The 54,657-nt window shown below is 71.1% G+C and carries 57 protein-coding genes (2 of these 57 cut by a window edge); 37 read left to right on the forward strand and 20 right to left on the reverse strand.

The window, feature by feature from the left end; genetic code table 11:
- Together E5N76_RS18340 and E5N76_RS18345 are read right to left on the reverse strand one after the other, a co-directional pair.
- Window positions 1-187, reverse strand: partial view of an SDR family NAD(P)-dependent oxidoreductase gene (locus tag E5N76_RS18340; RefSeq protein WP_149538776.1) — the 5' end (the start) only. The gene continues 581 nt to the left of window position 1, outside the view; 187 of the gene's 768 nt are visible here — the first part of the coding sequence; it begins with the start codon at window positions 185-187; its stop codon lies off the left edge, out of view.
- Window positions 188-256: 69 nt separating this feature from the next.
- The gene (locus tag E5N76_RS18345) at window positions 257-1,219 is read right to left on the reverse strand and encodes a Bug family tripartite tricarboxylate transporter substrate binding protein (RefSeq protein ID WP_149538777.1); all 963 of its coding nucleotides are present in this window, start codon (window positions 1,217-1,219) and stop codon (window positions 257-259) included.
- Between the two features lie 60 nt (window positions 1,220-1,279).
- Between E5N76_RS18345 and E5N76_RS18350 the strand changes: the two genes are divergently transcribed.
- Entirely contained in the window at window positions 1,280-2,182 is a 903-nt protein-coding gene (locus E5N76_RS18350; RefSeq protein ID WP_149538778.1) for an ABC transporter substrate-binding protein, read from the forward strand.
- Here E5N76_RS18350 and E5N76_RS18355 read toward each other — a convergent pair.
- The 4 genes from E5N76_RS18355 to E5N76_RS18370 all read right to left on the reverse strand — a co-directional run bounded on the left by E5N76_RS18355 (window position 2,179) and on the right by E5N76_RS18370 (window position 6,145).
- Window positions 2,179-3,153, reverse strand: coding sequence for a CobW family GTP-binding protein (locus E5N76_RS18355; protein ID WP_149538779.1), 975 nt, complete (start codon window positions 3,151-3,153; stop codon window positions 2,179-2,181). The genes E5N76_RS18350 and E5N76_RS18355 overlap by 4 nt on opposite strands.
- Window positions 3,150-3,440, reverse strand: coding sequence for a hypothetical protein (locus E5N76_RS18360; protein WP_149538780.1), 291 nt, complete (start codon window positions 3,438-3,440; stop codon window positions 3,150-3,152). The genes E5N76_RS18355 and E5N76_RS18360 overlap by 4 nt, the downstream gene beginning before the upstream one ends.
- Window positions 3,437-4,867 (reverse strand): amidohydrolase family protein, encoded by a 1,431-nt coding sequence (locus tag E5N76_RS18365; RefSeq protein ID WP_149538781.1) that lies wholly within the window; start codon window positions 4,865-4,867, stop codon window positions 3,437-3,439. Before E5N76_RS18365 ends, E5N76_RS18360 begins: the two co-directional genes overlap by 4 nt.
- 225 nt (window positions 4,868-5,092) lie before the next feature.
- Window positions 5,093-6,145, reverse strand: a complete 1,053-nt coding sequence (locus tag E5N76_RS18370) for a hydroxyacid dehydrogenase (RefSeq protein WP_235907764.1) — start codon at window positions 6,143-6,145, stop codon at window positions 5,093-5,095.
- Window positions 6,146-6,224: 79 nt separating this feature from the next.
- Here E5N76_RS18370 and E5N76_RS18375 point away from each other — a divergent pair, with 79 nt between their 5' ends.
- Complete coding sequence (locus tag E5N76_RS18375) at window positions 6,225-6,956, forward strand: sulfite exporter TauE/SafE family protein (protein WP_149538783.1); 732 nt, start codon at window positions 6,225-6,227, stop codon at window positions 6,954-6,956.
- 219 nt (window positions 6,957-7,175) lie between these two features.
- On the opposite strand, the gene E5N76_RS18380 is transcribed toward E5N76_RS18375, so the two are convergent.
- Together E5N76_RS18380 and E5N76_RS18385 are read right to left on the reverse strand one after the other, a co-directional pair.
- Window positions 7,176-8,312 carry a 2-methylaconitate cis-trans isomerase PrpF family protein gene (locus E5N76_RS18380; RefSeq protein ID WP_149538784.1) on the reverse strand — a complete coding sequence of 379 codons (1,137 nt, stop codon included), beginning with the start codon at window positions 8,310-8,312 and terminating at the stop codon, window positions 7,176-7,178.
- Between the two features lie 22 nt (window positions 8,313-8,334).
- Window positions 8,335-10,650, reverse strand: a complete 2,316-nt coding sequence (locus tag E5N76_RS18385) for a xanthine dehydrogenase family protein molybdopterin-binding subunit (protein WP_149538785.1) — start codon at window positions 10,648-10,650, stop codon at window positions 8,335-8,337.
- A gap of 125 nt (window positions 10,651-10,775) precedes the next feature.
- Here E5N76_RS18385 and E5N76_RS18390 point away from each other — a divergent pair, with 125 nt between their 5' ends.
- The 4 genes from E5N76_RS18390 (at window position 10,776) to E5N76_RS18405 (ending at window position 15,310) form a co-directional block, all read left to right on the forward strand.
- Window positions 10,776-11,915 (forward strand): acyl-CoA dehydrogenase family protein, encoded by a 1,140-nt coding sequence (locus E5N76_RS18390; protein WP_149538786.1) that lies wholly within the window; start codon window positions 10,776-10,778, stop codon window positions 11,913-11,915.
- A gap of 3 nt (window positions 11,916-11,918) precedes the next feature.
- Window positions 11,919-12,926, forward strand: coding sequence for an acyl-CoA dehydrogenase family protein (locus E5N76_RS18395; protein WP_149538787.1), 1,008 nt, complete (start codon window positions 11,919-11,921; stop codon window positions 12,924-12,926).
- A 215-nt stretch (window positions 12,927-13,141) separates the two neighbouring features.
- Window positions 13,142-13,942: a crotonase/enoyl-CoA hydratase family protein gene (locus tag E5N76_RS18400; protein ID WP_149538788.1), complete on the forward strand. Its 801-nt coding sequence runs from the start codon at window positions 13,142-13,144 to the stop codon at window positions 13,940-13,942.
- Window positions 13,943-14,233: 291 nt separating this feature from the next.
- Window positions 14,234-15,310, forward strand: a complete 1,077-nt coding sequence (locus E5N76_RS18405) for a WD40/YVTN/BNR-like repeat-containing protein (RefSeq protein WP_187830249.1) — start codon at window positions 14,234-14,236, stop codon at window positions 15,308-15,310.
- Between the two features lie 1,182 nt (window positions 15,311-16,492).
- Here E5N76_RS18405 and E5N76_RS18410 read toward each other — a convergent pair.
- The 9 genes from E5N76_RS18410 to E5N76_RS18445 form a co-directional block, all read right to left on the reverse strand.
- The gene (locus E5N76_RS18410) at window positions 16,493-17,209 is read right to left on the reverse strand and encodes a CBS domain-containing protein (RefSeq protein WP_149538790.1); all 717 of its coding nucleotides are present in this window, start codon (window positions 17,207-17,209) and stop codon (window positions 16,493-16,495) included.
- Window positions 17,206-17,358 (reverse strand): hypothetical protein, encoded by a 153-nt coding sequence (locus E5N76_RS29615; RefSeq protein ID WP_187830250.1) that lies wholly within the window; start codon window positions 17,356-17,358, stop codon window positions 17,206-17,208. The genes E5N76_RS18410 and E5N76_RS29615 overlap by 4 nt, the downstream gene beginning before the upstream one ends.
- 27 nt (window positions 17,359-17,385) lie before the next feature.
- Window positions 17,386-18,576, reverse strand: a complete 1,191-nt coding sequence (locus E5N76_RS18415) for a GIY-YIG nuclease family protein (protein WP_149538791.1) — start codon at window positions 18,574-18,576, stop codon at window positions 17,386-17,388.
- On the reverse strand, window positions 18,569-20,623 hold the full coding sequence (locus E5N76_RS18420) for a DEAD/DEAH box helicase (protein WP_149538792.1): 2,055 nt from the start codon (window positions 20,621-20,623) through the stop codon (window positions 18,569-18,571). Before E5N76_RS18420 ends, E5N76_RS18415 begins: the two co-directional genes overlap by 8 nt.
- Window positions 20,620-23,397: a class I SAM-dependent DNA methyltransferase gene (locus E5N76_RS18425; RefSeq protein WP_149538793.1), complete on the reverse strand. Its 2,778-nt coding sequence runs from the start codon at window positions 23,395-23,397 to the stop codon at window positions 20,620-20,622. Before E5N76_RS18425 ends, E5N76_RS18420 begins: the two co-directional genes overlap by 4 nt.
- 88 nt (window positions 23,398-23,485) lie before the next feature.
- The gene (locus E5N76_RS18430) at window positions 23,486-24,664 is read right to left on the reverse strand and encodes a Fic family protein (protein WP_149538794.1); all 1,179 of its coding nucleotides are present in this window, start codon (window positions 24,662-24,664) and stop codon (window positions 23,486-23,488) included.
- 44 nt (window positions 24,665-24,708) lie between these two features.
- A complete protein-coding gene (locus E5N76_RS18435) occupies window positions 24,709-25,185 on the reverse strand; it encodes a hypothetical protein (RefSeq protein WP_235907765.1) in 477 nt (158 codons plus the stop codon).
- Window positions 25,182-26,531: a recombinase family protein gene (locus tag E5N76_RS18440; protein ID WP_149538795.1), complete on the reverse strand. Its 1,350-nt coding sequence runs from the start codon at window positions 26,529-26,531 to the stop codon at window positions 25,182-25,184. Before E5N76_RS18440 ends, E5N76_RS18435 begins: the two co-directional genes overlap by 4 nt.
- 11 nt (window positions 26,532-26,542) lie before the next feature.
- A complete protein-coding gene (locus tag E5N76_RS18445; protein WP_149538796.1) occupies window positions 26,543-27,043 on the reverse strand; it encodes a DUF2924 domain-containing protein in 501 nt (166 codons plus the stop codon).
- 324 nt (window positions 27,044-27,367) lie between these two features.
- Here E5N76_RS18445 and E5N76_RS18455 point away from each other — a divergent pair, with 324 nt between their 5' ends.
- The 19 genes from E5N76_RS18455 to E5N76_RS30580 all read left to right on the forward strand — a co-directional run bounded on the left by E5N76_RS18455 (window position 27,368) and on the right by E5N76_RS30580 (window position 44,446).
- On the forward strand, window positions 27,368-28,642 hold the full coding sequence (locus tag E5N76_RS18455; protein WP_149538798.1) for a hypothetical protein: 1,275 nt from the start codon (window positions 27,368-27,370) through the stop codon (window positions 28,640-28,642).
- The gene (locus tag E5N76_RS18460; RefSeq protein ID WP_149538799.1) at window positions 28,602-29,579 is read left to right on the forward strand and encodes a hypothetical protein; all 978 of its coding nucleotides are present in this window, start codon (window positions 28,602-28,604) and stop codon (window positions 29,577-29,579) included. The genes E5N76_RS18455 and E5N76_RS18460 overlap by 41 nt, the downstream gene beginning before the upstream one ends.
- 117 nt (window positions 29,580-29,696) lie before the next feature.
- On the forward strand, window positions 29,697-30,272 hold the full coding sequence (locus E5N76_RS18465) for a sigma-70 RNA polymerase sigma factor region 4 domain-containing protein (RefSeq protein ID WP_149538800.1): 576 nt from the start codon (window positions 29,697-29,699) through the stop codon (window positions 30,270-30,272).
- Between the two features lie 24 nt (window positions 30,273-30,296).
- Window positions 30,297-30,647: a hypothetical protein gene (locus tag E5N76_RS18470; RefSeq protein WP_235907766.1), complete on the forward strand. Its 351-nt coding sequence runs from the start codon at window positions 30,297-30,299 to the stop codon at window positions 30,645-30,647.
- Window positions 30,647-31,180: a hypothetical protein gene (locus tag E5N76_RS18475; protein ID WP_149538801.1), complete on the forward strand. Its 534-nt coding sequence runs from the start codon at window positions 30,647-30,649 to the stop codon at window positions 31,178-31,180. Before E5N76_RS18470 ends, E5N76_RS18475 begins: the two co-directional genes overlap by 1 nt.
- The gene (locus E5N76_RS18480) at window positions 31,180-32,016 is read left to right on the forward strand and encodes an ATP-binding protein (protein WP_149538802.1); all 837 of its coding nucleotides are present in this window, start codon (window positions 31,180-31,182) and stop codon (window positions 32,014-32,016) included. Before E5N76_RS18475 ends, E5N76_RS18480 begins: the two co-directional genes overlap by 1 nt.
- Window positions 32,017-32,019: 3 nt before the next feature.
- Window positions 32,020-32,757, forward strand: coding sequence for a hypothetical protein (locus E5N76_RS18485; RefSeq protein ID WP_149538803.1), 738 nt, complete (start codon window positions 32,020-32,022; stop codon window positions 32,755-32,757).
- Window positions 32,758-32,764: 7 nt separating this feature from the next.
- A complete protein-coding gene (locus E5N76_RS18490; RefSeq protein WP_235907767.1) occupies window positions 32,765-33,220 on the forward strand; it encodes a DUF6511 domain-containing protein in 456 nt (151 codons plus the stop codon).
- Window positions 33,221-33,228: 8 nt separating this feature from the next.
- Window positions 33,229-34,002 carry a hypothetical protein gene (locus tag E5N76_RS18495; RefSeq protein WP_149538805.1) on the forward strand — a complete coding sequence of 258 codons (774 nt, stop codon included), beginning with the start codon at window positions 33,229-33,231 and terminating at the stop codon, window positions 34,000-34,002.
- Entirely contained in the window at window positions 33,999-35,321 is a 1,323-nt protein-coding gene (locus tag E5N76_RS18500; RefSeq protein WP_149538806.1) for an ATP-dependent DNA helicase, read from the forward strand. The genes E5N76_RS18495 and E5N76_RS18500 overlap by 4 nt, the downstream gene beginning before the upstream one ends.
- Window positions 35,318-37,870: a VapE domain-containing protein gene (locus E5N76_RS18505; protein ID WP_149538807.1), complete on the forward strand. Its 2,553-nt coding sequence runs from the start codon at window positions 35,318-35,320 to the stop codon at window positions 37,868-37,870. The genes E5N76_RS18500 and E5N76_RS18505 overlap by 4 nt, the downstream gene beginning before the upstream one ends.
- 469 nt (window positions 37,871-38,339) lie before the next feature.
- Window positions 38,340-38,867, forward strand: coding sequence for a hypothetical protein (locus E5N76_RS18510; RefSeq protein WP_235907768.1), 528 nt, complete (start codon window positions 38,340-38,342; stop codon window positions 38,865-38,867).
- A 65-nt stretch (window positions 38,868-38,932) separates the two neighbouring features.
- Window positions 38,933-39,094 (forward strand): hypothetical protein, encoded by a 162-nt coding sequence (locus E5N76_RS18515; protein ID WP_235907769.1) that lies wholly within the window; start codon window positions 38,933-38,935, stop codon window positions 39,092-39,094.
- Window positions 39,081-39,638: a DUF6456 domain-containing protein gene (locus E5N76_RS18520; protein ID WP_149538810.1), complete on the forward strand. Its 558-nt coding sequence runs from the start codon at window positions 39,081-39,083 to the stop codon at window positions 39,636-39,638. Before E5N76_RS18515 ends, E5N76_RS18520 begins: the two co-directional genes overlap by 14 nt.
- A gap of 108 nt (window positions 39,639-39,746) precedes the next feature.
- Entirely contained in the window at window positions 39,747-40,112 is a 366-nt protein-coding gene (locus tag E5N76_RS18525) for a hypothetical protein (protein ID WP_149538811.1), read from the forward strand.
- 358 nt (window positions 40,113-40,470) lie between these two features.
- The gene (locus tag E5N76_RS18530) at window positions 40,471-41,943 is read left to right on the forward strand and encodes a site-specific DNA-methyltransferase (RefSeq protein ID WP_149538812.1); all 1,473 of its coding nucleotides are present in this window, start codon (window positions 40,471-40,473) and stop codon (window positions 41,941-41,943) included.
- The gene (locus tag E5N76_RS18535) at window positions 41,933-43,201 is read left to right on the forward strand and encodes a site-specific DNA-methyltransferase (protein ID WP_149538813.1); all 1,269 of its coding nucleotides are present in this window, start codon (window positions 41,933-41,935) and stop codon (window positions 43,199-43,201) included. The genes E5N76_RS18530 and E5N76_RS18535 overlap by 11 nt, the downstream gene beginning before the upstream one ends.
- An 88-nt stretch (window positions 43,202-43,289) precedes the next feature.
- Window positions 43,290-43,514, forward strand: a complete 225-nt coding sequence (locus E5N76_RS18540; protein ID WP_187830251.1) for a hypothetical protein — start codon at window positions 43,290-43,292, stop codon at window positions 43,512-43,514.
- 95 nt (window positions 43,515-43,609) lie between these two features.
- Window positions 43,610-44,446 (forward strand): DUF3489 domain-containing protein, encoded by an 837-nt coding sequence (locus E5N76_RS30580; protein ID WP_235907770.1) that lies wholly within the window; start codon window positions 43,610-43,612, stop codon window positions 44,444-44,446.
- An 85-nt stretch (window positions 44,447-44,531) separates the two neighbouring features.
- Here the strand turns inward: E5N76_RS30580 and E5N76_RS18550 are convergent, their stop codons facing one another.
- Window positions 44,532-45,059, reverse strand: a complete 528-nt coding sequence (locus tag E5N76_RS18550) for a hypothetical protein (protein WP_149538815.1) — start codon at window positions 45,057-45,059, stop codon at window positions 44,532-44,534.
- A 149-nt stretch (window positions 45,060-45,208) separates the two neighbouring features.
- Between E5N76_RS18550 and E5N76_RS18555 the strand changes: the two genes are divergently transcribed.
- Genes E5N76_RS18555 through E5N76_RS31065 form a run of 7 tightly spaced genes read left to right on the forward strand, consistent with a single transcriptional unit; the run spans window position 45,209 to window position 52,443 of the window.
- Window positions 45,209-45,733, forward strand: a complete 525-nt coding sequence (locus E5N76_RS18555; protein WP_149538816.1) for a hypothetical protein — start codon at window positions 45,209-45,211, stop codon at window positions 45,731-45,733.
- 25 nt (window positions 45,734-45,758) lie between these two features.
- Complete coding sequence (locus tag E5N76_RS18560) at window positions 45,759-47,663, forward strand: phage terminase large subunit family protein (protein WP_149538817.1); 1,905 nt, start codon at window positions 45,759-45,761, stop codon at window positions 47,661-47,663.
- Between the two features lie 14 nt (window positions 47,664-47,677).
- A complete protein-coding gene (locus E5N76_RS29625; protein ID WP_187830252.1) occupies window positions 47,678-48,031 on the forward strand; it encodes a hypothetical protein in 354 nt (117 codons plus the stop codon).
- On the forward strand, window positions 48,028-48,636 hold the full coding sequence (locus E5N76_RS29630) for a hypothetical protein (protein WP_187830253.1): 609 nt from the start codon (window positions 48,028-48,030) through the stop codon (window positions 48,634-48,636). The genes E5N76_RS29625 and E5N76_RS29630 overlap by 4 nt, the downstream gene beginning before the upstream one ends.
- Entirely contained in the window at window positions 48,636-48,872 is a 237-nt protein-coding gene (locus E5N76_RS18570) for a phage head-tail joining protein (protein ID WP_149538819.1), read from the forward strand. Before E5N76_RS29630 ends, E5N76_RS18570 begins: the two co-directional genes overlap by 1 nt.
- Complete coding sequence (locus tag E5N76_RS18575; protein WP_235907771.1) at window positions 48,869-50,338, forward strand: phage portal protein; 1,470 nt, start codon at window positions 48,869-48,871, stop codon at window positions 50,336-50,338. Before E5N76_RS18570 ends, E5N76_RS18575 begins: the two co-directional genes overlap by 4 nt.
- A 2-nt stretch (window positions 50,339-50,340) precedes the next feature.
- Window positions 50,341-52,443, forward strand: coding sequence for a prohead protease/major capsid protein fusion protein (locus E5N76_RS31065; protein WP_149538820.1), 2,103 nt, complete (start codon window positions 50,341-50,343; stop codon window positions 52,441-52,443).
- A gap of 21 nt (window positions 52,444-52,464) precedes the next feature.
- Here E5N76_RS31065 and E5N76_RS18585 read toward each other — a convergent pair whose 3' ends face one another.
- Together E5N76_RS18585 and E5N76_RS18590 are read right to left on the reverse strand one after the other, a co-directional pair.
- Window positions 52,465-52,884, reverse strand: coding sequence for a PIN domain-containing protein (locus E5N76_RS18585; protein WP_149538821.1), 420 nt, complete (start codon window positions 52,882-52,884; stop codon window positions 52,465-52,467).
- A gap of 1 nt (window position 52,885) precedes the next feature.
- On the reverse strand, window positions 52,886-53,128 hold the full coding sequence (locus E5N76_RS18590) for a type II toxin-antitoxin system Phd/YefM family antitoxin (protein ID WP_149538822.1): 243 nt from the start codon (window positions 53,126-53,128) through the stop codon (window positions 52,886-52,888).
- A gap of 88 nt (window positions 53,129-53,216) precedes the next feature.
- Here E5N76_RS18590 and E5N76_RS18595 point away from each other — a divergent pair, with 88 nt between their 5' ends.
- The 5 genes in view from E5N76_RS18595 to E5N76_RS18610 are tightly spaced (at most 1 nt apart) and all read left to right on the forward strand, a layout consistent with a single transcriptional unit that may run on beyond the window.
- Window positions 53,217-53,567, forward strand: a complete 351-nt coding sequence (locus E5N76_RS18595) for a DUF2190 family protein (RefSeq protein WP_149538823.1) — start codon at window positions 53,217-53,219, stop codon at window positions 53,565-53,567.
- Window positions 53,567-53,965, forward strand: a complete 399-nt coding sequence (locus E5N76_RS18600; protein ID WP_149538847.1) for a M15 family metallopeptidase — start codon at window positions 53,567-53,569, stop codon at window positions 53,963-53,965. Before E5N76_RS18595 ends, E5N76_RS18600 begins: the two co-directional genes overlap by 1 nt.
- Entirely contained in the window at window positions 53,962-54,354 is a 393-nt protein-coding gene (locus E5N76_RS18605) for a hypothetical protein (protein ID WP_135470897.1), read from the forward strand. Before E5N76_RS18600 ends, E5N76_RS18605 begins: the two co-directional genes overlap by 4 nt.
- Window position 54,355: 1 nt before the next feature.
- Window positions 54,356-54,520, forward strand: coding sequence for a hypothetical protein (locus tag E5N76_RS29635; protein ID WP_187830254.1), 165 nt, complete (start codon window positions 54,356-54,358; stop codon window positions 54,518-54,520).
- A protein-coding gene (locus E5N76_RS18610) for a head-tail joining protein (RefSeq protein ID WP_149538824.1) crosses the window boundary here: on the forward strand, window positions 54,517-54,657 show its 5' end (the start). It continues 168 nt past the right edge of the window; the window shows 141 of its 309 coding nt (coding positions 1-141); its start codon is at window positions 54,517-54,519; its stop codon lies beyond the right edge, outside the window. The genes E5N76_RS29635 and E5N76_RS18610 overlap by 4 nt, the downstream gene beginning before the upstream one ends.

The following is a 54,657-nucleotide window of genomic DNA, read 5'->3' on the forward strand; positions in this document are numbered from 1 at the left end:
CGGCCAGGGCACCCTCGCCGAGTTCGGCGGCCAGCGCCGCCAGGGCCTCCGCCCGCCGTGCCGCCAGCACCACCCGGGCGCCTGCTGCATGCAGCACCCGGGCGAAATGCGCCCCCAGCGCCCCCGAGGCGCCGGTGACGAAAGCCGTATGGCCGGCCAGCGAAAACAACGACGCTGGATCGTTCATGCGCGTCCTCCCGGAAAGGCATATGGCCATCCCCGGGAGGGGGACGCAAGCCGAGGCGGCGTCAGCCCCTCAGCCGGGGGACAGCTTCATGGCGGAGACCACCGGCGCCATGCGCGCGATGTCCGCCGCCAGCACGGCGGAAGCGGCAGCGGGCGAGGACTCCGGCCAGGGCTCGCAGCCCACGCTCGCCAGGCGCTGGGCGAAGCCGGGCTCGGCGATCGCCTTTCGCGCCGCCTCCTGCAGCGTGGCCAGCACCTCGGGCGGCGTGCCGGGCCGGGCGAAGAGGATCTGGTAGACGGTCATGTCGTAGCCGGCGATCCCTGCCTCGGCGAGGCTGGGCAGGCCAGGCACCAGGGCGGAGGCAGTCTCGGTGGAGACGGCGAGGCCGCGCACCCGGCCGTCCCGGATCAGCGGCAGCAGCATGGTCGGGCTGTCGACGGTAAGGTTGACTCGCCCGGCCACCAGATCCTGCACCGAGGCGGCGGCGGCGCGATAGGGCACGATGGTGAAGGTGACGCCGGCGCGCTGGCGGAATTGCTCGCCCGCCATGTGGTTGCTGCCGCCGGGATTGGCGGCGCCGTAATTCGCCGCCTCCCCCTGCGCCTTCAGCCAGGCGAGGAGCTCCGGCACGTCCCGCGCCGGCACGTCCGGATGCACCGCCAGCACGAAGGGCTGGCGCGCGACCAGCGCCAGCGGGACGAAATCCGCCACCGGGTCGAAGGGGATCTGCGGATAGATCGCCTTCATGACCGAGTGGTTGTTCGTGGCGATGAAGAGCGTGTAGCCGTCAGCCGGGGTGCGCTGAAAGGCGGCGGCGGCCACCGTGCTGCCGGCGCCGGCGATGTTCTCCGCCACCACCGGCCGGCCGAGGATGCTCGCCATCCCCTCCGCCAGGATGCGGCCGACGATATCGGTGACGCCGGCGACGGCGACCGGGATCACCAGGCGGATCGGCCGGTTGGGGAAGCGGTCCTGCGCCCGGGCGGGGAGGGGCAGGAGCAGCGGGGTGGCGAGGAGCGATCGGCGCAGCATGGCGGATGGTCCCGGGAGGAATTGCGTGCCAGCCTAGCAATCCCTACGCCGGAGTGCGCCATGCCCGCCATCACCCTGCAGGAGCCCTTCCGCGGCGTCTTCTATGCGCCCTTCTACGCGGCGCTGGCGCGCGGCGACTACGCGGCGGAGGGGGTGGAGGTGGTGCTGCGCAGCGGCACCATCCCGGCCAATGCCAAGGATGCGGTGCTGGCGGGGGCGGCGGACCTCGCCTGGGGCGGGCCGATGCGCATCCTGCTGGCGCATGAGGCCGACCCTGCCAGCCCCCTGCGCAATTTCGGCGCGGTGGTGATGCGGGACCCGTTCTGCCTGCTGGGCCGCACGCCACGGCCGGATTTTCATCTTTCTGAGATGGCGAAGCTGACGCTGGGCAGCGTTTCCGAAGTGCCGACGCCCTGGTGGACCTTGCAGGAGGATATTCGCCAGGCCGGGCTGGATCCGACCACGGTAAAGCGGGTGACGGACCAGGGCATGGCGGCGAATCTGGAGGCGCTGGCGGCAGGCCGGCTGGACGTGGCGCAGCTCTTCGAGCCCTTCGTCACCCTGGCGGAGGACCGCGGCTGCCATGTCTGGTACGCGGCGGCCTCGCGCGGCGTGACGGGCTACACCACCTTCACCACCACCACGGCGCTGCTGCGCTCGAAGCGCGCCGAGTTCAAGGCGATGATCCGCGGGCTGGCGAGGACCCTTGCCTGGGTGGCGGCGAACCCGCCGGAGGCGCTGGCGGCGTGCATCGCAGGGTATTTCCCCGACCTGCCGCAGCCGCTGCTGGCGCGCTGCCTGGCGCGGTACAAGGCGCTGGGGACCTGGACGCAGGACCCCTTCTACCCGGAGGACGCCTTCACGCGGCTGGAACACGCGATGTTCACGGCCGGGGCGATCACGCGGAAGCCGGGCTTCGCGCGGACGGCGGATAACCAGATCGTCGCGGAGGCGCTGGGTTAGCTGTCCCGCACCTCCGCCTCGATCGCCGCCAGCAGGCGGGCCGGCAGATGGCGGGGGATGCCCTCGCCAATGAGCACGATGCGGCTGCGGCGGTCGGTGCCGGGCCAGGAGTCCAGCCATTCCAGCGGATGCAGCAGATGCTGCACGGCATGCAGCGCGACAGGCTTCTCCGGCGCCTCCGCCAGCGCCACCAGCCCCTTCAGCCGCAACAGCCGGGGACCGCAATGTTCCACCAACCCCTGTAGCCACAGCGTCAGAGCCAGGGCCGGAAGCGGCGTCTCCCGCTCCAGCACGATGCTGGCGACGCCCTCCGTATGGCGCGCATTCGCCTCCAGGAATTCGGGCAGGCTGCCCGGGGCGAACAGCCATGCCGGGTCCACTTCCCCATGCGACGCCGCAAGCCGCGGCGCCGCCGGGTTCAGCGCCGTCAGCGCCGCCTCCAGCTCCGCCACCGCCGGTGCCAGATCGGTCTTCGTCAGCAGCAGCCGGTCCGCCAGCATGGCCTGGCGCTGCGCTTCCGGATGGCGGGCCAGCACCGCCGCGCCGGTCGCCGCATCCACCAGCGTGACCACGGCGTGCAGGATGTGCCCCGTCGCCACCCGCTCATCCGCCATCAGCGCGTGCAGGATGGGGGCGGGGTCGGCCAGGCCGGAGGTCTCGATCACCACCCGGGCATAGGCGGGGACCTCGCCCGCCTCGCGGCGTCGGGCGAGATCCAGCAGCGTCTCCGTCAGGTCGCTGCGCACCACGCAGCAGAGGCAGCCGGTGGAGACGCTGATCAGCGTGTCCTCGCTGGCGGCGATGAGGTCGTGGTCGAGCGGCACCTCGCCATACTCGTTCACGATCACCGCGCTGTCGGCAAAGCGCGGGTCGCGCAGCACGCGCTTCAGCAGCGTCGTCTTGCCGGTGCCGAGGAAGCCGGTGATGACGCAGACGGGGAGGCGCGCCTCCGGCACGACGACGGGACTCATCCCTCCGGCAACGCGACCCTGGCCCGCCGCGCTTCTCCCTCGCCCGCGCCCACCGCGTTCCGCAGCCCGCGCAGCAGCCCCAGCACCGAAGTGCAGGGCCGCCTCTGCCCCGGCCGTTCCAGCCACCAGCGGATCGGCCGGTCCTCGGCCGCCGCCGCGCGCACCGTCAGGGGCGTGCCATCCGGCGCCGCCAGCGCCACCCCGCCTGCCGCCACGCGCACCCGTGCCGGCACCTGCCACAGCGCCAGCGCGTCGGCCAGCAGATCGCGCAGCTCCGGCGGTGTCACAGCGCCGCGCCGGCGCGGATCTCCTCCGGCACCTTGCGGGAGAGCCAGGTGCCGCCGCGGTCATCGCCCAGCCATTTGTCGCCTTCCACCACCACCTTGCCACGCAGGATGGTCATGGACGGCCAGGCATTTACCTCGCGCCCCTCCCAGGGGGAGTAGTCGCTCTCATGCATCACCTCGGCCCGGACGGTGCGCTTCAGCGCAGGGTCCAGGATGCAGATATCCGCATCCGCCCCCGGCGCAATGCAGCCCTTGCGGGGATAGAGCCCCATGATGCGCGCCGCATTGGTAGAAACCGCATCGACGAACTGCCGCAGCGAGAAGCCGCGCTTGCCGACCATCTCCGAATACATCACCGCGACCCTCGGCTCGACGCCGGAATTGCCGCCGGTGGTGTCGTCGATCTGCCTGCCCTGGGTCTTCACCGCCAGCGAGCAGCACAGCTCATCCGTGGCGACGCAATTGATGCTGCCATCCATCGCGCCGCGCCACAGCTCGTCCTGGTCCGCCTGGGACTTCAGGGAAGGATAGGTGTGGTAGATCTGCCCGTTCGGGCGCTTGTAGTCCTCCTGCGTGTACAGCATGTACTGGTGCAGGCTCTCGCCATAGATCGGCAGGTTCTTGCCGCGGGCGGCGCGGATGGCATGCACGCCATTGGCTGCCGAGACATGCAGCATGTAGAGCGTGGTGCCGGGCACATGCTCCGCCAGGCGGAGGACGCGACGGAAGGAAAGGTCCTCCGACAGCGTGTTGTGCACCTCTGCCATGTTCTCGAAGCCGGTGCGGCCCTCGCGGAACAGCTTGGCATACATGTGCATGACGATGTCGTTGTCCTCGGCGTGGATGACGCCGAGGCCGCCCTTCTTCGCCAGCACCTGGAAGACTTCCCAAATATCGCCGAAATCCACCATTCGTCCCTTGCGGCTCGGGGTGATGTCGGTGGTGAAGATTTTTACGCTGGCATGGCCGGCCTCGATCGCCTCACCGATCTGCGGCGGAATCTCGGGCGGCAGGTCGCCTTCCACCATGGTGTGGAAGGCCCAGTCGCAGGGCGAGCCGTCGTCGCGCCAGCCGGCCATCCGCTCCTCGATGGCACCCTGCACGGTCTTGCCATGGGTCCAGCGGGTGAAGTCGATGATGGTGGTGGTGCCGCCGAACAGCGCGGCCTTGCCGACCACGCTCGGCCCCTTGGTATATTCGATGGCGCCGCCTGGGCCATAGGTGGGCCAGAGGCAGTGGGTGTGCGGGTCGATGCCGCCCGGCATCACGATCTTGCCCATGGCATCCACGCGGCGGGCATTGGCGGAGAGCGGGAAGGCGCCGCGCTCGGCGATGGCCACGACCTTTTCGCCGGCAATGGCCACATCGGCCGGGCCGATGCTGTGCGGCGTGACGACGCAATCCCCGGAGATGACCAGATCGACCATGGCTGCGCCCCTCTACTGCCGCGCCCGGATGCTGCGGCGGAATGGCGCGGGCCGCAAGTCCTTGAGGGAGGGCTCTGCCCTCCCTCAAGCTCCCACCCGCCAGGGCCGAAAGGCCCTTTGAACCCTTGAGTTTGGCGTCTCGACCGTCGCGCCCAGACTCATGGTTTCCAAAGGCCCTTCGGCCTTTGGTGGGGTGAGTTCGAGAGGGGCAGAGCCCCTCTCGATCTAGGCCATGGGCCGCCCGGTCTTCGCCTCGTACCGCGCCTGGAACCGCCCGACCACCTCCGGATTGATGATCCGCGGCGGCATCCGGCCGGAAGCGGCGTCGGCGAAGGCCAGCGCCGCGATGCGGCTGATGTTGGAACGGCTTTCATGCGTCACCCCGGCCGTGTGCTGGGTGACGATGACGTTCGCCATGTTCAGCAGCGGGTGGCTGGGCGGCGGCGGCTCCTGTTCCCACACATCCAGCCCGGCGGCGGCGATATGTCCGCTCGCCAGCGCCGCGTGCAGCGCCGGCTCCTCATGGATGTTGCCGCGCGCGGTGGTGACGAAGACCGCGCCCTTCCGCATCTTCGCGAAGCTCCCCGCATTCATCAGCCCGCGGCTTTCCGGGGAAAGCGGCAAATGCAGGCTGACGACATCGCTTTCCGCCAGCAGCTCATCCATCTCCACCTTGCGGGCGCCGCGCGCCGCCACCGTCGCCGCGTCCAGATAGGGGTCGCAGGCCAGCACCGGGCAGGAGAAGGCCAGCCGCACGATCTCCGCCACCCGCGTCCCGACATGGCCGATGCCGACCAGGCCCACCGTGCGCCCGCGCAATTCGCGGCCCATCAACGCGACACGGTTCTTGGCCTGGCCGGCGCGCATGGCGGCCTGGGCTTCCGGCATGCGCTTCAGCAGGGCAAGCATCATGCCGACGGCGTGTTCCGCCACGCCTTCGGCATTGCCGCCGGCCTGGTTCACCAGCAGCACGCCGGCCTCGGTGCAGGCCTTGGGGTCCACCGTGTCGTAGCCCGCGCCGGTGCTGCCGACCATCAGCAGGTCCGGCAGATCCCGCAGCAGCTCCTGCCGCACATGGAAGCGCTTCGGCAGCTCATCGCGCGAGGCCATGCAGTAATAAGCGTCCACGGTTTGCAGCGCCGCCAGCACCGCTTCCTCCGGCTGGTCTAGGGGGATGCGCACCACCTCCATCACCGGGTGTTGGGCGGCGGTGTCCAGGAAACTCTGATGCGGCACATGGGACAGGTAGCCGACGCGGAAGCGGCGCAGTTCGGTCACGGCGATTTCCTCCTGAGCTGCCCCGGTTGTATCGCGGGCCGGATCGGGCGAAAACCCAGGGTCGGACGAAGGGGTGCGCATGCTGGCGCTGGTGGTGCTCGGCGCCGCATTGGCGGGTTTCGTGCAGGGCTTGTCGGGCTTCGCCTTCGGGCTGGTGGCGCTGGCCTTCTGGGCCTGGGCGCTGGACCCGGTGGTGGCGGGGTCGCTGGTGGTGCTGGGGTCGCTGGTCGGGCAGTTGATGGGCGTGCCGCTGATGCGCCTGGCGGCGCTGCCACGGGCCTTGCCCTTCATCGCCGGCGGGGCGTTGGGCGTGCCGCTGGGCGTGACTTTGCTGCCGCTTGTGGACCCGCTGCTGTTCCAGGCGGGGCTGGGGACGCTGCTGGTGCTGTGGTGCCCGCTGATGCTGGCCTCCGGCAAGCTGCCGCGCATTGCCCATGGCGGGCGGGTGGCGGATGGGGTGGCGGGGCTGGCGGGCGGCTTCATGGGCGGGCTGGCCGGGGTGCCGGGACCGGTGCCGACTCTGTGGTGCACGCTGCGTGGCTGGGATCGGCCGGTGCAGCGCGCCGTGTTCCAGTATTTCAACCTCTCCATGCATGTGCTGACGACCACCGGGCTGATCGTCTCCGGCCAATTGCGGCGGGAGGCGCTGAGCCTGTGCCTGATGGTGGTGCCGGTGGTGGTGGTCACCGCGATCCTCGGCGCGCGCACCTACCGGAAGCTGGGCGACCTGGGTTTTCAGCGGGTGGTGCTGGGATTGCTGGCGCTGTCCGGCGTCACGATGCTGCTGCACAGCCTGCCGCGCCTGCTGTAGCTCCCGAGGACGTCCCGTTCGGGCCCCTGCGCGATCGACCCCGTCGAGCGCACCTGAAACCCCAGCCATGGGCCGGTTTTCGTGTCAGGGACGAAGCCGCGCGAAGCGCGGTGCACCTTCGGCGCATCCTTGACACGAAAACCGGCCCATGGCCCTTGCGAATGGTCGCGTTCGACGGTGTCGAAGGCGCAGGAAAGCGCCTTGGGCAACGGGAGGCGGTCAGTCGGGAAGGGCGACCTGGCCCTGCATCAGCCGCCGCGCGGTGCGGAAGACCACCGCGCTGTCGGCCTGCCAGCCCGCGCCCTCGCGCCGCACCTCGGCGCCCACGGTCAGCATGCCGGAAGGATGCGCCACGCGGATCTCCTCCGGCCTCTCGCCGCGGGTCGCCAGGGCGTGCGGGATGCTGCCCTCGATGCGACAGGCGACGGCGAGGCCCATGGCGCCGGTCATCGGTACGGCGCGGTGCGGCCGCTCCATGGACAGCATGCGCACCGTCACATCATGCTGCGCCGGGTCCAGCACCTGGCCATCCAGCGTCCGCGCCGCCAGGGGCCCGGCCACCAGCGCCACGCGTGGGCTGGCGAGCCCCACCGCCTCGGGCGTCGCCCCCAGCCCCATCGCCGCGCCCGCGATGCGGCGGATGCGGTCCAGCAGTGCCATGAGGTCGGTCCGCGCCTCGATCTCCTCCGGCGATTCCCCGCCGGTCAGCCCCAGCTCCTCCGCCGCCACGAAGGCGGCCGGGTTGGCCGCATCCACTAGGCTGGCGCGCAGCTTCCCGAAACCCGGCACCTCCAGCACATCCACCGCATTCCCGGTCGGCAGCAGCCCGGCGCATTGCGAGCCGCCGGGGGAGAGAAAATCCAGCCGGATGCGCGCGCCGGTGCCGGCCACCCCGGCAATGGCGAAACCGCCCTTCACCTCCGCCCGGCCGTCCCGCACCGGAAAGCGGGCATGGATCAGCTTCTTCGTGTTCACCTGGTGGATGCGCACCAGGGCTTCGCCATCCGGCACGCGCACCAGCCCCTCATCCACCGCGAAGGGGCCGACGGCGGAGGAGAGATTGCCGCAATTCCCCTTCCAATCCACCACCGGCTTGTCCACCGCGACTTGCGCAAAGGTGTAGTCCACATCCGCCTCCGGATGCGTCGGCGGGCCGATGATGACGCCCTTGGAGAGGGAGGAGATGCCGCCCCCCATGCCATCCAACTGCCGCCCATAGGGGTCCGGGCTGCCGAGCACCGCGAGCAGGATCGGATCGATTTCGGCGCGGGAGGTGGGCAGATCCCTCGCATGGAAGAACACGCCCTTGGAGGAGCCGCCGCGGATGAAGGCGGCGGGGATGAATCTCTGTGTCATGGCTTGCCTCCGACAGGACGACTCATGCCGCCTTCTTCCCTTGCAGCGCACGCCACACCTTCTCCGGCGTCACCGGCATATCGATATGCGCAATGCCCAGCGCGTCGCAGATGGCGGAGACGATGGCGGGCGGCGCGCCGCAGGCCCCACCCTCGCCGGCGCCCTTCACGCCCAGGTCATTGTTCGGGCAGGGCACGACGTGGAAGCCGAGATCGAAATCCGGCGCGTCGCTCGCCCGCGGCATGCAGTAATCCTGGAAGGTGGCGGTCAGGAATTGGCCGCTCTCCTTGTCATACACCGCATGCTCCAGCAGCGCCTGGCCGATGCCGGCCATGATGCCGCCATGGCTCTGGCCATGCACCAGCATCGGGTTGATCACATTCCCCACATCGTCCACGGCGGCGTAGCGCACGATCTGCACCTGCCCGGTCTCGGGATCGATCTCCACCTCCGCCACGTGGCAGCCATTGGGGAAATTGCATTCGGTGCTGCGGGTGTAGAGCAGCTTCTCGTCCAGCCCGGGCGTCTCCCCCGGCGGCGGCGTCTGCGCGGCTGCCACCACCTGCGGCCAGGTGGCGGTCAGGTCGGTGCCGGCCACGCGGAACACCCCATCCGCGAATTCCACATCCTCCGCCGCCGCCTCCAGCAGATGCGCGGCCAGGCGCCGGCCCTTGGCGATGACGAGCTCCGAGGCGCGGGCGACCGCGACGCCGCCCATCTGGGAGGAGCGGGAGCCGCCTGTGCCGTTGCCATGCTCCACCACCGCGCTGTCGCCCTGGATGAAGCGCACCGCGTCGAAGGGGATGCCGAGCTTGCTGTGCAGCACCTGGGCATAGGCGGTCTCGTGCCCCTGGCCATGGCTGAAGGTGCCCACGGTCAGCGCCACCGTGCCATCCGGCTGGAACGCCACCCGCGCCCATTCGCTGGGCTGGCCGCCCGAGGCCTCGATGAAATAGCCGAGGCCGATGCCGCGGTACTTCCCGCGCGCCGCCGCCGCCGCGCGCCGCGCCGGGAAGCCGGCCCAATCCGCCAGCGCCAGCGCCTTCGCCTGGGTCTCGGCGAACAACCCGCTGTCGATCTGGCTCCCCACCACGTTGCGGTAGGGGATCTGCTCCGGCCTTATGTAGTTGCGCCGCCGGATCTCCTCCCGCCCGATCCCGAATGCCGCGGCGCCGAGGTCGAAGAGCCGTTCCAGCACATAGGCCTGTTCCGGCCGCCCGGCGCCGCGATAGGCGTCGGTGGGGGAGGTATTGGTGAAGACGCAGCTCACCTGCGCGTTCAGCGCCTGGATGTCATAAACCGTGCCCATGATGCGGCCGCCGGCGACCGTCGGCACGCGCGGCCCGAAATCCTGCAGATAGGCGCCCATGGCGGCAAAGGTGCGGATCTTCACGCCGAGCACCTTGGCCTCCACATCGAACGCCATCTCGGCCCGCGTCACATGGTCCCGGCCATGTGGATCGCAGACGAAGGTTTCGCTGCGGCCGCTGGTCCATTTCACCGGGCGGCCGGTGCGCTTCGCGGCCCACAGCACCATGCCGGATTCCGGATGGATCTTGCCGCGCAGCCCGAAGCCGCCGCCGACATCGGGCGAGACGACGCGCAGCTTCTCCACCGGCACCTTCAGGATCAGCTTCGCCAGCCCGTCCCGCACCCGCATCACCCCCTGGGTTGGGGAATGCAGCGTGTAGCTCCCCGTCGCCGGATTGTACTCGCCGAGGGCGACACGCGGCTCCATCGGGTTGCCGACCACGCGGTTCTGCACGAATTCCAGCGACACGGTCCTGGCTGCCCGGGCGAAGCCGGCTTCCACCTCCGCCTCCCGCCCGCTGTCCCACAGCACGCAGAGATTGCTGCCATTCTCCTCCCAGATCACCGGCGCGCCCGGGTCCAGCGCGGCGCCCGTCTCGGTGACGCTGGGCAGGATGTCGTACTCCACCTCGATCAGCTCGGCGGCGTCCTGGGCCTGGGCCCTGGTCTCCGCCAGCACCAACGCCACCGGGTCGCCGACGAAGCGGACGCGCTGCGTCTGCAATATCTCCCGCGGCGTGGGGAACAGCTTCCGGCCGCCCTTGCCCGGCACGTCCACCATCACCGGGAAATGCCCGATGCCGTCCGCCGCCGCGTCATGCCCGGTCAGCACCGCGGCCACGCCCGGCGCCGCCTTCGCCGCCGCCGTGTCGATGGACAGGATCGCCGCATGGGCATGCGGGCTGCGCAGCACATAGGCCTGGAGCTGGCTGGGACGGTTGATGTCGTCGGTATAGGTGCCGCGGCCGGTCAGCAGCCGGACATCCTCCTTCCGCCGCACCGGCTGGCCGATCCCGAATTTGTCCATGCGCCTGTCTCCGGGGCCCCGCTGCACTGCATCGAAGCTCCGGCGCCCCGCCCTGTCGAGAGGGGGGTGGCGCGGCGGCGGCAAATGCGGCAGTTAGGCAGCTATCAATCGGCAGGAGGAACGCCATGGGCGCGCTGCGCTTCGAGCTGCGGGACACGCCCCCCGACGCCCCCGCCCTGCGCGCCGAGTTGCGCGCCTTCCTGGCGGAGCAGGGCCGCCATTGGTCCCCGACCGTCCGCGCCTATTCCTGGATGGGCTTCGACCGGGAGTTCTCGCGGGAAGTGGGCAAGCGCGGCTGGATCGGCATGACCTGGCCGAAAGCCTATGGCGGCGGCGAGCGCACCGCCATGGACCGCTATGTGGTGCTGGAGGAGATGCTGGCGGTCGGCGCCCCGGTCGGCGCGCATTGGATCGGGGACCGGCAGAGCGGCCCGCTCATCCTCCGCCTGGGCACCGAGGAGCAGCGGCGGGAATTCCTGCCGCGCATCATCAGCGGCGAGATGGCCTTCGCGATCGGCCTCTCGGAGCCGGATAGCGGCTCCGACCTTGCCAGCCTGCGCACCCGCGCCACCAAGGTGGAGGGCGGCTGGCGGATCGAGGGGCGGAAGGTCTGGACCACCAACGCGCATCGCTGCGATTTCATGATCGCCTTGCTGCGCACCAGCCCGGCGCCCGACCCCAGGGCGAAGCATCAGGGCCTCAGCCAGTTCCTGGTCGATCTGCGCTCCTCCGGCCTCACCATCCGCCCGATCCTCGACCTGGCGGGGGAGGGGGGGTTCAACGAGATCACCTTCGACAATGTCTTCGTCCCGGACTCCATGCTCGTCGGCAAGGAGGGCAATGGCTGGGAACAGGCGACGGCAGAACTGGCCTTCGAGCGGGCGGGGCCGGAGCGCTACCTCTCCTCCCTGCCTTTGCTGACCGCGGCGCTGGACGATCTGCGCGCGGAGCCCGCCGCGGCCGAGACGGTGGGCCGGTTGCTCGCCCGCGCCGGGACGCTGCGGCAGATGTCGCTCTCCGTCGCCGGCATGCTGCAGGAGGGCAAGACGCCGGCGCGGGAGGCGGCGCTGGTGAAGGATGTGGGCAATGACTACGAGCAGGCCCTGCCGGAGATCCTCCGCACCCTGTTCGATGCCGCGCGCACGCCGGCGGAGGTCTGGGAGATGCAGCGGATGATGACCATGGTGGCCCGCAGCTATTCGCTGCGCGGCGGCACGCGGGAAATCCTGCGCGGGATCATCGCCCGCCAGCTTGGGCTGCGCTGAGCCATGAGCGACGAACTCCGCACCATCCTGCTGGAACAGGTGGAGAGGCTGCTGGCCGACCAGGCCGGGCCGGATGTGCTGCGCCGCGCCGAGGCGGGCGAATGGCCGGAGGCGCTCTGGGCGGAGATGGAGGCGCTCGGCCTGCCCCTGGCCCTGGCATCGGAGGAGATGGGCGGCGCCGGCCTTACCTGGGAGGATGCCGTCGCGGTCTGGCAGGTGCTGGGCCGCCATGGCGCCCCGGTGCCGCTGGCCGAGAGCATGGCCGCCGCCGGGCTGCTGGCCGCCGCCGGCATCGCGCCGCCGCCCGGCCTCCTCGCTTTGGTGGCGCCGCAGCAGGCCGGCCTGCCCTGGGGCCGCCGGGCGCAGCATCTGGTGGCGCCTTGGGAGGGCAAGCTGGTCCTGCGCCCCGCCACCGGGATGAAGGAGGGGCGGGACGGCTTCTCCCGCCTGCCGATGGACACCTGCCTGTTTGGCCCGGACAGCGCCTCGGCGCTCCTGCCGCCGGCGCTCGGGGAGGAGCCCACCCTGCTGGCCGGCGCCATGATCCACGCCGCGCTGATCGCCGGCGCGCTGGAGGCGGTGCTCGACACCTCGGTGGACTACGCCAACACCAGAAAGCAATTCGGCCGGCCGATCGGCGGCTTCCAGGCGGTGCAGCAGCTCCTCGCCCAGGCGGCGGGGGAGGTGGCGGCGGCCGGCGTCGCGGCGGCGCAGGCCGGGCGGGCGGCTTCGCGGCGAGGGCTGGCGGCGGCGGAATTCGAGATCGCCTCGGCCAAGGTGGTGGCGGGCGAGGCGGCAGGGAAGGTGGCGGCCATCGCCCACCAGGTGCATGCCGCGATCGGCTTCACCGATGAGCACCATCTGCACTTGTTCACGCGTCGCCTCTGGGCCTGGCGCGATGCCTGCGGCACCGAGCGCTTCTGGGCAAGGCGCATCGGCGAGGCGGCGCTGGCACGCGGCGGCGCAGCGCTCTGGCCGGACCTGACGGCGCGGGATGAGGCCACCGGATGATCGGCGTATCGCATTGCTTGCCAGCCGGAATCGGCAGGGCAGGGGACGGCGCCCGTTAACCGCAGCGTCGAAGGCGCGGGGCCCGAAGCGGCGGAGACCCCGACCGACGACCGGAGCGCCGCAACGCGCAGCGGTCTCAACCGGTTCGCCAACGCACCGGCCCAGTGACCACATCGCCGGCTCGCATCCACCGGCACAAGCGAGGGGACAGCGCAATGAGCGACTACGTGACCTATGAGCAGGAGGGCGGCATCGTCACCCTCACCCTGAACGCGCCGGAGAAGCGCAACGCCATCTCCACCTTCGCCGATTGCGATGCGGTGGTCGCCGCGGTGCACCGCATCAACCGGGACCGCGCGGTGCGCGCCGTCATCCTCACCGGCGCCGGCACCGCCTTCTGCGCCGGCGGCGACCTCAAGGCGATGCGCGACCGCCGCGGCATCATCGAGGGCAGCCATGCCGATCTGCGGGAGAATTACCGCCGCGGCGTCCAGGCCATGGCCAATGCGCTCTATGAATGCGATGCGCCGACCATCGCCGCGGTGAACGGCCCCGCCATCGGCCTCGGCCTCGACGTCGCCTGCATGTGCGACATCCGCATCGCCTCGGAGAAGGCGAGCTTCGCCGAGAGCTTCATCAAGGTCGGCATCGTTCCCGGCGATGGCGGCGCCTGGCTGCTGCCGCGCGTCGTCGGCATGTCCGTCGCCTGCGAGATGAGCTTCACGGGCGACGTGCTGAACGCCCAGGAAGCCAAGGATATCCGCCTCGTCTCCCGCGTCGTGCCCGCCGAGGAGCTGATGCCGGCCGCCCGCGCGCTCGCGGAGAAGATCGCCGCCAACCCGCCGGAGATGGTGCGCATGACCAAGCGCCTGCTGCGCGAGGGCCAGCACACGCGGCTTTCCACCCTGCTGGAGATGTCCGCCGCCTACCAGGCCCTGGCGCACAGCACGGAGGACCACAAGGAAGCCGTCAGCGCCCTGCTGGAAAAGCGCAAGCCGAACTTCACCGGGCGCTGAGGCGCGCCCGCCGGCGGCGCGGCTCTGGTCAAGCCCGCCGCCGAAGCGCATGCTCCCGGGCAAGAATGGGAGCACATCCATGTCCCTGCCGCGCCGGTCCGCTGGTGGCACCGGTCCTGGCCCGCGCGGGCCGGAACCGGCCCGGCCGGCGCCACGGCATCCCCCTTCCGCCGGCTGCGCCCGCCTGGCCGCAAGCCGCCGGCGCCAAGCGTGCGGCCAGCCGGGACCACAGCCTGACGGCAGGTAGGACCGGCCAGCTTCATCGCCCGATCGACCAGGGAGGAAATGCACATGGACAAGGGACAGGTCTTCGCCGGCGTGGTGCGCTGGCCCGGCGGCGCCAACATGGCCTCGCCGCCGGATACGCTGGGCGGCGTCTTCCGCCTGAATGTCGGCGAGAGCGAATGGGAGCATGTGACCCGCGGCCTGCCGGCCGAATGTCATGTCCCCTGCGTCTCGGTCGATCCGCATGATCCGCGACGGGTCTTCGCCGGCACCCAGGAAGGGCCCTATGTCAGCACCGATGCCGGCAGCTCCTGGCACCGGCTGGACTTCCCGCTGCGGGACCGGCAGGTCTGGGCCATCGCCGTGCATCCGCGCGACCCGCGCAAGCTCTATGTCGGCACCTCGCCGCTCGGCGTCTTCATCTCCGAGGATGATGGCGGCACCTGGCGGGAGGCGCCGACCGCGGCGCTGCCCGACCCCGCCGACATGCGCGGCTTCGTCAACCGCGTGCTGCGCTTCGCCTTCAACCCGGCCCGGCCGGAGGAGATGTTCGCGGCGCTCGAGGTCCGGGGCGTCATCCGCAGCACCGATGGCGGCGAGACCTGGCAGGATTGCGGCCAGGACCTGATCCGGCTCTCCGAGCAGCCGCATCTGCAGAGCGCCATCATCACCACCAACACGGCGGAAGGGATGCTGGACGCGCATGCGGTGGCGATCAGCCCCGCCGCGCCGGAGACGCCGCTGGTGGCGCTGCGCATGGGGCTGTTCCGCAGCGAGGACCATGGCGCGCATTGGCAGGATTTCGAGATGCGGAAGCTCTCGCCGATTTTCTACGGGCGGGACATCCGGGTTTCGCCGCATGACCCGAACACGCTCTACGCCACCCTTTCCACCGCGGCGAATGGCGCGACCGGCACGGTCTGGCGCAGCACCGATCTGGGCCGGAGCTGGGCGCGGTTCGACACGCCGACCCGGGCGCGCAGCACCATGATGGCGGCCGCGCCCTCGCCGCGCGATGCGGGCGTGGTCTATGCCGCGGCCCGCAAGGGGGAGATCTTCGCCACGCTGGATGGCGGGGCAAGCTGGCAGGAGGTGCCGCTGCCGCAGGGCTGCCTCGGCGTGATGGCGCTGGCGGTGAATTGAGCCGGGCCGCGGGGCCGCGGGCGGCGGCCCTGCCGCCCGCTCCGCGCGATCCGGCGGCCAGCCGCGGGCTGGCCGTGCCGCTTTCCATCGCCCTGCATGAGCTGGCGACCAATGCCGCCAGGCATAGGGCGCTGAGCGTGGCGGAGGGCCGGGTGGCGGTGCAGTGGCGGCTGCTGCCGCCGGAGCAACCCGGCCAGCCGCCGCTTCTGGCGCTGCGCTGGGGGGAGAGCGGCGGTCCCCCGGTGCGCCCGCCCGCCGTGGCTTCGGCACCAGGCTGCTGGAGGGCGGGCTGGGGCGGGAGCTGGGCGGCACCGTGTGCCTGGAATTTCGCCCCGCCGGCGTGGTCTGCCGCATCCGGGCGCCGCTGCACCCGCCGCCGGCCCTGGAGGGAGCGGGCGTGAGGGGCGGCTTCCCCAGCGGGGCGGGATGCGGTAGAGACGGGCCGGTTGGTCCGCGTAGCTCAGCAGGATAGAGCACAGGATTCCTTGTTTCGAACTGGGCGTCGCGCGCGGAAACGGCGCGGCGGATCCGCTCAAATTCGGGGAAAGCTACGGCGCGCTCGCGCCTTGCCGATCCCGAGCCAAGCCCGGCGGTTCGCCTTCGGGAAGGTGTAGAGACTGGATGGGCGGCGCCTAAGGGCCCTCGGGCCTAGGGCGAAGGGACAGTCCAGACCACGAACGCCGCGGGGCCCTGCCCCGGGGCGGCGGCGAAAGCCGAAGTGGGATGAATCCTGGGGTCGTGGGTTCGAATCCCGCCGCGGACACCATTTCCCGCTACAAACCCGCTCTCCGGTCGGGAGGCGGCCCTGCGGAACCGCAGGTTTCGCCAGGGTTGGCGAAGTGACCTTGGGAAAGCCGGGGCGGTAGCAGGCCGGAATTCCCTCTCCGGAGGGCAGATTCTCTCCAAACCTTGGGACTTGGCCGATTTATTCCCAAGATTCGAACTCTATAATTATCAGCGACTTGCTGGATCCCGGTGAGCGCGAGCTTTCGAATTTCTGTTGGGGCTCCAATCGGGTCCTTCAAAGAATATTCTCTGCAGTACCGGCTCCGTGCGGAGCCGCAGTGTTCCCGTGGTTTTCGGCGGACCCCTTGGAGGTGCCGATCCGGCTGCCCCCCAAGGACGTGTGCCGTTCACGGCAGCGGTCCGCTCCCCGCCCGGCACCTCGTTGTCGGGGGCCGGTCAGTCCCGCGCGCCCGCCAGGACGTCCCAGGGCGTGATCATGCGCTGGAGCGGGTCGGTTTCCTTGCCGGAGGCCGTCACAAAGGCGGCGCCCACCCGCGTGGTCGGCGACTCCAGGGCCACGAACATCTGAACCAGATCATCGAGCGGCGTTCCCGGGCGGACGAACTTGAAGGTTTCCGTGTGGCCGGCGCCGAGGCGGCAATGGGACAGGATGTCCTCGATCCGCATCCCCCGGCCAATGATCATTTCCGGCTCGGCCCAGAGGTGATCGAAGACGGCGGCCTCATTGAACACCCCGATGACGGTGTCCCGCTCATCCAAAATCGGTAGGTGGCTGAAGCCCTCGCGCTTCATTATCTCTGCGAGCTCGCCGAGCTGGTCGTCGAGCCGGGCGGTCCTGATGTCCCGGCGTGCGACGCCGACCGAGTTGGCCGTGGGCGGGTTCCGCAATCGCCTCAGCAGATCCTGCACCTCCGTAAGGAAGCCCTCGGTGACCTGGACGGCATGCCCCGGGGCATGGTGCCTCGGGTGCTGGAGGGTGTTCCGCACATCCCGGATGTAGAGGAGCAGGGTGCGGTGCCGACGGACTGTGCCGTCGCGGTCGGCGGCCCGCTCTATCTCGAAGGCGTGCGAGCCTGGCGCGCCGGCGCGGCGGTTCACCTCGCCGACAATCTCCTCGAAAATGCGAATGAACGTCTCTGTCGCCTCGCTCATTCCGTCGCATCCACCTCCCGTGCGCCCGCGGCGGTGGGGGTTTCGGCGAGGGCGGCTTCCAGCAGACGCGCACGGGCGTCAATGGTGGCCGAGAGGCGGGACTGAAGCGCGCCGCAGCGGGGCATCAACTCATTCGCTGCGTTGACCATGCGGTGTTCCCGATCGTCGGACAACGGTTACTGCCGCTGCAGCCGAGCGGTGGCGGGATCGTAGACGTACCGGGTGATCGTGCCGTCTTTGATCCGTTCGACCGCCTCGTTTATGGCGAAGAGCGGCACCAGGAACCACTCGCGCGGGACGACGGGGTTACCGAATCGGTCCTTGATCTCGATCTCCAGTCTTGCCGGGCCAAAGACCCGGTGGATCAGGTTCTCGAGCTTCGTGCGGTTTATGTTGAAGAGGTCATAGGTTGCAACGACCTCCACATCTGCCATCAGAAACGTCGGCTGAAGTCGCGCGCCCGCGATGCGCTGCTCGACGTTCATGTTCGTGACGCCAATCTTGTGAACCAGGTCGCGGTTGGCGGATACGAGCGGATGGTCCGATTTGCTTCGCAGCACGTAGATCGTGCCGCTTGCCTGATCGTCCTGCTCTCGTTCGCCGGAGAAGAGTGGACCCGCTTCGGGATCGGTGATCCGTCGCCCAGCCGCGTCCTTGTTCAGCGCCCGCTGGAGCGAGCGCATGAGCATGTTGCTCTGGGTGCCGTTGTCGAAGATGACGCGGAGACGTGCATCGGTACGGCCCTGGGCGTTTGTAAAAAGCTCACCGACCTCGGCAACGTAAGCCTTCTGGCCCCCGACGATGAACCAACTCCCGGGCCTGATTTCCGCCTTAAGTTCGAACGGGCGGGTCTGCCGGACACCGGCATCAAGCTCCTTCTGCACCTGCTGAAACAAGGGCTTGAAACGCCCGAAATCTTCGCACTTCTCGCGGTTAGCGATCTCCTCCGCCTCGCGCTTCTCCGCGGCCGTCCGCACATGGCGCAGTTCCGTTATGGCGGAGGCCGACGGCACATCGACCCCAAGCTGGGCGAGAAGCTCGTCGTCGTCGATCTCGTCAGGGATGCTCGTGCCTGCCTGCGACCCAGCAGAGAGCAGCCCCTGATGATCGAGGGGGGCCAGCAGAGTGCGTGCATCCTCAAGCTCCCGCAGCCGGTCGAGACGAACTGCATAGAGCCGCTCAAATATGTCGCGGTCTTCCCCATGCTGCGGCCAGCGGCCGTGCTCCTCGACGAAGCGCTGGATCTCTTCGAAGCCCGCGATGATGCGCTCTTCGCGCGGAGTCCGGCTGCCTTCGCGCTTCGTCTCGATCTCGACGCCAAGTTCCTCAAGGAGGGCGCCATCTTCCTCGGTGAAGGCCTTAGCCACGTGCAGCCTCCGCCTTCATGCGAGCCAGGAAAGCGACGCCCTCGGCCATCCGCTTCTCCCAGGCGTCCGGCGAGGTGATCGATGGGAGGCGCCCGCGCTCCTGCTTGAACTTCAAGGCGCGCTTGGCAAGGTCACGTGCCTCCTCGATCGTCATGGTCACCCGCTTGGCGTTGATGATGGCCTGGACTTGCTTCAGGCTCTCTTCACTCATCGTCTTCGCAAGGATCGCGTAAGCCTCGCCGAACGGGTTGATGCTGTCTATCAAGTCGATCTCCAGCTCCCGCACGTCCACGGCGAACTTGCGCACGCCCTCGATGAAGGCGGTGTTCAGATTTTTGTCGCCGTCCCCGCCGCCAGTTGCCACCTCCTTGGCCTTCTGCGTGAGGTTGAGGGCGGCAATGGCGTGCTGACGCACGGCTTCTTGATCTGCCTCATCGAGTTCGGGATAGCGGTCCCGGATGATCTTGCCCATCCGGACCTGAGTCAGCTCCTCCGGCACCAATTCGGGATCGAATAGGCCGCGCTCGACCGCGGTCTTGTCCTGGACAAAGGCGGCGATGACCTCGTTGAGGTCCTGCTGGCAGATGCGGACGGCCTCCTCGCTCTTTGGCTCGGCCAGGCCCTTGATCTCGATCTGGAACTTGCCCTGTTCCTCGTTGAAGCCGACGTTACACTTGTTCGGGTCATACCCGCCCGCGCCATAGTCGAAGCCCGGGGACGGCCCGCTATCAACCTTCTTCGGCTTGAACTCGAAGCGCGGGGCCAGGACCTGCTCCATGAGCAGGCTGGCAGCGATCGCCTTCAAGGTGTCGTTAACCGCCTCCGCGACGGCCTGCTCCGACGCATCCGGCTCCGCGATCAGGTTGGTGAAGCGGGCACGGGTCTTGCCCGGCGCATCCCGCGTGGCGCGGCCGATGATCTGGACGATCTCGGTCAGGCTCGACCGATAGCCGACAGTGAGGGCATGTTCGCACCAGATCCAGTCGAAGCCCTCCTTCGCCATGCCGAGGGCGACGATGATGTCCACATGATCGCGGTTGTTCTTCTGCGCCGGGTCCTTCAGGGCGGCTGAGACCCGGTCCCGCTTGGCGGGGTCGTCATCCACCAGGTCAGCGATGCGCAGCAGGCGGCCGTCCGGGGTGCGCACAAGCTGGAAGCCGGTGGCAGGGTCTGTGCCCTCCCAAGTGCCGAGCTCCTCGATGATGTGCTCGACCTCCCGGATCTTGTCCTTCGTGCTCTCCCGCGAATTCACGCTCGGGATGTGGACGATGGTCTTCTCGGTCGGATCGAGCACCTTGAGGATGTCGTCGGTGTAAGAACCTGAGTAGAAGAAATACCCGATATCAAGCTGCTTCAGGTGCTCATAGCCATTGAGCTGCTCGTAGTAGGTGTAGGTGACCGTATCGAACTTCGCTTCGTCCTGAGGAGCAAGGACGGCTTCCGCGTCCCCGCGGAAGTATGAGCCGGTCATCGCCACGATATGTACCCGGTCGCGGGCGATGAACTCGCCGAGATGCAGACCGAGCTTGTTGTCGGGGTTGGCGGAGACATGGTGGAACTCGTCCACAGCGATCAACCGATCGTCGAAGGCCTCCACGCCAAACCTGTCCACGGCGAAGCGGAAGGTGGCATGGGTGCAGACGAGCACCCTGTCGGGGCTCGCGAGGAAGGCGCCAACCGCGTTGACCTTGCCGCCCTCCGTCCCGGGAGCGTTGCAGAGGTTCCACTTCGGGGCGACAGTCCAGTCGGCCCAGAAGCCGAACTTCGTCAGCGGCTCGTCGGCGAAGCTGGACCCGATCGACTTCTCCGGCACCACGATGATGGCCTGGCGGAGGCCCTGGTTGTAGAGCTTGTCGAGAGCTATGAACATGAGCGCGCGGCTCTTGCCCGAAGCGGGCGGCGACTTGATCAGCAGGTACTGCTCGCCTCGCTTCTCATAGGCGCGCTCCTGCATCGGCCGCATGCCGAGGGCATTGGCCTTGGTCGAGCTGCCATTGCGGCTGTAGGAGACCGAGACGGAGGGAACGGACTGGATCGGGCTGCTCATGCGGTCGCCTTCGCTTTCTGCTTCTTCGTCGTTCCCTGGCCTGCCGTCATCTTCGCGTAGAGCTCGAAGAGCTTCTCCAACCGCTCGGTGTCGTTCTTGAATCGGCGACCAATGTAGATGCGCTCCAGCACCTCGTCGTTGCGCTCGTGTGCAGCACGGAGGTCGGCCGGCATGCTCTCAGGGTCGTAGAGTTCGGCGACCGTCGCGGGGTAATGTGCCTCACGCGTCAGCAGTATATCTTCGGCGCAACGGGTCAGATCGGCTTTGTTCTTTGCGGTGAGCGGAGGAACGGGGAAGGTGTTCCAGCCCAGGACGTTAGAGTAACGGTACCGCGTTTCGAGCTGTCCGCAGACGGTCGCGATCCACACGAGGTGTAGGCGCGATGCGATAATAGAGACCTGCCATATGGGCGCATTGAAGAGCGCGAACGCCTCGCTTGACACGATACTGCGGGCATCGAGAAGGCCAACAGGAAGGTACGGGCGCGACTCGGACGAGGTTCGAGGCATGATGATCGTGTGGTGCTGCGCCTCGTACATTTCTCGCATCTGATGAGGGCGGGCTGCCAGGGCACGGCCCCCGTTATCGGGACTCTTCAGCCGCATGGCTCGTACCGCCTCGATGCGCTTCGCAACGCCGGGTACCTTGCTGGCTTCGACCAACATCGAATCCTCGATCCAGAGGCAGTACCGAGGGTTGTCGCTAATGAACTCTTTTGAGCCGTAAATCCGGCGAATGAGCTTCTTCTCAAGATCCTCCGTCAGGCCAAGTTCGGCGATTTCGTGGCGTTCCAGAAGCAGATGGCCGCCGTCGTAGGGCATGTTGCCCAAGTCCATGGATGCAGCCCCGCCGAGCGGGTCCGAGCGCTTCTCCACGAACAGGTTGGGGCCTGCAACGAGGTAGGCGTTAATGTTGGATACCTCTTTCGACAGCTGCGCGCCGTCGGCGGACACGGTGAAGATTCGGGGTAGTTTCCTTGTTTCCGCTGAGAGTCCGATCACAACGACGGTCACACCAGCGTTGTGGCTCGCGAGATTGGCCCACTTGAACGACGTATAGGCAAAGGAAATACGGTAGCCTGTCCGGAAAAGTAGCGGCCACAGCAGCGGCACTTGGTGACCCTGACAAAGCGAGTTTGTGGTCACGAAAGCGAACGCTGACTTCGCCCGGGCGCCATACTCGACGGCCTTCATAAACCAGCACCCGACGTAGTCGATATAACCATGCTTGACACCGAAAGGACCGAAGATGAATTCCATATCCTCGATCTGTTGAGGAGTCTTCTTGCCTTTTCCGGCGTAGGGTGGATTTCCGCAGATGTACGTCTCTCCCCCTTCGTTCTCGAAGTCCATCTGCGCCTGGTCCAAAGGCGTGCTGAAAAGGTCGTCCGCTTGAAGCTTTACCCCGGTTCCTGTCAGCGGGCAGATGCTCAGCCAGTCCAACCTCAGAGCATTGCCGCAGATGATCCAGTTCTCAGTATCGAGCGGTAGGAAGTCCTGAAGCGCCTCCTTCTGACCCCGATACAGCACGTCGCACTGGAACTCCGCAATGATGAGCGCAAGGCGCGCGATCTCGGCCGGGAAGTTCCGAAGCTCGATTCCACGGAAGTTGGTGAGCGGGATATCCGACCGGCGGTCCGCCTCGCCGCGGCGCCTGTTGATTTCCGCCTCGATCGCCCGCATCTCCTTGTAGGCGATCACCAGGAAGTTGCCGGAGCCGCAGGCCGGATCGAACACCCTGATCTTCGCCATGCGGTTCCGCAGGTTGAGCAGCTTGCGCGGGTTGTCCCCGGCCTCCGCCAGCCTCTCCCGCAGGTCATCGAGGAAGAGCGGGTTCAGCACCTTCAAGATGTTCGGCACGCTCGTGTAGTGCATGCCGAGCGCGCCGCGCTCCTCGTCCTCCGCGACGGCCTGGATCATGGACCCGAAGATGTCCGGGTTGATCTTCTTCCAGTCGAGGCTGCCGATGTGCAGCAGGTAGGACCGCGCGATCCTGCTGAAGCGCGGCACCTCCGCACTACCGGAGAAGAGCCCACCGTTGACATACGGGAAGGCATCCGCCCAGCGAGGAATGCCCCCCGCGGCACGGTCAGCGGCCTTTACGTTCATTGCCCGGAAGATCGTGCTGATCACCTCATGCGTGTTCGAGGAGTCGGACGCGCTCATCGTCTGCACAGTGGAGGTGAAGAGCAGCGGCCGGCTGAAGATATCGGTGTTCTCCGCGAAGAAGCAGAAGATCAGCCGCGCCATGAAGTGGTTCATGTCTGGGCGGCGGGCCGCGGTGCCCCACTCCGGATTGTCTTTCAGCAGCTCGACGTAGAGTCGGTTGAGGCGGCCCGTGGCCTTGATGTCGAAGGAGCTTTCCCGGATCTGCTTGACGGTCGTGATGCCCGCGAGCGGCAGGAAGAAGCCGAAGTGGTCGGGGAAATCGCGATAGGCGCAGGCAACCGTCTCGCCGCTCGTCAGGTCCTCGGCCTCGAAGCTGTCGCCGTCCGTGGCGAGGATGAACTTCGCCTTCGCCCGTGCCGTCGCCGGGCTGGCCTTCAAAGCCTGCAGCGTCACCGTCACCTGGCCGGGGTCGCAGGTGGCGATGTGGATGTTGTTGGTCTGCAGCACGCCGCCCAGGTCGGACTTGTTGGACGCGCCGCTGCGCAGGCGCTTCAGCGTCGTCTGCTTGTTCCCGAAGGCCTCGAGGAAGGCATAGGGGAATTCCGCGCGATCGAAAGGCTTCTCGGCCAGAGCGGAGACGGCTTCCTCAATTTCGACGGCGTTCACCGTGCTTCCCCTGTGGAACGGCCGATCCGATCTGCAGCACAGCATGGGGTGGGCCGGTTGATGCCGGCCTCGGGATTTAGGCGTCGCTTCATCGCGGGAGTGGCTCCGTCCCTCGGCTGAGGATGTCGATATAGCGGCCATAGGCGAAGAGCCGGCCGCGCTGGCGACCCGTGGTCTCGCGCAGGATGCCGAGGTCCACCAGCCGCGCCATTATGCTGCCGATCGTGGGATGCGAGAGGTTCAGCCGCGCCGTCGCCGTCGCTACTGACAGCAGGGGTTGCGCTTTCAGCAGATCATGCAGGCGGAGCGCGGAGCCGGCGCTGCGCCCCAGCGCCTCGATCTTCGTGCGGTCCTCGGCGAACAGGGCGAGAATTTGCCGCGCGGCCTCGGTCGCGCCTTCCGCCGTCTCGGCCACGCCGTCGAGGAAGAAGCGCAGCCACGTCTCCCAATCTCCCTGGTCGCGCACCCGCTGCAGCAGATCGTAGTAGGTCTGCCGGTGCATCTTCAGGTAGAGGCTGAGATAAAGGATCGGCTCCCGCAGCATCCCCTCGGCACAAAGCAGGAAGGTGACCAGCAGGCGCCCGAGGCGCCCGTTGCCGTCGAGGAAGGGATGGATCGTCTCGAACTGCACATGCACCAGACCGGCCTTGATCAGGGTCGGCAGGTCCGGCGTGTCGGCGTGGATGAAGCGCTCCAGGTCGCTGAGGCAAGCCATGACGTGCTGCGGTGGCGGGGGCACGAAGGCGGCGAGGCTGGGGCGCGGACCGCCGATCCAGTTCTGCGAGGACCGGAACTCGCCCGGCTGCTTGCCGGCGCCGCGACCGGAGGCGAGCAAGACGGTGTGGATCTCGCGGATAAGGCGGAGCGAGAGCGGCAGCCCACCGCGCAGGAGCTCAAGGCCGCGGTTCAAGGCCGCAACGTAGCAGGACACCTCGGCGACGTCGTCCATCGGGACGCCAGGCGCCTCGTCGGTTTCGAAGAGGAGGAGGTCCGACAGGGAGGATTGTGTGCCCTCGATCTGCGACGAGAGCAGCGCTTCCTTCCGGACGTACATGTAAAGGAACAGCCCGGTGTCCGGCAGGATGGACGCCATTCCGTCGAGTCGGCCCAGCGCCATCTGCGCCCGCTGCAACGGGATCAGGAGGCTGGAGACGTCGATGGGCGGGATCGGTGGCAGCGGCGGGGGCACGAAGGCGCGCGCTGCCTCCCCGCCGACGCTGGTCGTTTCGTATCGCCCGAGGCGGCTTTGGGGGCTGGGCGAGGGCATCCTTGTGAAAGGCGACTTTCGTTAGGGCGGAAGCAATGTAAAATCTAGGCCCCTTTCTTACATAAAAACTGATCGTGCGCCAGCCCTGTTGCAGGCCCTTCGATACGGTGACCCCGTCCTGGACGGGGCTTGACGATGCCAAAGGTGGCACGCTGGTCGTCCCAACGTGCCGGCACCGCCCCGCTCAAGTCCGCTGACGTCAAGTCGTCGGGCTGCCGGCCGTCCAGGATTGCCTCAACCAGATCTGGTGCCAGCAGCGTCAGCCGCAGCATCTTGCCGAGGAAGGAGCGATCAATCTTCTCGGCCGCGGCCAGCTCGCCGAGGGAGGCGTAGCGGCCGCTCTCCAGCAGCCGCTTCCACCGATGCGCCCGGGCCAGCGCCTTCACCAGGGCCGGGTCGGCCCGCGTACGCGCCGGCGCGGCGCCAGGCGCGCCGCCGTCCGGCGCGACGACCAATTTCCGCCCGCCGCGGCGGCGAATCGCCAGGGGAACGCGGACGGTGATGCTGGCCGCCGCGGTCATGCGGCCCTCCGGGTCTCAGTGCCGATGCCACCCAGGTCGCGCACCAAGCTGGCCAGCCCTTCCAGCCGCAGCCGGATGTCGGCGCCGGCGGGGCTGACCTCGACCCGCTCCACCAGCAGCCGGATGATGCGGGCCTGTTCGGCCGGGAATAGCTCGTCCCAGAGCGGGTCCAGTCGCTCCAAGGTGGCCAGGGTCTCGGCCTCGGTCAGGTCCGCCGCCTCGACCCGCGCCGCCCGCCAGGTGCCGACCACCACCTCCGGCTGGCGCAGCAGCGCCCGGACCTGGTCCACCACCGCGGCCTCGATCTCAGCCGCCGGCAGGCGCCGGACCGGGCAGTCGTCCGCTGCCCCCTTCAGCACAGCCTGGCTGACGTAGTAGCGGTAGAGCCGCCCCCGACGCCGCGTGTGGGTGGGCGACATCGCCCGTCCGTCCGGCCCGAAGATGAGGCCCCGCAGCAGCGCCGGGGTCTGCCGGCGGTTTTGGTTGGCGCGCACCCGCGGGCTCTCCTGCAGGATGGCATGGACCCGGTCCCACAGCGCCCGCGACACGATGGCCCGGTGCTCGCCGGGGTGGACCTTGCCCTTGTGCGCCACCTCGCCGAGGTAGGTCCGGTTGTTCAGCAGCCGGTAGAGCGCCCCCTTGTCGAAGGGCCGGCCGGTCTTGGTCAGCACGCCCTCCGCGCGCAGCCGCCGGACGGCCTCCACGCCGGAGCCGGTTTCGGCGAAGAGTTCGAACGCCCGTCGCGCCCGCGCGGCCTCGGCCTCGTTCACCACCAGCTTGCGGTCGCGCACCTCGTAGCCGAGCGGCACCGGGCCGCCCATCCACATGCCACGCGCCTTCGAGGCGGCGATCTTGTCCTGCACCCGCTCCCTGATCACCTCGCGCTCGAACTGAGCAAAGCTGAGCAGGATGTTGAGCGTCAGCCGGCCCATGCTGGTCGTGGTGTTGAAGCTCTGAGTCACCGAAACGAAGGTGACGTTGTGCGCGTCGAACACCTCCACCAGCTTGGCGAAGTGCATCAGCGAGCGGCTGAGGCGGTCGATCTTGTAGACCACCACCACATCGACCCGGCCGGCCTCGATGTCGGCGAGCAGGCGCTGCAGGGCGGGACGCTCCAGGGTGCCGCCAGAGACACCGCCATCATCGTAGTGGTCCGGCACCAGCACCCAGCCTTCGGCGCGCTGGCTGGCGATGAAGGCCTCGCAGGCCTCGCGCTGGGCGTCGAGGCTGTTGAACTCCTTCTCCAGCCCCTCTTCGGTCGACTTCCGGGTGTAGACGGCGCAGCGGAGCTTCTTCACCGCGGCCGGCATGGCGGCCTCGGCCGCGGCAGTCGTCCTGCGTCTCATGCCTGCCCTCGCTAGGCCTTCAGGCCGAAGAAGGTCCAGCCGTTCCAGCGCGTGCCGGTGATGGCGCGGGCGATGGCAGAGAGGGAACGGTAGGGGCGGCCCTCGTACTCGAAGCCGTCCGGCAGCACGGTGACGGTGTGCTGGACGCCCTGCCATTCCCGGACCAGCCGCGTGCCGGCGATCGGCCGGTCCTCGCCGGCGCGGATCCGGCGCAGCACCACGCTGCCGCCGTCGAGCTGCTCGCCCAGGGCCTCGAGCCGCGCCAACGTCTCCGGCTTCAGCCCGCCATAGGCCAGCTCCTGGATGCGGTAGGCGAGCCGGCTCTCCAGGAACTTCCTGTTGTAGGGCGGCGGCTCGGTGCCGCAGAGCTCGCGCCACTGCTGCTTCAGGTCGGCGATGTCGGCGGTCTGCAGCGCCGCCAGCCGGGGCAGCACGCAGGCCGGGGGGATGCTGGCGACCGCCGCGGCCGGTGCCGCGGTGGGCTGCAAATTGCGATTCGGGCGCTTCGTCATGCCTGTCTCCGACGAGTCGGGTTGGCATGACGGCGCTGCCGGGGCGCGGAGTGTAGGCGAACCTCTCCCCGGTCCCGGGCCCGCTCGGCGTCGCGCACCACTTCCTCGGCAGTGCGGCTGCGCAGCCGCAGCAGGCCGGCGGCCAGGAGGGCGCAGACCTCGCGCAGGTGAGGCGGGAGGTGGAGGTTGCCGGCGATGAAAGGGCTCATCCCCATCATTACCCGGGCCGGCGCCGATCCGTCTCACCCGACTCGGTCTTTGGATTCGACTCCGGGTCTGTCTCCTAGTAGAACGGATTAGGAACTGTGCCGGGATATTCGCTGGATGGCCAACGACCTACGGAAGTTCGTCAATCCGAAGTTCCTCAAGACCATCGACCTCGCCCTGCTGCGCCGCCTGTTCGAGCGCCAGCCCCCGCCGCCCGCCGCGGCGGCCGGGCGCGGCTTCGACCTGGCGGTGTTCGACAGCGGCGACGACGCCGCGGTCCGCGACGCGCTCGCCGCGTTCTTCGAGGGGCCCGAGGACGAGCTCCCGCCCGGCCTCGTCGCCGACCTCCACCATATCGCCGAGCTCGGCACCGAGCATGGCATGAACCTGCTGCTGGAACGCGCACGGCGCCGCCAGGTCGTCATCGAGGTCCCGATGGACGCACAAGGCGAGCCGCTGCCGGTCGACCCGAAGCATTTCGCCCTGCTCGCCTTCCTCGACCACCGCCCGGTCTTCGATGCGGCCTCCGACATGCTCGCCAAGGAATTGCGCAGCTCCTTCGCCGAGTATGTCGGGCGCGACGAGGGCGTCGAACCGCGCCTCGACATCGTCGCCCGGGCGGCGTTCGAGGCCGCCGCCGCCGAGATGTTCCGCCGCGACCACCGCGGCGCGCACTGCCGCGTCGGCTGGTACGAGGACGGCGACCAGATCAACCTGATCGTCACGCACGGCGCCCCGGTCTCGACCGTGCCAGTGATCGAGGCCGGCCAGGAGCGGGTCATCAGCTTCCGCAGCCTCGAACACGCCGTGCTCTCCTACCACGCCGGCTCCGGGCGGCTGGGCGTCGCGGGCATCAGCAAGGCCCGCCGCGCCGACCTGGCCGAAGCCTTCGCCGCCCACCTGCTCGGCCGGCCCGGCTTCTTCGCCGGCGAGGACTGCCAGGACCTCTACACGCTGGAGCGGATCGAGCGGACCGGCCTCGGCTTCGAGGTCGACCACGCCTTTGACCCGGGCATCCTGCGGGTCGACATCGTCGAGGTGGCGCTCGACCGCCTCGGCGCGCCCGGTCGCGCCGGCGATCCGCCGGTGGTCGAGGCCTGCTACGTCACGCGGGACTTCGGCGAGCGGCCCAACGCGCTGCGGCGCATCGGCGAGCACACCGACTGGGTCGCGTTCGGACCCGGCCGCTACCGCATCGGGCACGCCGTGTTCCGGGTGCTGTTCGAGGCGCGGCGCGGGCGCCGGCCGGCCAGCGTGACGGTCAAGGTCAAGCCGCCTTCGATCGCCGCCTTCAAGCGGCAGCGCTACGAGGCGCGCGTGATGGAGCTGCTGCGGAGGAACCGGTTCTGCCGTGAGCGAGAGCCTGCCGAAGCTGCTGTTGCGGCGGAGTGAGGCCGGGCGCGGTGCGGCGCTGTGGGGCCGCGAGGCGCAACCGCATTTCGGCCGGGCGTTCGACCGGCTGCTCGCCGACCGCGTGCTCACAGAGCGCGCGCCGGCGACGACCTGGCCGCCCTGCCGGACCTGCGACGCCGGCTGCGGCCCGCGCGCCATCGCCGAGATCGACGGCCGCTTCGTCGCGGAGTGCCCGGAGGACCACGCCTGCGACACGGTGCTGGCGCCGCACGAGGTCCGCAGCTTTGCGATCGACCCGGAGGCGCTGGTCCGCCTGATCGCCGCGGCCACGGGGCTGCCGGGGACCCCGTTCATGGTGACCGAAGGGGCGTGGATGCTGGGGCGGACGCCAACAACCGGCCGCGCCATCGTCCTTGTCCTTGACCCGGTCGCCGGCCGAGACCCCGATCTCGTCGCGCTGGTGCGCGCCGAGGCGCCGGTCGGCTGCCCGGTCACGGTCCTGCTGCCGTCCGGCATGGAGCATGCGGACATGCGGCGGCTCACCACGGCCGGCTTCCACGCGATCCCCGCGCTGGACGCCCTGGCGGGGGCCGCCGGGCCGGCATTCGCGCTCGACGGCGCATCGCTGGAGCCGACGCCGGCACGCGAACCGAAGGTCATCCTCCGGGCGGGGGCGCGCTCGATCGTTCTCTTCGGCCGCACGGTGAAGCTGTCGCAGCGGCGCTTCCTCGTCGCCCAGACGATCGCGGCCGCGGCCAGCCGCCGGGCCATCGCGTCCCGGCGGGACATCGAGCGCGCGCTCTACGGCAACCGGTCGGTCGACGATCGGCTGGTCGCCGACGCCGTGCGCGACCTGCGGGAGGCGATCGCACCGGCCCTGCCGGACGGCATCGCACCCGCCGACTTCGTGCAGACCCGGTCGAACCAGGGCTACGCCCTCGGGGTCGAGCACGACTTGATCCGGCTCGACCCGTGAGGCAGGGGGCGGGGGCGGCGGACCGCCCATAACCCGCCCACGCCACGCCCAACCCTGTGGGCGTCGGTTTCGCCGAGGCTCCGTCCACCGCCACCCGACGATGGACCGGACCTGCCGATGACCGCCGCCTCACCCACGCTCGCCGACCTCGACCCGCTGTGCCGCCTCGCCGACGCCGCCGCGCGCCGCCTCTGCCGCGCCCTGCGGCTGCCCGCCCAGGAGCGCGAGGACATCCGCCAGGACTTGATCTGCGACCTCCTGCACCGGCTGCGCCGCTTCGACCCCGCCCGCGGCGACCTGCGCGCCTTCGCGGCGGTCGTCTTCCGCCACCGCGCCGCGCGACTCGCCGAGCAGATCCGGCGCGAGCGCGCCGGGCGGGCCGGAGTGTCGCTCGACGACCCGCTCCCCGGCGGCGACGGTCTGACCGTCGGCGACGCGCTGCTGGAGGAGGAGGGCTACGGCGCCTGGTGCGGGCAGGGCGTTGACCGCATCGGGGCGCTGGAGCGCCGCCTCGACCTGGAGCGCGCGGCGTCCGCCATCGATCCCGTCGATCATCCGCTCTGCGCCGCCCTGGCCGCCGACACCCCGCATGCGGTCGCCAAGCGGGGGCCGGTCCCGCGCACCGTCCTTTACCGCCGCCTCCGCGAGATGCGCCTGCGCCTGCTCGCCGCGGGGATCCCCGCGCTGGCGTGAGACGGATTCGAGGACCGCTGGGTAATGATGGATATGGACACCTGCATTCCCGACACCCCGAACGGCGCGGCGCCGCTCAGCGAGGCGGCGCTCTGCGCCTGGCTGGGCGCCGCCGCCCCCGGCGAGCGCCTCGCCTACCACCGCGGCTTCCTCGCCTGCGAGACCTCGCCGCTGACGCAGCTGCTGCCCGACGCGGAGCGGCTCGCCCTGCTGCGGCTGGCGCACCGCGCCTGGGCGCTGGCCGAGGCCGGCCTCGCGCACCTCGTCCAGCGCCGCCACGGCGAGGAGGACTACTCCTACCTCATCGTTGCCCGCCGCCGCCCGCGGCACATCGTGCCGAACCGGCTGTCGCAGATGCTCGCGGAGGCGGCATGATGGACGCCCTCCGCCCGAACCGACCGACCCTCGATGCGCTCCGCCACATGGCGGTCGGCGAGGTGATCGTGCTGCCGGCCGAGCATCTCTCGCTGCTGCAGGCCGATGCCCGGGAGGCGGTCGAGGCCGCCAGGCGCCTGGCCGACTGGATCGAGGCCGCCATCGCGCTGCGCTACGAGCAGCGTGCGATCGCCGCCCGCGGCGCCGCCGGCAAGGACACCGGCACGGTGCGCTTCCAGGACGGCGCGGTCGAGGTCGTCGCCGAGCTGCCGAAGCGCGTCGAGTGGGACCAGGGACGGCTCGCCGCACTCGCCGAGCAGATCCGCACCGGCGGCGAGGACCCGACCGAATACCTCGAGGTCAGCTTCAAGGTCTCCGAGCGGGCCTATGCCGCCTGGCCCGAGCGCATCCGCCAGGCCTTCGAGCCGGCGCGCATCGTGCGCACCGGACGCCCGAGCTATCGGCTCACCATCCTCTCGGAGACGGCCCGCCGCGACAGCCCGCATGCCGGCAGCCTCGGGAGCATCGGCTGATGGCGCTGCGCATCGTCACCGCCGACGAGCGGCTCTCGGCCGGGGCGAACAAGACCACCATGGCCCTGTTCGGCCCGAGCGGCGTCGGCAAGACCAGCCTGCTCAAGACCCTGCCGGCCGAGCCCACGCTGTGCATCGACCTCGAGGCCGGGCTGAAGTCGGTGCAGGACTGGCGCGGCGACAGCCTCCCCATCCGCACCTTCGAGGACGCGATCGACCTCGCCTGCCTCATCGGCGGCGTGAACCCCGCGGCGGACCCGAACGGCTTCTTCTCCGCGGCGCACCACCAGCACCTGGTGGCCGCGCATCCCGACCTGGTCCGGCTGCTCGCCGGCAAGAGCATCGTCTTCCTCGACTCGATCACCGACCTGACGCGGCAAGCGATGGCCTGGGCCAAGACCCGGCCCGAAGCCTTCTCGGAAAAGACCGGCAAGCCCGACACCCGTGGCGCCTACGGCCTGATGGCGCGCGAGGTGATTGCTCTGCTGAAGCACCTGCAGCACGCGCCGGGCAAGACCGTGATCATGGTCGGCATCCTGGAGCGCGTCACCGACGAGTTCGGGCGGTTGTCCTGGCAGCCGCAGATGGAGGGCGGCAAGGCGGGCCGTGAACTGCCGGGCATCGTCGACCAGGTGGTCTCGATGGCGCTGTTCTCGCGCGATCCGCAGGGCGCGCCCGTGCACGACCCCGAGCGCGGCACCGAGCGCCGTCTCGTCTGCCGCACCGGCAACGCCTTCGGCCTGCCGGCCAAGGACCGCTCGGGCCGCCTCGACGAGACCGAGCCGCCCGACCTCGCCGCCCTTCTCCGCAAGATCAACCTCGCGCCCAGGAGCTGACGCATGACCTTCGACATGAACGACGCCGAGCTGCCGCGCGGCACCGACCTCATCCCGGACGGCAGCTTCGTGAAGGTGCGCATGGAGATCCGCAAGGGCGGCATCGACGGCGCGAGCGAGGTGGATCGCGGGCTGCTCAAGGCCGCCAAGACGCCCGGCAGCGATGTGCGCATGCTGGACTGCGAGTTCACCGTGGTGGCGGGGCCGCATGCGCGGCGGAAGTTCTGGCAGAGCTTCACCGTCGCGGGCGGCAAGGTGGACGAGCAGGGCGTCTCCATCGGCTGGAAGATCTCCAAGGGGATGTTCCGGGCGATGATCGACAGCGCCTGCGGCCTCGATCCTAAGGACATGAGCGAGGCGGCCAGGGCCAGGCGCATCCTGCGCGGCCTCGCCGACCTCCACGGCATCACCTTCGCGGCCAAGCTCCGCATCGAGCCGGCGAGCGACTCCCGCTACGGCGACAGCAACCGGCTCGACCGCGTCGTGCTGCCGGGCGAGCCCGAATACGCGCGCATCATGGCGGGCGAGGCGCTGCCGCCGTCGCCTTCCGCGCAGCGCGCGCCGCGCCCGGCATCCGCGCCTGCCGCGGCGGCGCCCGCCTGGGCCAACACGGGCGCGCCCCGGGCGCCGGTGGCGACCGCCCCGGCGTGGGCCACGCCTGCCGCTATGCCGCCCGCCCAGCCCGCGCCGCCACCCGCGCAGGCGCCGCTCGCCAACGGTCCAGCCTGGCTGAACGGCTGATGGCGGCATGGCGCGACGACGCTGGGCGCGGCCGCGGGAGCCCCGCGCCCCGGCTCCCGGCCCGGTACCCCTGCCGGGATGCACGCCGGCCGACCAGGTGCGCCGGCTCACCTGCGCGCTCTGCGGCCGGGAGGCGAAAGGCTTCGGCTACGTCCATGAGCTTCGGCTCGGCGTCCACCCGAAGCTGTCCTTCTGCTCGATGCGCTGCTGCGACGCTGGCAGTGCGCTGGCACGGCGGAGAGGCGGCGTGATCGACAAGACCCCGATGGAGGAGCGCGCCATCCGGGAGGCGCGCCGGTCCTTCGCCGAGGTGCTGCAGGAGCTCGGCCTGCTCGCGCCCTTCCACGACCGCAGCGCGGCCGAGATCGACCGCATCATCGAGGCCTGCGTCGACGGGTTCCAGGCCTCGATGCAGCGCCAGGCGGCCGAGCGCGATCCGCTCGACGACCCTTTGCCGTTCTAGGGGGACCGGTGCTGCTCGACCTGAACCACGGCTCCGGTGCGGTCTATGGGCGAGGCGACGCGTCGCCGGGCGACGCTGCCGTCATCACCGCGCGCATCAACGCGCATCTCGACGCCGCCCTGCTGGCGCGGCAGCGGCAGCAACGGCCGCGCGACTATCTCGGCGGCAGCCGCGTCGGCGAGCCTTGCGCCCGCAAGCTCGTCTACGAGATCACCCACGCGCCGAAGGACCGCGACTTCGAGCCGGGCATCCTGCGGGTGTTCGACGCCGGCCACCAGTTCGAGGCGCTGTCCATCCGCTGGCTCCGTCTCGCCGGCTTCGACCTCCGCGACCGCGGCGCGGATGGCGAGCAGTTCGGCTTCGTGGCGGCCGGCGGCCGGCTGCGCGGGCACGCCGACGGCGTGATCGTCGGCGGCCCCGCTGTCGGGCTGCGCTGGCCGGCGCTGTGGGAGCACAAGGCGCTCGGCCAGAAGTCCTGGACCGACCTGGTCAAGCGCGGGCTGCGGCTGTCGAAGCCGATCTACTTCGCGCAGGTGCAGCTCTACATGGCCTACCTCGATCTGGAGGTGGCGCTGCTCACCGCGCTGAACCGCGACACGCTCGCGCTGCACCACGAGGCGGTGCCCTTCGACGCCGCCGAGGCACAGCGGTTCTCCGACCACGCCGTCGACATCCTGCGCGCCGCCGAGGCGGGCGAGCTGCCGCCGCGCATCGCCCAGGCGTCCGACTTCCACCTCTGCCGCTCCTGTCCCTACGCGACCCGCTGCTGGGAGGCGCCATGAGCATCACCCCCTCCGACACCCAGCACCGCGCGATCGCGGCGATCAAGCACTGGTTCCAGAACGAAGCCGACCGGAAGCAGGTGTTCCGGCTGTTCGGCTATGCCGGCACCGGCAAGTCGACGGTGCTGCGCTTCGCGCTGGAGGAGCTCGGCCTCCAGCACCACAGGAGCGGCGGCGACGGCGAGGCCTGCGTGCCCGGGGTGGTGACGGCCACCTTCACCGGCAAGGCCGCGCTGGTGCTGCGCCGCAAGGGCACCCCGGCCCGCACCATCCACAGCCTGATCTACTCCGTCATCGAGGCGACCGAGGAGGAGGTCGAGGCGGCCGAGAAGAAGGTCGAGGAGGCGGTGGCGCGGGCGCGCGGTCTCTCCGGCTTCGAGCGCACCGCCGCCGAGGCGGCCATCGAGGCCATGCGGCAGGGCGTCGCCGACATGAAGCGCCCGCGCTTCGCCCTCAACCCGAAAAGCGACGCCGCGCACGCGAAGCTGATCGTGCTCGACGAGGTCTCGATGGTTGGCGAGGAGATGGCGCGCGACCTGATGAGCTTCGGCAAGCCGATCCTGGTGCTCGGCGACCCCGGCCAGCTGCCGCCGATCCAGGGCGAGGGCGCGTTCACCAAGGACGCGCCCGACGTCATGCTGACCGAGATCCACCGCCAGGCGGCGGAGAGCGCCATCATCCGCCTCGCCACCATGGCGCGGCAGGGCGAGCCGATCGGCTTCGGCCGCTACGACGACCACGTCTGGAAAATGCACAAGACGGACGTCACGCCGGAGCAGGCGCTGCGCGGCGGCCAGGTGATCTGCGGCCTGAACGCGACCCGGCTGCAGCTGAACAACGCCATGCGCCGCGCCGCCGGCTTCGGCGACGGCGGCTGGCTGCCCAGTGGGCCGGGCGAGAAGATTATCTGCCTCAAGAACCAGAATGACCTCGGCCTGATCAACGGCATGTTCCTCAGCCTCTCGGACATCGTCGACGAGGGCAGCCACTATCTCTCGGCGGTGGTGACGGACGAGGACGGCAACCGCATCGGCGCGCCGCAGGCCGACGGCAGCCGCGGCCGGCTGCGGATCTACAAGGGGCACTTCGAGGACCATGTCGCCTTCGACCGGCAGCGGCATGACCGCGACTGGAAGCTCAAGAAGGGGCTGACCGAGGCGACCTTCGGCTGGGCCATCACCGGACACAAGGCGCAGGGAAGCCAGTTCCCGACTGTTGTTGTCTGGGACGACGGTCTGGGCCGGACGGAGCTCGATCGCCGGCGCTGGCTCTACACCGCCATCACGCGTGCCGAGTGGGGGCTGGTGATCGTCGCATGACCACGGTCCCGATCGACCTGAACGACGCCGGTCTGGGGCCGGTGCGCTACGATCTGGCGGAGATTCGCCGCCGCCTCGCCGAGACGGCGCGGGAGTGGCTGCCGCCGCTGTTCCCGAACGCGCGGCGCTCGCCGGACGGCAGGACGCTGCGCTGCGCCGACCTCTCCGGCCGGCCGCCCCGCGGCGAGGGCTCCTGCGTGATCCACCTCGAGGGGCGCTTCGCCGGCTGGGGCTTCGATCACGCCACCGGCGAGAGCGCCGGGCCGATCGACATGCTCGCCCAAGGCACCGGCGCGGCGGATGCCCGCCTGTTCGACGAGGCCGCGCGGCTCGCCCGCATGGATCGGCCGGCGCCGCCGCGCCCGCCCGAGCCGAGGCCCGACCACAGCCGGGAGGTCGCGCGCATCCTGGACGGATGCGTTCCGCCCGTGGGGACGGCGGCGGAGACCTACCTCCGGGGCCGCGGCCTCGCGCTGCCGGACAGCCCCGACCTGCTGTTCCATCCCGACCTCGCCGACTTCGAGAGCCGGCGCGGCTGGCCGGGCATGGTCGCGGTGGTGCGGGACGCGGCCGGCGAGGCCACCGGCGGCATCCACCGCACCTACCTGCTCGACGACGGCTCTGGGAAGGCGCCGCCGGGCAAGAAGATGCTCGGGCCCGTCGCCGGCGGGACGGTGCGGCTCGCGCCGATGCCCGAGGACGGGCGGATCGGCGTGGCGGAGGGGATCGAGACGGCGCTCGCCGCCATGGCCCTGTTCGGCGTCCCCACCATGGCGGCGCTCTCGGCCGACGGGCTGCGGCGCTGGCAGTGGCCGGAGGGCACCACCCGCGTCACCATCTTCGCCGATGCCGGGCATGCCGGCATGCAGGCCGCGGCGACGCTGGCGGACCGGCTGAACCTGGCGGGCATCCCCTCGCGCATCCTCGCCCCGCTGCACGGCGACGACTTCAACGACGACCTGCGGCGCGGCGCGACCGCGGCGGATTACCAGCGGCAGCCGGCCCCCCCGTCGGATCCGCCCTCGGCCGCACCAGAGCCGGCCACGGTCGAGGAGCTGCTCGCCGCAGCCGCCGACCTCACCCGCCCGCCCGACGCCGCGCCGCTCTCTGACCTCCTCGGCCGGCTGGCGATGGCCCACCTCGATCCGCTGCCCGAGCGCCAGATCCTCGCCGCGGTGAAGACCGCCACCGGCATCGCCGTCTCCATCCTGGAGAAGCAGCTGGCCGAGCTGCGTCGGCGGCTGAACGCCACGGGCGACGTGCGGCGCGCGCCGGTCCGGCCGCCCTGGGCCTCGCTGCTGCGGATCGACGCGGGCGGCACGCCGGAGCGCAACGAGGCCAACGTCATCACCGCGCTCTCGCTCGACGCCGCCTTCGCCGGCGCCCTGGTGTTCGACGAGTTCAGCCAGGAGATCATGGTGGCGCGCGCCTTGCCCTGGGATCCGCCGGGCGCACCGCTGCCCCGGCCCTGGGGCGAAGCCGACGACGTGCGCTGCGCCGAATGGCTGCAGCGGCACGAGATCAACGTCCCGCCGGTAGTGGTCGGCCGCAGCGTCGTCGCCGTGGCGCGCAACGTCCGCGTCCATCCGGTGCGCGACTACCTGGAGGCGCTGGCCTGGGACGGCACGCCGCGGCTCGACGCCTGGGCGGTCACCTACCTCGGCGCCGAGGACACGCCGCTCCACCGCAGCATGGCCTCGCTGTGGATGGTCTCGGCGGTGGCGCGGATCATGCAGCCCGGCTGCAAGGCCGACCACATGCTGATCCTGGAGGGGCCGCAGGGCATCCGGAAGTCGACCGCGCTGAAGGTGCTCGCCTCCGAGCCCTGGTTCACCGACGAGCTCGCCGAGCTCGGCTCGAAGGACGCGGCGCAGCAGATGCGCGGCGTCTGGATCATCGAGATGGCGGAGCTGGACGCCATCGGCCAGGCGGACGTTTCCCGCATCAAGGCGTTCCTGAGCCGCACCACGGACCGCTACCGGCCGCCCTACGAGCGCTACGTCGTCACCGTGCCGCGGCAATGCGTCTTCGCCGGGACGGTGAACCCGGACACCTACCTGCGCGACGAGACGGGCAACCGGCGCTTCTGGCCGCTGCGCTGCGGCCACATCGACCTGGACGGGCTGCGGCGGGACCGCGACCAGCTCTGGGCCGAGGCGGTCGCGCGCCATCGTGCCGGGGCGCCCTGGTGGATCGAGGACCGCGCGCTCGTCGCCGAGGCCAGCGCGGCGCAGGAGGCGCGCTACCAGGGGGACGCCTGGGACGCGCGGATCGAGCGCTGGCTCGTCTCCGAGCGCAAGCCGGTGAACGTGGGTGTCGGCCAGTTCGAGGACTGGCAGGATCGCTACGTCCCGCGCGCACAACCGCTGACCGACGTCTCGATCGGCGAGGTGCTGGAGCAGGCGCTCGGCATCGAGGCCGCGAAGTGGACGCGCGCCGACCAGATGCGGGTCGGCGCCTTCTTCCGCGCCAGGAAGTGGGTGAAGTACCGGACCACAACGCCGCCGCGCGAGTGGCGCTACATGGCGCCAGGAACTCCCGGGCGATGACGCAGCGACCGCGCGGTCCAACCTCGTCCAGCCTTGTCCAACCCGCACGCCGCAGGTTGGACAGCCGGAAGCGCAGGTATTCCGCGGCCTTCGGCACGCTCATCCCATGTCGTCCAACCTGTCCAACCTTCTCCCTTAGAGCCATGCGCGAAGGATGTAGGTCGGCCGGACATACGTTTTCCTATACGGGATATTGGGGGCGGTCGGGAGGTTGGGCGGGTTGGACGGATCGCGCCAAGTCGCTGATAAGCCAACCGAATTCCTGTCTCACCTGCTTGGGCCGGGTTGGACCAGCTTGGACGGCCAGCCCGTGGCAGGCCCGTAGCCCGATCGCTCGCGGGCCGCCCACCACGTCGATCAGCCTCTCGAAGCCGGGCGGCGACGGCGAGCTCCGCCAAGAACCGCACCGTTGCCGCCCCCACCACGACGATCCCCTCTCGGAGACCCCATGGCTCCCTCGACTCTCCCCATGCCCGCCGCCGGTGCAAGCGGCCCGCCCGTCGCCACGCCGCCGGCCCCCGCGCTCGACCGCCTCGCCGTCCTCGCCCTCGACCTCGGCACCACCACCGGCTGGGCGCTGCGCGGCCGCGACGGCGGCATCACCTCCGGCACGATGACCTTCCGGCCGAGCCGGTTCGAGGGCGGCGGCATGCGCTTCCTGCGCTTCCGCGCCTGGCTGGCCGAGGCGGTGATGCTGTCGGGCGGCCTCGGCCGCGTGATGTTCGAGGAGGTGCGCCGCCACGCCGGCACGGACGCAGCGCACGCCTATGGCGGCTTCCTGGCGCACCTGGCGGCGTGGTGCGAGGAGGCCGGTATCCCCTACGCGGGTGTGCCGGTCGGCACGATCAAGCGCTTCGCCACCGGCCGCGGCAACGCCGACAAGGCGGCGATGGTCGCCGCGATGCGGGCCCGCGGCTTCGCGCCGGCCGACGACAACGAGGCGGACGCCATCGCCCTGCTGCTCTGGGCCACCGAATCCTCGGGAGGCCGGGCATGAGGCTCGCCGGTTCGCCGTGCCCGCCTCGCTCGTGCCTGGACCTGGCACGCAGCCCGACCACCGCCATGGATCTCGACGCCATGCGGTCCCGCGTCTGGCACGAGCACGGCGTGGCCGTGCTGCCGGTCGCGGAGATCACCGACCCCTGGCTGCGCCAGGCCGTCACCAACGAGGCCAACCGGCGCTGGGGCCGGCGAGACGGAGGCGTGCGGCATGGCGGCCGGTAGGCGGAAGGCGAAGCGGGCCACGCCGGAGCGCGAGGACCTGTCGAAGCCGTCGAAGTGGCGCCTGCAGCACGGCGATTTCGGCGAGCCGGTGCGGGAGGCGGACCCGGAGACAGGCGTGCCCGTGGCGCACCGGCGGGCGGTGGACACGCTGGGCGCCATGCTGGCGAACGGCACCATCACCCCGGCCATGCACGAGGCCGGGGTGATCTTCCGCGGGCACTTCCGCGCCGCGGCGCTGGACACACTACGGGCCATGCCGCTGCTCCGCCTCCCCCGCGGCACCGGCGATGCGCTCACGGAGCGGCACCTGACCGCTCGGCGCAAGGTCGCGGCGGCGCTGGAGGCGCTGGGCGGCCACGACGGCGCCACCGGCTCCTGCGCTTGGCATGTGCTCGGCTGCGAGGCCTCGATCCGGGAGTGGGCGGCGCGGCAGGGCTGGGGCGGGCGCAGCCTCGGCCACAGCCAGGCGCAGGGCATCCTGGTGGCCGCGCTATGCGTGCTGGCGGGCCACTACGGCTTGGCCCGCCGCTCGCACGCGGCCTGACCGCACGAGCGGCGGCCGTCACCATCACCGCGCGCAGGCAGGCGAGACGTTCGAGAACAAGAACGGAACATGCTAGGCTCGGTGGTGAACACAGCACAGGTGACAGCGATGGCCGCACGCAAGCCGCCGCGGGCTCTCCGCCCGCTCGACGCCGCCCTGGCGCGGCTCGCCGAGTTCGCGGCGAAGGGTATGCCGCCCGGCCGCATGGCGCGCGAGGTCGACGCGATCGTCGCGGGCTGGCTCAGCGACACCAGCCCCGACGACCGGACCGAGGTCAGGGAGCGGCTCGGCGAGTTGCGCGACGAGCTTGCGGCCGGGGTGGACGAGGCGGAGGAGCAGCTGGCCGACATCGACCGCAGCGAGCCGGCGGCGGCGCGGCACGCCGGCCTGGTCCATGCGGCGCTGGTCGCCAGCCGCGACGCGGTCGAGCGCGCGCTCGCGGCGCTGGAGGAGACGGCGCCGGCCGCGGTTTGATCGCTTTGCCCGGCATGCGCCCACGCCGCGCCGGAGCCGCTGTTACAATTCGCCGTCTGGCGGCTTGGAATCCGCTGCGGATAGACTCCCGATAGTCGCGCCAGGTGCGGCCGCGGCGCGACTCGCCAGCCGCACTGGCTCGCCAGCGACAGTGGCTCTCGCGCTGCAGGGTCCTTCCTGCGCCTGGCGTATGCGGGGGGCGGAAGCGCGCGACTTCGCCAGCGCCAGGCCGAAAACATGGTTCGCGGTTCGCACCACACGGCCCTGATCTCAATCGTTTAGCTGCGAACCGTGGCGGCGCGCGGTTCCCGCTGGCCGCCGCGCATGGTTCGCACCCACCCTGATCCCGGATGGCCCGATGACGCTCCCCTGGATGGCGGCGAAGATCCTGCTGCGCCCGGTGGCCGAGCTGCGCGCCCACCCCGGCAACGCCCGGGTGCACGGCGCGGCGCAGATCGAGCAGATCAAGGCCAGCATGCTGGCCTTCGGCTTCACCAACCCGCTGCTGGTGGACGAGGCGGGCGTGCTGATCGCCGGCCATGGCCGGCTCGAGGCGGCGGTGGCGCTCGGCCTCGAGCGGGTGCCGGTGATCGTGCTGCGCCACCTCTCGCCGGCGCAGAAGGACGCGCTCCGACTCGCCGACAACCGCATCGCGGAGAACGCCACCTGGGACCAGGCGCTGCTGCGCGAGGCGCTGGCCGGCGTGCAGGCCGCGGCGGAGATCGACGTGGCCACGCTCGGCTTCTCGGCCGACGAGCTGAGCGCGATCCTCGCGGCGGCAGAGACCGCCGTCACCGATGGCGAAGCGCCCGAGGAAGCAGATCAGCCGGAGGCCGGCGGGGGTGGCGCGCCTGGCATGGCGGATACGGACGAGGCGCCGGCGGAGGACCCCGCCGATGCCGAAACGGACCCGCCGCGCCAGGCCATCACCCGCCCCGGTGACCTCTGGCTGCTCGGCGAGCACCGCCTGCTCTGCGGGGATTCCACCGACGCTGCTTCGGTGGCTCAGGTCATGGCTGGCGACCACGCGGCGCTGCTGTTCACCAGCCCGCCCTATGGCAACCAGCGCGACTACACCACCGGCGGCGTCTCCGACTGGGATGCGCTGATGCGGGGCGTGTTCCAGCATCTGCCGCTGATCCTGCGGGACGACGGCCAGGCGCTGGTGAACCTCGGCCTGATCCACCGCGAGGGGGAATGGCAGCCCTACTGGTCCGGCTGGCTGGACTGGATGCGAGCGCAGGGCTGGCGCCGCTTCGGCCTCTACGCCTGGGACCAGGGTCCCGGCCTGCCCGGGGACTGGAACGGCCGCCTCGCGCCGGCCTTCGAGCTGGTGTTCCACCTCAACCGCGAGGCGCGCCAGCCGAACAAGATCGTGCCCTGCAAGTGGGCCGGCACCCCGAACAAGGGCAGCGGGCTGCGCGCCGCCGACGGCGAGGTGAAGGCCTACACCCACATCGGCCTGCCGGTGCAGGAGAGCCGGATCCCGGACAGCGTGCTGCGGATCACCCGCCACAAGGGCCGCGGCATCGAGACCGAGCACCCGGCGGTGTTCCCGGTCGCGCTGCCGGAGTTCCTGATGCGGGCCTACACGGACGAGGGCGAGGCGGTGTTCGAGCCCTTCGCCGGCTCCGGCACCACGCTCCTCGCCGGCCAGCGCACCGGGCGGCGGGTGCGGGCCATCGAGCTCGCCCCGGCCTATGTCGACCTCGCGATCGCCCGCTGGCGCCTGCTGCACCCCGACCTGCCGGTCACCCTGGCGGAGGACGGGCGGGACTATGACGCCGTCGCCGCGGCACGGGTCCCGGCGGAGGCCGCCGATGCAGCCTGAGCTTCAGGTCACCACCGTGGCAGTGGTAGCGCTCGTCCCCTACGCCGAGAACGCCCGCACCCACTCCGAGGCGCAGGTGGCGCAGATCGCCGCCTCGATCGCCGAATTCGGCTTCGTGAACCCGGTGCTGGTCGACGCCGCCGGCGTGCTGGTCGCCGGCCACGGCCGGGTCATGGCGGCCAAGCGCCTCGGCATGGCGGCGGTGCCGGCGATCCGCCTTGCCCACCTGACCGAGGCGCAAGCCCGGGCCCTGCGGCTGGCGGACAACCAGATCGCGCTCAACTCCGGCTGGGACGAGGCGCTCCTGGCGGCCGAGATCGCCCGCATCCGCGACGAGGCGGCGGTGGACCTCGACGTCCTCGGCTTCTCAGGGATGGAGCTCGACCGGCTGCTGGCCGCGGCCGACGCCGGGCTCGGCGAAGACGGCGCCGACGACGCCCCGCCGCCGCCCGCCGTCCCGGTCACCCGCGCGGGCGACCTCTGGCGCTGCGGCGAGCACCGCCTGCTCTGCGGCGACGCGACCAGGTTAGATGACGTGCAGCGGGCGCTCGGTGCCGATCGCCTCGCCGACATGGCCTTCACGGACCCGCCCTACAACGTCGCCTACCGGGGCGGCACAGCGGCCAGGATGACGATCGCCAACGACGCGCTGGGCTCTGGCTTCCTCGACTTCCTTCGCCCGGCGCTGGCGAACCTGCTCTCGGTGACGAAGGGCGCCTGCTACGTCTGCATGTCCTCGTCCGAGTGGCCGACGCTGCATCGCGCCTGGCAGGAGGCCGGTGGGAAGTGGTCGAGCACCATCATCTGGGCGAAGAACACCTTCGCGCTCGGCCGCGCCGACTACCACCAGCAGTTCGAGGCGATGCTCTACGGCTGGAAGGCAGGCGCCCAGCACTACTGGTGCGGCGCCCGCGACCAGGGCAACGTCTGGCACTTCGACAAGCCGGCGCGGAACGACCTGCACCCCACCATGAAGCCGGTGGCGCTGGTGGAGCGCGCGATCCGCAACAGCAGCAAGCAGCGCGACACCGTGCTCGATCCCTTCGGCGGCTCCGGGACGACCATGATCGCGGCGGAGCGCACCGGGCGGCGCGCCGTGCTGCTCGAGCTCGATCCTGCCTACGCCGACGTCATCGTCCGGCGCTGGCAGGAGGCCACCGGGGAGGCCGCCGTCCTGGACGGCGAGGACCGCACCTTCGGCGACATCGCCGCGGCCCGCGGCGTCGGCGAAGCTGGGATGACCGAGAAAGGCCAATAAGAGCAATCATCTGACGCTGCATGTTGCTTGGCTCGGGCGCGCCGCAGCGCGAATGGTCCGTCACGCGATGAGCAGGACGGAGAGCCCGATGACCAAGCGCAAAGCCAACCAACAGCGGAGCCTCGAGGCCTTCCTGGCCAAGAAGGCCGAGTTCGATGCGCTGCTCGCGGAGTTGCAGCAGGCCAGCGCGGATCACTTCGGCGCCGATCCCGAGGCGGTGCTCTGGGGCGAGACCGCCTGGCTCGCGGACGCCACCGCGAAGCTGAAGGACATCGCCGACCAGCACTTCCGCCGGGGCGAATACGCCGCCTGACGCGGCGGGCTCCCGCACCGCCCCGACCGGCCAGGCCGGCGGGGCTCGGGGTGGTGGCACCCGGCTGGTCGGGTGCCGGACCGGAGACCCCGAGGATGAAGCTCACCGACACCCAGCGCACGATCCTCTCCGCCGCCGCGCGGCACCCCGAGCACCTTGCGCTCCCGCCCGAGCGGCTGCCGGCCGCGGCGCGGCGGACGGTGGCCAAGGCGCTGCTCAAGAGCGACCTGGTGATCGCGGTCCACCGCCCCGCCTACGACGCCATCGCGAAGTGGACGGTGGACGGCGACGAGATGCTGCTGAAGATCACCGACGAGGGGCTGCGCGCCGTCGGCATGGACCCGAAGGACGGCGCACCGGCCCCGGACGCGGCGCCCACGGGCGCACCGGAGGCGCCACCGCAGGCCAACCCCGCCGGCGCCACCGAACCCACCCAGGCCGCGCCTGCGGCGCCGGACGACGCCGCCCGCGCGGAGGACCTCGCCCTGCTCGACCAGGCCCTCGCGGCGCCAGGCCCCGCGCCGCGGGGCGCCAGCCTGCGCGATGCCGCCGCGGCGGTGCTCGCCGCCTGGGAGGACGCGGCCAACCGCGACACCGACATGATCGGCGCCCTCGAGGGCCCGATGGCGCGGCTCCGCGCCGCCCTGGCCGGCAAGTCGGCCCGTGCCCCGCGCGATCCCGCCGCGCCGCGCAGGCCCCGCGAGGGCACCAAGCAGGAGCAGGTCCTCGCCATGCTCCGCCGTCCCGAGGGGGCCACGGTGGCGCAGATCGCCGAGGCGACCGGCTGGGCGCCGCACACGGTGCGGGGCTTCTTTGCCGGGCTGAAGAAGCGCCAGGGCATCGCCGTCGAGGTGCTGGAGCGGGTGCGCCAGGTCGGGCCGAACAGGGAGGGCACCCGCGGCTCCTTCACCGTTTACAAGGTGGCGGGCTGATCCCGACGGCCTCTGTGATCAGGGCCCGCTGCGCGGAGGCAGCGGGCCAAGGCCTGTGCGGGGCATGACGCCGCCAGCGCCTAGACTAGTAACGGATCGAGATCTCAATCGCGCTCTCAGGGACGCCCAGGCCGAGTGCCAGCCCGGCCTTCGCCTCGGCGATGGTGAGCGGGCCGAAGCCTTCCCTGTCCTCGTCCTGAGAGGGCGCAGCAGCGGCAGGCCCCATGACGGCGGTCTCCGGCATCCGATGCCAGTTCAGAGCATCGGGGTCCATAATGCCGAACTCTTCGAGGGTGGCGTAACGGACTGGGTTGCGAAGGCCGGGCCACGCATTCGGGCAGTCAATTCTAGAATACTCCGAGAATCTGACCAAATAGCGCTCGGGCCGACCCTCCGGGGACGGCACGACCTCGCTGATCCGGCCGACCATGAATGCATGGTGGTGCTCCTGGTCGGCGCCACCCCAGTGCCCATTGTGGCGGTTCTGGACACAGACGCAGTAACTGAGACGCCGAACGTTTTCGGGCTTGAGCCGCCAGGCCTGAGTGCCACCTTCGGCGAGCAGACGGGCCGGACCTCTTGCGGTCAGGACAACTAGGCAGGGGATGCTCATCCGGATCCTCCGAGGTGTGAGCGCCGGTAGCGTATTCCACGTTCTCTCCCAGAACACAAGCGGTATTCGCGGAATATGCTCTCGGATAATTTCTGGCGGCTCGGGGAAGAGGCCCGCTTCATCGTCGCGCGCGGCGGGAGGCCGCCGCCATGCCCGAGCTGACCCCATCGAACCGTGAGGCCGCACGGCGCATCGGCATCAGCGAGGCGGCACTGCGCAAGGCCGAGGGCAGCGGCCGCATCGCCCGCGAGCCGGACGGCCAGTGGGACATCGACAAGACCCGCCGCCGCCTGGTGGAGACCGCCGATCCGCACCGCTCGCCGCTCGCCAATGGTGGCGGCGCGGACGGCACGCCCTACGCCCGGCTGAAGGTCGCGCAGCTCGCCCTCAAGGTGGAGGCGCAGCGGCTTGCTCTGGATGAGAACAAGCGCCGGCTGCTCGATGTGGCGGAGGCCAACGCCACGATCGACGAGATCGCCGGCGCGATGCGCGACGCGCTGCTGAACTGGCCGGCCCGCGTCTCCGGGCTGATCGCCGCCGAGCTCGGCGTCGACCCGCACCTGCTGCAGACCATCCTGCAGCAGCACGTCACCGACCTGCTCTCGGAGGCCGCCGATCGCTTCGATCCCCCAGGCCTCGGCGGCACCAGCGGAGATCCGAACCCGCACGCCTGACCATGTGCGTCGGCGCGCGGGCAGCATGCTCCGCCCGCCGCCGCAGCTCACCGTCTCGCAGTGGGCGGAGCGGCACCGCATCCTTGGTTCGCGTGCCTCGTCCGAACCGGGCCCCTGGCGGACCAGCCGGACCCCATACCTGCGGGAGGTGATGGACGCGCTCTCGGCGGTGCATCCCGCCCGGCGCGTAGTGTTCATGAAGGGCGCCCAGGTCGGCGCCACCGAGAGCGGCAATTGCTGGCTTGGCTACATCCTGCATCACGTGCCGGCGCCAGTCCTGGCGGTGCAGCCCACTGTCGAGCTCGCAAAACGCTTCTCGCGCCAGCGCATCGACCCGCTGCTGGAGGAGACTCCGGCGCTCAAGGAGCGGGTCGCCCCGGCCCGGGCGCGGGACAGCGGCAACACCTTGCTGTCGAAGGAATTCCCCGGCGGCATCCTGGTGCTGACCGGCGCCAACAGCGCGGTCGGGCTGCGCTCGATGACGGCGCGCTTCCTCTTCCTCGACGAGGTGGACGCCTATCCCGGCGACGTCGAGGGCGAAGGCGACCCGATCGCGCTGGCCGAGGCGCGGGCGCGGACCTTCGGCTGGCGCCGGAAGGCCTTTCTGGTTTCGACGCCGACCATCGCCGGCCGCAGCCGCATCGAGCGCGAGTACGCCGCCTCCGACCAGCGGCGCTACTTCGTGCCGTGCCCCCACTGCGGCGAGATGCAGTGGCTGAGGTTCGAGCATCTCCGCTGGGAGAAGGGCGACCCCCGCTCGGTCCGCTACCACTGCGAGACCTGCGACGAGGGCATCGAGGAGCACCACAAGACCGCGATGCTGGCCGGCGGGCAATGGCGGGCCACGGCGGCGGCGCAGGACCCGCACACGGTCGGCTTCCACATCTCGGCGCTCTACTCGCCGGTGGGCTGGCTGTCCTGGGAGCAGATCGCCCGCGATTGGGAGGCGGCGCAGGGCAAGCCGGAGGACCTGAAGACCTTTCGGAACACCGTGCTGGGCGAGACCTGGCAGGAGCAGGGCGAGGCGCCGGACTGGGAGCGGCTGGTCGAGCGGCGCGAGGATTTTGCCATGGGCATCGTACCTGCGGGCGCCCTCTGCCTCACTGCGGGCGTGGACGTGCAGGACGACCGCCTCGAATGCGACGTCTGGGGCTGGGCGGAGGGCTATACCTCCTGGCTCGTCGACCACGTCGTGATCCCCGGCAGCCCGCGCGAGCGCAAGCCCTGGGACGCGCTGGCGACGCTGCTGGCGCGGGACTGGCCCCGGCAAGGCGGCGGCACCATGCGCATCGCCAAGGCCTGTGTCGACACCGGTGGCCGCGACACCGCTGCCGTCTACGGCCAGCTGCGCCGGCTGCGGGATCCGCGCATCGCGCCGACCAAGGGCGTGGACGGCTGGAACCGGGCGCAGCCGGTGCAGGGTCCGACGCCGGTCGATGCGCTGGTCGATGGCCGCAAGCTCCGGCGCGGCCTGAAGCTGTGGACCGTCTCGGTCTCGACCTGGAAGGCCGACCTCTATCGCCGGCTCTGGCTCGGGCGCGGCGATGCCGAAGAGTTCCCGCCCGGCTGGGTGCATCTGCCGCGGGGCATCGAGGCGGAGTGGGTGAAGCAGCTGGTCGCCGAGCAGCTGCGCACGGTGAAGGACCGGCGCGGCTTCGCGCGGCAGGAATGGGCGAAGCTCAGGGAACGGAACGAGGCGCTGGACTGCGCTGTCCTGGCGCGCGCGGCACTCTGGCTGCTCGGCGCCGACCGCTACGGCGAGCGCTTCTGGCAGCAGCTGCGGGACCAAATCGCCGATGCCCCGCTGCGGCCGAGCGAGCTTCCCGTCCCTGGGAACGTCGCTTCTCAATCGCCGCCGCCGGCGCCGCAAGTGCCCGAGACCCATCGCCCGCGTGGCTGGCTCGCGCCGCGCAGCGGCTGGCTGCGCTGAACCTGGAGAACCCCATGACCGCCATCGTTCCGGTGCGCACCCGCATCGCCGCCGGCCAGGCGCTGAGCGGGCCCGTCGCCAGCGTCGGCTACGGCGTCTGCCTGCTGCTGCTGCCCGCCGCCTGGACCGACGCCCCGCTCACCCTGCAGGGCTCGCTCGACGAGGGCGAGCCCGCCGGCTGGGCCGACCTCCACGACCACCTCGGCAACGAGGTGGTGCTGACGGCCGCCGCCGGCCGCGCGCTCACCCTGCCGCCCACCCTGCTGCTCGGCTGGCGCTGGCTCCGGCTGCGCTCCGGCCTCGCCGCGGCGCCGGTGGACCAGGCGGCGGAGCGCCTCCTCACCCTCGGCATCCGGCCCCTCGCATGACCGCGCTGTTCCAGCACTACCTGCCGCCCGCGCCGGCGATGCTGCCCTACGTCTCGGGGCGCTTCTACGCCTCGGCGCACGCGCGCGCGGTCGGCGGCGCCGTCGCGATGGCGGCGAACCGGCTGTACTGCGTGCCCTACGTGCTGGCGCGGTCCGGGCTGTTCTCGGCCATGGCGGTGAGCGTGACCACCGGCGCGGCCGGCGTCCTGCGCATGGCCTTGGCTGCCGACGATGGCACTGGGCATCCCGGGCGCCTCATCGACGAGCCGCTGGCAGACGCCGACACGACTGCGGCCGGCAGCGCGATCTGCCCCTTCGCCCAGCCGCGCTGGATCCCGGCCGGGATCTGGTGGCTGCTGCTGTGCTTCTCGGGCACGCCCTCGGTGCGCGGCACCAGCACCCAGGCCTTCAGCGGCGGCAACACGCTGCTGCTCGGCTCGGCCGCGGCGGATGGCGGCGCCGGCGGGGGCGCCGCCGGCAGCGAGAACGGGTTCTTCGCGCCGCTGACGCACCAGGCCGGCGCGCCGATCATGCCGAGCCCGCCGAGCGGCCTGGCCTACCTGGTCAACGCGGCGGCGCCGCTGCCGACGCTGCAGGCCGCCTGATGGATCCCTCCGTCCTGGCCTGGGCGCTGGCGCAGCCGGTGGGCAGCCGTGCGGCGGCGCTGGCCACCGCCTACACCGGCGGCACCACGCGCGTGAGCTTCGAAGGCCGCACCGTCGAGTATCGGAGCCTCGACGAACTCGGCCGGGCGCTGGCCGTGTTGCGCGGCGCGGAGAACAGCGCCGCCCGTCGGCCCTCTGTGACGCTGGCCAGCTTCTCGCGGGAGAGAACCGGGTGATCCGACGCCTCCGCGATGCCTGGCAGGCGCTGCGCGGCTACGCCGCGGCGCAGGACCACCGCGCTTCCGCCTGGGCGCCCTCCGGCGGCAGCGCCAATGCCGAGGTCGGCATGGCCGCCGCCACGGTCGCCCGCCGTGCCCGCGACGCCGTGCGCAACGACCCCTACGCCAGCCGCATCGTCGACCTCTGGACCGGCAACGCCGTCGGCGCCGGCATCACCACCCGCTGGCCGGACGACGCGCATGGCCGCGCCTGGCAACGCTGGGCGGAGAGCACCGCGTGCGATGCCGAGGGACGGCTCGACCTCTACGGCCTGCAGGCGCTGGTGATGCGGGCGGTGGTCGAGAGCGGCGAGTGCTTCGTCCGCTTCCTGCTGGTGCCGCCGTCGCCCGCCAATCCGATCGGCCTGCGCCTGCAGGTGCTGGAGAGCGATCACCTCGACACGGCGCGCAACGGCATGGTGGACGGCACGCCGACCATCCAGGGCATCGCGCTCGGGTCTGCCGGCGAGCCCGCTGGCTACTGGCTGTTCCCGACCCATCCGGGCGCCTGGATGCTGCCCGGCGCCGGCATGACGAGCGTGCGCACCCCGGCGGGCGACGTGCTGCACGTCTACCGCAAGCGCCGCCCCGGCCAGCTGCGCGACGTCTCCTGGCTGGCCCCGGTGCTGCTGCGGCTGCGCGATCTCGGCGATTACGAGGCCGCGCTGCTGATGAAGGCCAAGATCGAGGCCTGCCTGGCGGCGGTGGTGACGGAAGAGGGCGAAGAGGCACTGACCGGTGCCGCCGCCGGCCTGCTGCGCGACGCCCAGGGCCGCGCGGTGGAGAGCTTCGAGCCCGGCATGATCCTCTACCGCCGCGGCATGGGCAGCGTGGAAGTCGTGAACCCGAGCGGGGGCGGGTCGCACGCGGCCTTCGCCCGCAGGGCGTTGGAGGCGGCAGCGGTGGGCGCCGGCCTGACCTACGACCAGGTCTCCGGCGACCTGACGCAGGCGAACTACTCCTCTCTGCGGGCCGGCAAGATCGAATTCCGCCGGCTCTGCGAGCAGGTGCAGTACGGCATGCTGATCCCGATGCTGGTGCGGCCCATCGCCGAGCGGTTCCACCGGCAGGGCGCGCTGCTCGGCCTCTGGCCGGCCGAGATGCCGGATGGCGTGTCGCACGTGCCGCCGGCGCACGAGATGATCGATCCGCTGAAGGACACCACCGCCCTGATCGCCCAGGTGCGCGCCGGCTTCGTGCCGCAGCCCGAGGCGGCGGGCGCCTTCGGCTACGACTTCCGCCAGGCGGTGGAGATGATCCGCGAGGCCAACGCCTTGCTCGACGAGGCCGGCCTCGCGCTCGACACCGATCCGCGCCGCGTCGCCAAGTCCGGCGCCGCGCAGGACGCGGCGCAGATGGCCGCGGTGGAGATCGCTGCCACCGGTGCCGCGGCGCCGCCCCGAGACACGGCACCCCAAGGCTGAGCATGACCGAACCGATCGAACCGGGCGGGGGAGACCTCGCGCCCGAGCTTGCTGCTGGGCCGACGGCCGGGGACCTTCCCCTGGTCGCGCAGCGCGCCATCACCGCGCCTGCCACCGTCGACCGCGCCGCCCGCACCGTCGAGGTGGTGTGGTCCACCGGCGCCCGCGCCCGCAACTTCGTCCCCGCCCTCGGCCTCATCACCGAGGAGCTGGAGATGTCGCCGAGCGCGGTGCGCATGGAGGCGCTGCGCTCCGGCCAGGCCCCGGTGCTCGACACCCACCGCCGCGGCGGCGCGCGCGACGTGCTCGGTCGGGTGACCGCCGCCCGCCTCGACGCCGGCCGAGGCTACGCCACGCTGCAATTCTCCTCCGCGGCGGACGTCGAGCCGGTCTGGCAGCGGGTCGCCGACGGCACGCTGCGGGCGGTCAGCGTCGGCTACCGCGTGCACCGCTACGAGCCGCGGCCCGACGCCGCCACCGGCGAGACCGTCCACCGCGCGGTGGACTGGGAGCCCTTCGAGATCTCCGTCGTGCCGGTCCCGGTGGACCGCGATGCGGCGGTGCGCGGTGAGGCGGCGCAGGGCGCGCCCGCCATCGCGATCGAGCCTGCCCTGCCCGACGAGGACCCACCCATGCCCGAGACGACGCCGGCCCCGCAGGCCGAGCCGGCCGCCCCGCCGGCGCCGCCGACCCATCCGCCCCAGGAGACCACCGTGACCACCAGCCCCGCCCCGGCCGCCCCGATCGCGCCCGCCACGCCGCCCGAGCCGATCCGCGCCGCACCGGACCTCGACGCGGTCCGCGCCGAGGCGCAGCGCGCCGAGCGCGAGCGCATCGCCGGCATCGACACCGCCGTCGAGGCCGCCCGCGCCTTGCTGCCGGCGGACCGCATCACCCCGATCCGTGCCGAGGCCATCGCCCAGGGCTGGACCGGCGACCAGGCCCGCCGCGCCCTGTTCGACGCCCTGGTGGCGCAGGGGCCGCGCCCCTCCATGCCCGCCCGCCCCGAGACCGGCCCCGGCCACGACGACCCGGCGCAGACGCTCGACGCCATGGCCGAGGCGCTCGCCGCCCGCGCCATGCCGGGCTACCAGCCGCAGGGGTCGGGACGGCATGCCGAGTTCATGGGCTGGCGTCCCTCCGACATGGTGGGCGAGCTGCTGCGCGCCCGCGGCGAGCGCAGCGTGCCGCGCAACCCGACGCTGCTCGCCGAGCGCGCCTTCCACACCAGCTCCGACTTTCCGCTGCTGCTCGCGGCGGCGGCCAACAAGATGCTGCTCGCCGCCTACCAGCCGGCGCAGCCGACCTACCGGCAGGTCTTCCTCCGCCGCGACTTCCGCGACTTCAAGCCGCACCGGCACCTGCGCATCGGCGACTTCCCGACCCTGCTCCCCCTCGCCGAGAACGGCGAGATCCAGGTCGGCACCATGTCCGAGAGCCAGGAGATCGTCCTGCTGCAGACCTTCGCCCGCCGCATCCGGGTCACCCGGCCCATGTTGGTGAACGACGACCTCGGCGCCTTCACAGACTTCGCCGCCGCGATCGGCCGCCGCGTCGCCGAGTTCGAGAACGCCACCGCCTACAACCTGCTCAACAGCGCCAACGGCGACGGCCCGACCCTCGCCACCGGCAGCGCGCCGGTGTTCGCCACCGGCGCGGCGCGCGCCAACAAGGCCAGCGCCGGCACGGTCCTCGACACCTCGACCATCGGCGCCGGCCGCACCGCCATCATGAAGCAGCGCACGCTGGACGGCCTGCCGATCTCCATGGGCCAGACCATGCGCCTCCTGGTCGGGCCGAACCTCGAGCTCGCCGCCCGCCAGGCGACCGTGGTCGTGCAGGCGAGCGAGATCGGCAAGGCGAACGTCTTCGCCGGCTTCGTGCAGCCGGTGGTCGAGCCGCTGATCCCGGCCAACCGCTGGTACCTGTTCTCCGACCCGGTCGCCGCACCGGTCTATGTCTACGGCTACCTCAACGGCGCCGAGGGGCCGCAGGTGACCACCGGACCGGTGCAGGGCGCGGACGGCGTCGAGGTCAGCGTGATCTTCGACTTCGGCGTCGGCGCCATCGACTGGCGCGGCGCCTGGTTCAACCCGGGCACCTGAGCGCCCCGCCCCGCGGCACGGTCAGATCTCGACCGTGCCGAAGGGGTTCCGCACCGTCACGCCGCGCCAGGTGAAGCCGTCCTGCATGTCCTCCGAGAGGAGCATGCGGCAGCCCGCCTGCGCGGCACCGGCCAGCATCACGGAATCCCAGAAGCCGAGGCGGTGGGTCGTCACCAGCTCCATCGCCTCGAGGATCACCGCCGGCGTGGTGTCGATCAGCGGGAAGCTGTCCGACCAGCCGAGCACGGCGCCCCGGGCCTCCGCCGCCTGGCGCCTGGCCTTGCGGGTCAGCACCACGAACAGCTCGCCGAGCGCCTGCGCCGGCACCATCAGCTCGTGCTCGGCGAAGTCGCGCAGGATGAGCAGCGCGGCGTCCTTGCGGTCCTGGCCGTTCACGCCCTCGGCGTAGGCGAGGACGTTGGTGTCGAGCGCGACCCGCACCTCAGCGCTCGTAGAGCTCGTCGCGGGTCCAGCGCCCGACGTCCGTCGCCGGCTGGCGGGCGAGGCGCGCGAGCAGCTTCGCCCGCGCGGCCTCGCGGCCCGCTTCGGCGGCGCCGCAGGGCACCAGCTTGGCCACGGGCTTGCCGTGCGAGGTGACGACGAAGGTCCGGCCCTCCTCGCGCACCTCGCGGAGCAGGCGGGAAAAGGCGCGGTTGGCCTCGGCGGCGGAGATGGCTTCGTCCATGCCAGGACAATAGTGAATTGCACTACTTTCCGCAACCGGCCCCGTGGGCTGCGCGGCCTCCCTCCCATCACCATCGCAGGAGTATCCGATGCGCAACTGCATTCGTCCCGATGCGCGCTCCATCCCCATGGTGGTGCCCTACTCGGGCGGGATCCTCTCCGGCCAGGGCCTGCTGGTCGGCGCCTTCTTCGGGGTGGCGGCGTCCGACGCCGCGCAGAACGCCAGCGTCGAGTGCGAGACCCGGGGCGAGTTCGACCTGCCGAAGGAGCCTTCGCTCGCCATCAGCCAGGGCGCCCGGGTGTTCTGGGACGACACCAATCGCCGCATCACCACCACCGCGACCGGCAACTTCCAGGTCGGGCTCTGCACCGTCGCGGCGCTGACGGCCGACGCCACGGTGCGCGTGATGCTGGCCCGCGTGCCGGCCTCGGGGGCGTGATGGCGGCGCTGCTGCCGCGCGACCGCGCGCGCCTCGCGGGCGTGCACCGCGACCTGGTGCGCGTGGTCGAACGGGCCCGCCAGGCGGTGCCGTTCATCGTGACGGAGGGCGTCCGCGCGCGGGAGCGCCAGGCCCGGCTGGTCGCGATCGGCGCCTCCCGCACGATGAACAGCCGGCACCTCACCGGCCACGCGGTCGATCTGGCCTACTGGCTGGACGACGGCGACGGCTCCGTCGAGCAGGGCGAGATCCGCTGGGACTGGCCGCTGTACGAGCAGCTCGGCGCCGCCATGAAGGCCGCGGCCAAGGAGGTCGGCGTGCCGATCGCCTGGGGCGGCGACTGGCCCTCCTTCCGCGACGGGCCGCATTTCGAGCTCGACCGCGAGGCCTATCCGTGACCGGCGCGGCGCTCCTCGGGCTGCTGTCCCGCCACGTTCTGCCGCTGGCGCTCGTCGCGGCGGTGGTGCTCGCCGCCACCGCGGCCTGGCACTTCCGCTCCCAGCGCGACGCGGCCCGCCTCGACGCGGCGACGGCCAGCCGCGCGGCGGAGGCCAATGCGGCGGCGCTCGCCCGCGCCACCGCCGAGCACGCGCGCCACATCGCCGCCCTCACCGGCGAGGCCGAGCGCGCCCGCGCCCGGGCCGCGCGCCTTGGCGCCGATCTGGAGGCCCTCCGCCGTGACCCGAGCCACGCGACGGGCGCTGCCCCTGTGCTGCGCGCTGCTGTCGAGCGCCTGCGGCTCGCCCGCGGCGCCGGAGATCCGGCTGCTGCCGCTCCGCCTCCCTGACGTGCTGCTGGTCTGCGCCGCCGCGCCGGCGCTGCCAGATGCCGATCGGTTGACGCAGGGCCAGGTCGCCGAGCTCCTCCTGGCCTACGACGCCGCCCACGCCGACTGCGCGGGGCGGCTGGCCGCGGTGCGGCGGCTGAACCCGGCCGATGGGGGCGAGCGGTGAACGCCTTCGACGCCGCGATGGCGGCGCTCGTCGCCGATCCGAACCTCGGGATGGAGGCGGTTTACCGGCAAGGCGGCACCGGCGCGCCGATCGCCCTGCGGGTCCTGCGCTCCTCCCCTGACCGCGTGGCCGACGCC

The organism is Siccirubricoccus phaeus (genome assembly GCF_008360935.1).
GTDB lineage: Bacteria > Pseudomonadota > Alphaproteobacteria > Acetobacterales > Acetobacteraceae > Siccirubricoccus > Siccirubricoccus phaeus.

What these genes read in the sequence shown, in the direction of transcription:
- E5N76_RS18345 (WP_149538777.1), bottom strand. Translation starts at nt 1,219, where the DNA reads ATGCTGCGCCGATCGCTCCTCGCCACCCCGCTGCTCCTGCCCCTCCCC.
- E5N76_RS18350 (WP_149538778.1), top strand. Translation starts at nt 1,280, where the DNA reads ATGCCCGCCATCACCCTGCAGGAGCCCTTCCGCGGCGTCTTCTATGCG.
- E5N76_RS18355 (WP_149538779.1), bottom strand. Translation starts at nt 3,153, where the DNA reads ATGAGTCCCGTCGTCGTGCCGGAGGCGCGCCTCCCCGTCTGCGTCATC.
- E5N76_RS18365 (WP_149538781.1), bottom strand. Translation starts at nt 4,867, where the DNA reads ATGGTCGATCTGGTCATCTCCGGGGATTGCGTCGTCACGCCGCACAGC.
- E5N76_RS18375 (WP_149538783.1), top strand. Translation starts at nt 6,225, where the DNA reads ATGCTGGCGCTGGTGGTGCTCGGCGCCGCATTGGCGGGTTTCGTGCAG.
- E5N76_RS18380 (WP_149538784.1), bottom strand. Translation starts at nt 8,312, where the DNA reads ATGACACAGAGATTCATCCCCGCCGCCTTCATCCGCGGCGGCTCCTCC.
- E5N76_RS18385 (WP_149538785.1), bottom strand. Translation starts at nt 10,650, where the DNA reads ATGGACAAATTCGGGATCGGCCAGCCGGTGCGGCGGAAGGAGGATGTC.
- E5N76_RS18390 (WP_149538786.1), top strand. Translation starts at nt 10,776, where the DNA reads ATGGGCGCGCTGCGCTTCGAGCTGCGGGACACGCCCCCCGACGCCCCC.
- E5N76_RS18395 (WP_149538787.1), top strand. Translation starts at nt 11,919, where the DNA reads ATGAGCGACGAACTCCGCACCATCCTGCTGGAACAGGTGGAGAGGCTG.
- E5N76_RS18400 (WP_149538788.1), top strand. Translation starts at nt 13,142, where the DNA reads ATGAGCGACTACGTGACCTATGAGCAGGAGGGCGGCATCGTCACCCTC.
- E5N76_RS18405 (WP_187830249.1), top strand. Translation starts at nt 14,234, where the DNA reads ATGGACAAGGGACAGGTCTTCGCCGGCGTGGTGCGCTGGCCCGGCGGC.
- E5N76_RS18410 (WP_149538790.1), bottom strand. Translation starts at nt 17,209, where the DNA reads ATGAGCGAGGCGACAGAGACGTTCATTCGCATTTTCGAGGAGATTGTC.
- E5N76_RS29615 (WP_187830250.1), bottom strand. Translation starts at nt 17,358, where the DNA reads ATGGTCAACGCAGCGAATGAGTTGATGCCCCGCTGCGGCGCGCTTCAG.
- E5N76_RS18420 (WP_149538792.1), bottom strand. Translation starts at nt 20,623, where the DNA reads ATGAGCAGCCCGATCCAGTCCGTTCCCTCCGTCTCGGTCTCCTACAGC.
- E5N76_RS18430 (WP_149538794.1), bottom strand. Translation starts at nt 24,664, where the DNA reads ATGCCCTCGCCCAGCCCCCAAAGCCGCCTCGGGCGATACGAAACGACC.
- E5N76_RS18435 (WP_235907765.1), bottom strand. Translation starts at nt 25,185, where the DNA reads ATGACCGCGGCGGCCAGCATCACCGTCCGCGTTCCCCTGGCGATTCGC.
- E5N76_RS18440 (WP_149538795.1), bottom strand. Translation starts at nt 26,531, where the DNA reads ATGAGACGCAGGACGACTGCCGCGGCCGAGGCCGCCATGCCGGCCGCG.
- E5N76_RS18445 (WP_149538796.1), bottom strand. Translation starts at nt 27,043, where the DNA reads ATGACGAAGCGCCCGAATCGCAATTTGCAGCCCACCGCGGCACCGGCC.
- E5N76_RS18455 (WP_149538798.1), top strand. Translation starts at nt 27,368, where the DNA reads ATGGCCAACGACCTACGGAAGTTCGTCAATCCGAAGTTCCTCAAGACC.
- E5N76_RS18465 (WP_149538800.1), top strand. Translation starts at nt 29,697, where the DNA reads ATGACCGCCGCCTCACCCACGCTCGCCGACCTCGACCCGCTGTGCCGC.
- E5N76_RS18470 (WP_235907766.1), top strand. Translation starts at nt 30,297, where the DNA reads ATGATGGATATGGACACCTGCATTCCCGACACCCCGAACGGCGCGGCG.
- E5N76_RS18475 (WP_149538801.1), top strand. Translation starts at nt 30,647, where the DNA reads ATGGACGCCCTCCGCCCGAACCGACCGACCCTCGATGCGCTCCGCCAC.
- E5N76_RS18480 (WP_149538802.1), top strand. Translation starts at nt 31,180, where the DNA reads ATGGCGCTGCGCATCGTCACCGCCGACGAGCGGCTCTCGGCCGGGGCG.
- E5N76_RS18485 (WP_149538803.1), top strand. Translation starts at nt 32,020, where the DNA reads ATGACCTTCGACATGAACGACGCCGAGCTGCCGCGCGGCACCGACCTC.
- E5N76_RS18490 (WP_235907767.1), top strand. Translation starts at nt 32,765, where the DNA reads ATGGCGCGACGACGCTGGGCGCGGCCGCGGGAGCCCCGCGCCCCGGCT.
- E5N76_RS18500 (WP_149538806.1), top strand. Translation starts at nt 33,999, where the DNA reads ATGAGCATCACCCCCTCCGACACCCAGCACCGCGCGATCGCGGCGATC.
- E5N76_RS18505 (WP_149538807.1), top strand. Translation starts at nt 35,318, where the DNA reads ATGACCACGGTCCCGATCGACCTGAACGACGCCGGTCTGGGGCCGGTG.
- E5N76_RS18510 (WP_235907768.1), top strand. Translation starts at nt 38,340, where the DNA reads ATGCCCGCCGCCGGTGCAAGCGGCCCGCCCGTCGCCACGCCGCCGGCC.
- E5N76_RS18515 (WP_235907769.1), top strand. Translation starts at nt 38,933, where the DNA reads ATGGATCTCGACGCCATGCGGTCCCGCGTCTGGCACGAGCACGGCGTG.
- E5N76_RS18520 (WP_149538810.1), top strand. Translation starts at nt 39,081, where the DNA reads ATGGCGGCCGGTAGGCGGAAGGCGAAGCGGGCCACGCCGGAGCGCGAG.
- E5N76_RS18525 (WP_149538811.1), top strand. Translation starts at nt 39,747, where the DNA reads ATGGCCGCACGCAAGCCGCCGCGGGCTCTCCGCCCGCTCGACGCCGCC.
- E5N76_RS18530 (WP_149538812.1), top strand. Translation starts at nt 40,471, where the DNA reads ATGACGCTCCCCTGGATGGCGGCGAAGATCCTGCTGCGCCCGGTGGCC.
- E5N76_RS18535 (WP_149538813.1), top strand. Translation starts at nt 41,933, where the DNA reads ATGCAGCCTGAGCTTCAGGTCACCACCGTGGCAGTGGTAGCGCTCGTC.
- E5N76_RS18540 (WP_187830251.1), top strand. Translation starts at nt 43,290, where the DNA reads ATGACCAAGCGCAAAGCCAACCAACAGCGGAGCCTCGAGGCCTTCCTG.
- E5N76_RS30580 (WP_235907770.1), top strand. Translation starts at nt 43,610, where the DNA reads ATGAAGCTCACCGACACCCAGCGCACGATCCTCTCCGCCGCCGCGCGG.
- E5N76_RS18550 (WP_149538815.1), bottom strand. Translation starts at nt 45,059, where the DNA reads ATGAGCATCCCCTGCCTAGTTGTCCTGACCGCAAGAGGTCCGGCCCGT.
- E5N76_RS18555 (WP_149538816.1), top strand. Translation starts at nt 45,209, where the DNA reads ATGCCCGAGCTGACCCCATCGAACCGTGAGGCCGCACGGCGCATCGGC.
- E5N76_RS18560 (WP_149538817.1), top strand. Translation starts at nt 45,759, where the DNA reads ATGCTCCGCCCGCCGCCGCAGCTCACCGTCTCGCAGTGGGCGGAGCGG.
- E5N76_RS29625 (WP_187830252.1), top strand. Translation starts at nt 47,678, where the DNA reads ATGACCGCCATCGTTCCGGTGCGCACCCGCATCGCCGCCGGCCAGGCG.
- E5N76_RS29630 (WP_187830253.1), top strand. Translation starts at nt 48,028, where the DNA reads ATGACCGCGCTGTTCCAGCACTACCTGCCGCCCGCGCCGGCGATGCTG.
- E5N76_RS18570 (WP_149538819.1), top strand. Translation starts at nt 48,636, where the DNA reads ATGGATCCCTCCGTCCTGGCCTGGGCGCTGGCGCAGCCGGTGGGCAGC.
- E5N76_RS31065 (WP_149538820.1), top strand. Translation starts at nt 50,341, where the DNA reads ATGACCGAACCGATCGAACCGGGCGGGGGAGACCTCGCGCCCGAGCTT.
- E5N76_RS18590 (WP_149538822.1), bottom strand. Translation starts at nt 53,128, where the DNA reads ATGGACGAAGCCATCTCCGCCGCCGAGGCCAACCGCGCCTTTTCCCGC.
- E5N76_RS18595 (WP_149538823.1), top strand. Translation starts at nt 53,217, where the DNA reads ATGCGCAACTGCATTCGTCCCGATGCGCGCTCCATCCCCATGGTGGTG.
- E5N76_RS18600 (WP_149538847.1), top strand. Translation starts at nt 53,567, where the DNA reads ATGGCGGCGCTGCTGCCGCGCGACCGCGCGCGCCTCGCGGGCGTGCAC.